50 protein-coding genes and 1 pseudogene (1 of these 51 running past the window's edge) are annotated in these 57,671 nt (G+C 32.6%); 32 read left to right on the top strand and 19 right to left on the bottom strand.

Going from position 1 to position 57,671, the window contains the following annotated elements:
* From Q4Q47_RS06415 to Q4Q47_RS06390, 6 genes are all read right to left on the bottom strand, one after another.
* Window positions 1–6, bottom strand: the beginning of a protein-coding gene (locus Q4Q47_RS06415) for a HesB/IscA family protein (RefSeq protein WP_303305822.1). The gene continues 324 nt to the left of window position 1, outside the view; only the first 6 of its 330 coding nucleotides appear in the window; its start codon is at window positions 4–6; its stop codon lies beyond the left edge, outside the window.
* 845 nt (window positions 7–851) lie between these two features.
* A complete protein-coding gene (locus Q4Q47_RS06410) occupies window positions 852–1,085 on the bottom strand; it encodes a hypothetical protein (RefSeq protein ID WP_303305821.1) in 234 nt (77 codons plus the stop codon).
* A gap of 181 nt (window positions 1,086–1,266) precedes the next feature.
* Entirely contained in the window at window positions 1,267–2,307 is a 1,041-nt protein-coding gene (locus tag Q4Q47_RS06405; RefSeq protein ID WP_303305820.1) for a cytochrome-c peroxidase, read from the bottom strand.
* A gap of 25 nt (window positions 2,308–2,332) precedes the next feature.
* Entirely contained in the window at window positions 2,333–3,103 is a 771-nt protein-coding gene (locus Q4Q47_RS06400) for an MbnP family protein (protein WP_303305819.1), read from the bottom strand.
* A gap of 4 nt (window positions 3,104–3,107) precedes the next feature.
* The gene (locus tag Q4Q47_RS06395; protein WP_303305818.1) at window positions 3,108–4,493 is read right to left on the bottom strand and encodes a hypothetical protein; all 1,386 of its coding nucleotides are present in this window, start codon (window positions 4,491–4,493) and stop codon (window positions 3,108–3,110) included.
* Complete coding sequence (locus tag Q4Q47_RS06390) at window positions 4,468–5,721, bottom strand: choice-of-anchor B family protein (RefSeq protein WP_303305817.1); 1,254 nt, start codon at window positions 5,719–5,721, stop codon at window positions 4,468–4,470. The genes Q4Q47_RS06395 and Q4Q47_RS06390 overlap by 26 nt, the downstream gene beginning before the upstream one ends.
* A gap of 250 nt (window positions 5,722–5,971) precedes the next feature.
* Here Q4Q47_RS06390 and thiL point away from each other — a divergent pair, with 250 nt between their 5' ends.
* A complete protein-coding gene (gene thiL / locus Q4Q47_RS06385; RefSeq protein WP_303305816.1) occupies window positions 5,972–7,018 on the top strand; it encodes a thiamine-phosphate kinase in 1,047 nt (348 codons plus the stop codon).
* Here the strand turns inward: thiL and Q4Q47_RS23695 are convergent.
* The 4 genes from Q4Q47_RS23695 to Q4Q47_RS06365 form a co-directional block, all read right to left on the bottom strand.
* Entirely contained in the window at window positions 7,008–7,343 is a 336-nt protein-coding gene (locus Q4Q47_RS23695) for a hypothetical protein (protein WP_331497688.1), read from the bottom strand. The genes thiL and Q4Q47_RS23695 overlap by 11 nt on opposite strands.
* A gap of 72 nt (window positions 7,344–7,415) precedes the next feature.
* Window positions 7,416–7,682, bottom strand: a complete 267-nt coding sequence (locus Q4Q47_RS06375; RefSeq protein ID WP_303305815.1) for a hypothetical protein — start codon at window positions 7,680–7,682, stop codon at window positions 7,416–7,418.
* A gap of 58 nt (window positions 7,683–7,740) precedes the next feature.
* A complete protein-coding gene (locus Q4Q47_RS06370; RefSeq protein WP_303305814.1) occupies window positions 7,741–8,520 on the bottom strand; it encodes an alpha/beta fold hydrolase in 780 nt (259 codons plus the stop codon).
* Between the two features lie 48 nt (window positions 8,521–8,568).
* On the bottom strand, window positions 8,569–9,225 hold the full coding sequence (locus tag Q4Q47_RS06365; RefSeq protein WP_303305813.1) for a hypothetical protein: 657 nt from the start codon (window positions 9,223–9,225) through the stop codon (window positions 8,569–8,571).
* A 97-nt stretch (window positions 9,226–9,322) separates the two neighbouring features.
* Here Q4Q47_RS06365 and Q4Q47_RS06360 point away from each other — a divergent pair, with 97 nt between their 5' ends.
* Window positions 9,323–10,645 carry an aspartate kinase gene (locus tag Q4Q47_RS06360; RefSeq protein ID WP_303305812.1) on the top strand — a complete coding sequence of 441 codons (1,323 nt, stop codon included), beginning with the start codon at window positions 9,323–9,325 and terminating at the stop codon, window positions 10,643–10,645.
* 62 nt (window positions 10,646–10,707) lie between these two features.
* On the opposite strand, the gene Q4Q47_RS06355 is transcribed toward Q4Q47_RS06360, so the two are convergent.
* Window positions 10,708–12,000 (bottom strand): aminopeptidase P family protein, encoded by a 1,293-nt coding sequence (locus tag Q4Q47_RS06355; RefSeq protein WP_303305811.1) that lies wholly within the window; start codon window positions 11,998–12,000, stop codon window positions 10,708–10,710.
* A gap of 196 nt (window positions 12,001–12,196) precedes the next feature.
* Here Q4Q47_RS06355 and Q4Q47_RS06350 point away from each other — a divergent pair, with 196 nt between their 5' ends.
* The 6 genes from Q4Q47_RS06350 to Q4Q47_RS06325 all read left to right on the top strand — a co-directional run bounded on the left by Q4Q47_RS06350 (window position 12,197) and on the right by Q4Q47_RS06325 (window position 21,607).
* Window positions 12,197–14,059, top strand: a complete 1,863-nt coding sequence (locus Q4Q47_RS06350; RefSeq protein ID WP_303305810.1) for a T9SS type A sorting domain-containing protein — start codon at window positions 12,197–12,199, stop codon at window positions 14,057–14,059.
* A 78-nt stretch (window positions 14,060–14,137) separates the two neighbouring features.
* Window positions 14,138–16,978, top strand: a complete 2,841-nt coding sequence (locus Q4Q47_RS06345; RefSeq protein WP_303305809.1) for a beta propeller repeat protein — start codon at window positions 14,138–14,140, stop codon at window positions 16,976–16,978.
* A gap of 111 nt (window positions 16,979–17,089) precedes the next feature.
* On the top strand, window positions 17,090–17,761 hold the full coding sequence (locus Q4Q47_RS06340; RefSeq protein WP_303305808.1) for a succinate dehydrogenase cytochrome b subunit: 672 nt from the start codon (window positions 17,090–17,092) through the stop codon (window positions 17,759–17,761).
* Window positions 17,762–17,776: 15 nt separating this feature from the next.
* Entirely contained in the window at window positions 17,777–19,789 is a 2,013-nt protein-coding gene (locus Q4Q47_RS06335; protein ID WP_303305807.1) for a fumarate reductase/succinate dehydrogenase flavoprotein subunit, read from the top strand.
* A gap of 70 nt (window positions 19,790–19,859) precedes the next feature.
* A complete protein-coding gene (locus tag Q4Q47_RS06330) occupies window positions 19,860–20,603 on the top strand; it encodes a succinate dehydrogenase/fumarate reductase iron-sulfur subunit (RefSeq protein WP_303305806.1) in 744 nt (247 codons plus the stop codon).
* 86 nt (window positions 20,604–20,689) lie between these two features.
* The gene (locus tag Q4Q47_RS06325) at window positions 20,690–21,607 is read left to right on the top strand and encodes a M28 family peptidase (RefSeq protein WP_303305805.1); all 918 of its coding nucleotides are present in this window, start codon (window positions 20,690–20,692) and stop codon (window positions 21,605–21,607) included.
* 187 nt (window positions 21,608–21,794) lie between these two features.
* On the opposite strand, the gene Q4Q47_RS06320 is transcribed toward Q4Q47_RS06325, so the two are convergent.
* A complete protein-coding gene (locus Q4Q47_RS06320; RefSeq protein WP_303305804.1) occupies window positions 21,795–25,217 on the bottom strand; it encodes a hypothetical protein in 3,423 nt (1,140 codons plus the stop codon).
* A gap of 309 nt (window positions 25,218–25,526) precedes the next feature.
* Here Q4Q47_RS06320 and Q4Q47_RS06315 point away from each other — a divergent pair, with 309 nt between their 5' ends.
* From Q4Q47_RS06315 to Q4Q47_RS06300, 4 genes are all read left to right on the top strand, one after another.
* Entirely contained in the window at window positions 25,527–26,288 is a 762-nt protein-coding gene (locus tag Q4Q47_RS06315; protein ID WP_303305803.1) for an exodeoxyribonuclease III, read from the top strand.
* A 44-nt stretch (window positions 26,289–26,332) separates the two neighbouring features.
* Complete coding sequence (locus Q4Q47_RS06310; protein WP_303305802.1) at window positions 26,333–27,292, top strand: OmpA/MotB family protein; 960 nt, start codon at window positions 26,333–26,335, stop codon at window positions 27,290–27,292.
* 201 nt (window positions 27,293–27,493) lie between these two features.
* Entirely contained in the window at window positions 27,494–28,525 is a 1,032-nt protein-coding gene (locus tag Q4Q47_RS06305; protein ID WP_303305801.1) for an NADP(H)-dependent aldo-keto reductase, read from the top strand.
* Between the two features lie 257 nt (window positions 28,526–28,782).
* Window positions 28,783–30,222: a M57 family metalloprotease gene (locus Q4Q47_RS06300; RefSeq protein WP_303305800.1), complete on the top strand. Its 1,440-nt coding sequence runs from the start codon at window positions 28,783–28,785 to the stop codon at window positions 30,220–30,222.
* Window positions 30,223–30,290: 68 nt separating this feature from the next.
* Here Q4Q47_RS06300 and Q4Q47_RS06295 read toward each other — a convergent pair whose 3' ends face one another.
* The gene (locus tag Q4Q47_RS06295) at window positions 30,291–31,835 is read right to left on the bottom strand and encodes a ribonuclease E/G (protein ID WP_303305799.1); all 1,545 of its coding nucleotides are present in this window, start codon (window positions 31,833–31,835) and stop codon (window positions 30,291–30,293) included.
* A gap of 473 nt (window positions 31,836–32,308) precedes the next feature.
* On the bottom strand, window positions 32,309–32,599 hold the full coding sequence (locus Q4Q47_RS06290) for an HU family DNA-binding protein (RefSeq protein WP_019386001.1): 291 nt from the start codon (window positions 32,597–32,599) through the stop codon (window positions 32,309–32,311).
* Between the two features lie 138 nt (window positions 32,600–32,737).
* Between Q4Q47_RS06290 and mutY the strand changes: the two genes are divergently transcribed.
* The 4 genes from mutY to gldD all read left to right on the top strand — a co-directional run bounded on the left by mutY (window position 32,738) and on the right by gldD (window position 36,414).
* Window positions 32,738–33,778, top strand: a complete 1,041-nt coding sequence (gene mutY / locus Q4Q47_RS06285; RefSeq protein ID WP_303305798.1) for an A/G-specific adenine glycosylase — start codon at window positions 32,738–32,740, stop codon at window positions 33,776–33,778.
* 179 nt (window positions 33,779–33,957) lie between these two features.
* Window positions 33,958–34,407 (top strand): single-stranded DNA-binding protein, encoded by a 450-nt coding sequence (locus Q4Q47_RS06280; RefSeq protein ID WP_303305797.1) that lies wholly within the window; start codon window positions 33,958–33,960, stop codon window positions 34,405–34,407.
* Window positions 34,408–34,433: 26 nt separating this feature from the next.
* Window positions 34,434–35,762 (top strand): gliding motility-associated protein GldE, encoded by a 1,329-nt coding sequence (locus Q4Q47_RS06275; protein WP_303305796.1) that lies wholly within the window; start codon window positions 34,434–34,436, stop codon window positions 35,760–35,762.
* Between the two features lie 46 nt (window positions 35,763–35,808).
* A complete protein-coding gene (gene gldD / locus Q4Q47_RS06270) occupies window positions 35,809–36,414 on the top strand; it encodes a gliding motility lipoprotein GldD (RefSeq protein WP_303305795.1) in 606 nt (201 codons plus the stop codon).
* A 62-nt stretch (window positions 36,415–36,476) separates the two neighbouring features.
* Here gldD and Q4Q47_RS06265 read toward each other — a convergent pair whose 3' ends face one another.
* Entirely contained in the window at window positions 36,477–36,875 is a 399-nt protein-coding gene (locus Q4Q47_RS06265) for a heavy-metal-associated domain-containing protein (protein WP_303305794.1), read from the bottom strand.
* Window positions 36,876–36,968: 93 nt separating this feature from the next.
* Between Q4Q47_RS06265 and Q4Q47_RS06260 the strand changes: the two genes are divergently transcribed.
* The 6 genes from Q4Q47_RS06260 to Q4Q47_RS06235 all read left to right on the top strand — a co-directional run bounded on the left by Q4Q47_RS06260 (window position 36,969) and on the right by Q4Q47_RS06235 (window position 43,864).
* Complete coding sequence (locus Q4Q47_RS06260) at window positions 36,969–37,892, top strand: DMT family transporter (RefSeq protein ID WP_303305793.1); 924 nt, start codon at window positions 36,969–36,971, stop codon at window positions 37,890–37,892.
* Between the two features lie 63 nt (window positions 37,893–37,955).
* Complete coding sequence (locus Q4Q47_RS06255; protein WP_303305792.1) at window positions 37,956–38,411, top strand: DUF4199 family protein; 456 nt, start codon at window positions 37,956–37,958, stop codon at window positions 38,409–38,411.
* A 327-nt stretch (window positions 38,412–38,738) separates the two neighbouring features.
* Window positions 38,739–39,320, top strand: coding sequence for a 50S ribosomal protein L21 (gene rplU, locus Q4Q47_RS06250; RefSeq protein ID WP_303305791.1), 582 nt, complete (start codon window positions 38,739–38,741; stop codon window positions 39,318–39,320).
* A 26-nt stretch (window positions 39,321–39,346) separates the two neighbouring features.
* Window positions 39,347–39,607, top strand: coding sequence for a 50S ribosomal protein L27 (rpmA, locus tag Q4Q47_RS06245; protein WP_166960674.1), 261 nt, complete (start codon window positions 39,347–39,349; stop codon window positions 39,605–39,607).
* 415 nt (window positions 39,608–40,022) lie between these two features.
* A complete protein-coding gene (locus tag Q4Q47_RS06240) occupies window positions 40,023–42,848 on the top strand; it encodes a TonB-dependent receptor (RefSeq protein ID WP_303305790.1) in 2,826 nt (941 codons plus the stop codon).
* A complete protein-coding gene (locus tag Q4Q47_RS06235) occupies window positions 42,848–43,864 on the top strand; it encodes a phytase (RefSeq protein ID WP_303305789.1) in 1,017 nt (338 codons plus the stop codon). Before Q4Q47_RS06240 ends, Q4Q47_RS06235 begins: the two co-directional genes overlap by 1 nt.
* Window positions 43,865–44,036: 172 nt before the next feature.
* Here the strand turns inward: Q4Q47_RS06235 and Q4Q47_RS06230 are convergent, their stop codons facing one another.
* Window positions 44,037–46,415 (bottom strand): TonB-dependent receptor, encoded by a 2,379-nt coding sequence (locus tag Q4Q47_RS06230; protein WP_303305788.1) that lies wholly within the window; start codon window positions 46,413–46,415, stop codon window positions 44,037–44,039.
* Between the two features lie 258 nt (window positions 46,416–46,673).
* Here Q4Q47_RS06230 and Q4Q47_RS06225 point away from each other — a divergent pair, with 258 nt between their 5' ends.
* Complete coding sequence (locus tag Q4Q47_RS06225) at window positions 46,674–47,756, top strand: sensor histidine kinase (protein WP_303305787.1); 1,083 nt, start codon at window positions 46,674–46,676, stop codon at window positions 47,754–47,756.
* A gap of 1 nt (window position 47,757) precedes the next feature.
* Window positions 47,758–48,513 carry a LytR/AlgR family response regulator transcription factor gene (locus Q4Q47_RS06220; protein ID WP_303305786.1) on the top strand — a complete coding sequence of 252 codons (756 nt, stop codon included), beginning with the start codon at window positions 47,758–47,760 and terminating at the stop codon, window positions 48,511–48,513.
* Between the two features lie 180 nt (window positions 48,514–48,693).
* Here the strand turns inward: Q4Q47_RS06220 and Q4Q47_RS06215 are convergent, their stop codons facing one another.
* Both Q4Q47_RS06215 and Q4Q47_RS06210 read right to left on the bottom strand, forming a co-directional pair.
* Window positions 48,694–49,170, bottom strand: a complete 477-nt coding sequence (locus tag Q4Q47_RS06215) for a very short patch repair endonuclease (protein WP_303305785.1) — start codon at window positions 49,168–49,170, stop codon at window positions 48,694–48,696.
* Window positions 49,171–49,470: 300 nt separating this feature from the next.
* The gene (locus Q4Q47_RS06210; RefSeq protein ID WP_303305784.1) at window positions 49,471–50,262 is read right to left on the bottom strand and encodes a hypothetical protein; all 792 of its coding nucleotides are present in this window, start codon (window positions 50,260–50,262) and stop codon (window positions 49,471–49,473) included.
* Window positions 50,263–50,644: 382 nt separating this feature from the next.
* Between Q4Q47_RS06210 and Q4Q47_RS06205 the strand changes: the two are divergent.
* A pseudogene (locus tag Q4Q47_RS06205) lies at window positions 50,645–51,181 on the top strand (IS1595 family transposase); the annotation flags it as partial.
* A gap of 89 nt (window positions 51,182–51,270) precedes the next feature.
* Here the strand turns inward: Q4Q47_RS06205 and ahcY are convergent.
* Complete coding sequence (gene ahcY / locus Q4Q47_RS06200) at window positions 51,271–52,587, bottom strand: adenosylhomocysteinase (RefSeq protein WP_303305783.1); 1,317 nt, start codon at window positions 52,585–52,587, stop codon at window positions 51,271–51,273.
* A 131-nt stretch (window positions 52,588–52,718) separates the two neighbouring features.
* Between ahcY and Q4Q47_RS06195 the strand changes: the two genes are divergently transcribed.
* The 7 genes from Q4Q47_RS06195 to arfB all read left to right on the top strand — a co-directional run bounded on the left by Q4Q47_RS06195 (window position 52,719) and on the right by arfB (window position 57,583).
* A complete protein-coding gene (locus tag Q4Q47_RS06195; protein ID WP_303305782.1) occupies window positions 52,719–53,345 on the top strand; it encodes a 4'-phosphopantetheinyl transferase family protein in 627 nt (208 codons plus the stop codon).
* Window positions 53,346–54,107, top strand: coding sequence for a geranylgeranylglyceryl/heptaprenylglyceryl phosphate synthase (locus Q4Q47_RS06190; RefSeq protein ID WP_303305781.1), 762 nt, complete (start codon window positions 53,346–53,348; stop codon window positions 54,105–54,107). It begins immediately after the preceding gene.
* Window positions 54,108–54,221: 114 nt separating this feature from the next.
* Window positions 54,222–54,482, top strand: coding sequence for a thiamine-binding protein (locus Q4Q47_RS06185; protein WP_303305780.1), 261 nt, complete (start codon window positions 54,222–54,224; stop codon window positions 54,480–54,482).
* On the top strand, window positions 54,466–55,098 hold the full coding sequence (gene pnuC, locus Q4Q47_RS06180) for a nicotinamide riboside transporter PnuC (protein ID WP_303305779.1): 633 nt from the start codon (window positions 54,466–54,468) through the stop codon (window positions 55,096–55,098). The genes Q4Q47_RS06185 and pnuC overlap by 17 nt, the downstream gene beginning before the upstream one ends.
* The gene (locus tag Q4Q47_RS06175) at window positions 55,059–55,622 is read left to right on the top strand and encodes an ATP-binding protein (RefSeq protein WP_303305778.1); all 564 of its coding nucleotides are present in this window, start codon (window positions 55,059–55,061) and stop codon (window positions 55,620–55,622) included. Before pnuC ends, Q4Q47_RS06175 begins: the two co-directional genes overlap by 40 nt.
* A 3-nt stretch (window positions 55,623–55,625) precedes the next feature.
* Window positions 55,626–57,173, top strand: coding sequence for a DUF4301 family protein (locus tag Q4Q47_RS06170; RefSeq protein WP_303305777.1), 1,548 nt, complete (start codon window positions 55,626–55,628; stop codon window positions 57,171–57,173).
* Window positions 57,174–57,175: 2 nt separating this feature from the next.
* Window positions 57,176–57,583: an alternative ribosome rescue aminoacyl-tRNA hydrolase ArfB gene (arfB, locus tag Q4Q47_RS06165; protein ID WP_303305776.1), complete on the top strand. Its 408-nt coding sequence runs from the start codon at window positions 57,176–57,178 to the stop codon at window positions 57,581–57,583.
* Window positions 57,584–57,671 lie beyond the last annotated feature (88 nt).

The following is a 57,671-nucleotide window of genomic DNA, read 5'->3' as shown; positions in this document are numbered from 1 at the left end:
TATCATATCATTCTTTGGTTAAATTTAGAAATGTATTAACAGTAATTTTATTAAGACAGCTTCTAAATAGGGTACAAATATACAATATAAGTCATGGATTACCATATAACCTAACATTATATTAGTATATAGTTTTATAGGTTTTTCTTATTAAAAAATAAAGAGCTTAATTGAAAGCTCTTTATTGTGTAACTAGGGATTCTATGGGTTAATAATTTAAACCATTCTTTTTGTTTTTGTGATAGAGAAAATGTTTTGTTTTTGTTTCACCTTTACAATATTCCCTTTTTTGCTAAATCTAAAATAGTTTTTACAGGATTTACAAATCAATTCTGGAGTATTCAAAGTTGCTTTGTTTAGGCGAAAATAATTGTGTCCGAAAGTAGTGCAAAAAAGAGATGTAGTTACATTAGTTTTCATAAGTCTAATTGATTTTCAAAACATTAAGTTAAGTAAAATCATACAAAAATGAAAGAAAAATTCTATTTTTTTGACGGAAAAACCTTCAATTTTGTGGTATTGTTCCTCTTAAAGTTAATTTTTATCGATAAATGACAGTTTGAAAACGCGAATAGAAAGATTTCTAAATTTGCTTTATCTTGAGTAGAAAGACGCTACTAATACTGTTACTTGCTAGTGGGGGGTTATAATCTGTGACCTAACTCACTTGAATGTAATTTTATCCTTTGTAGAAAAAAATAAAACATGCCTATAAGATATAAAGGAGCAAGGGCCAACACAGGCTATTTTTTTATAATAAATCTATTTGTTTTCAATGCATCAATCATAGATTTGACACTAAAACAATTACAATGCCTTGTCCATTATTCACGTTAAAATATAAATTTATCTTATGATATGGGTTTAAAAAATTCAGAGACTTTTCTCTTTTTTAGATAACTGTGGAAATCATCCATTTCTTTATATACCGATAGATTGATGATATGACCATTATTGGTTGAAATAAAACGGTTTTGACATGATTTACAGATTAATTCTGAAGTCTCATTATTTATTTTTGCTACATGTAAATAGTTATGTCCAAATATGGAGCAAAATCTATTTATAGGTTTTTCATGTGTCATGATTGTAGGAAATTTGGGTACTCAAAGATCGTAAAAAATCACACAAAATAGAGTAAACGATTTTTTTTTCGATGAAATACATGGTGTTGTGGAATCTTAAAATAGAACTCTTTAATTTTTAGCTAGTTGAAAACTGAGGAGCAGTGTTGTTTGTATTTGAGCAACATGTTTATTGAATTCTTTACTGATTTGAAAAAGCAGAATTATTTATAAATTCATAATCAGATAATGATAGTAAGAAAGCTTTCAAATCTGCTTTATCCTGAGCTGAAAGGTGCACCCCGCCTTGCGCTACTTTTTTCATTAAAGGATCAATGGTTGGAGAGTTTTGTAAACCTTCACTGTAATGATTAATAACCTCTTCGAGTGTTGTAAATCTACCATCATGCATATAAGGCGCGGTGAATGCCAGATTTCTTAAAGAAGGCGATTTAAATTTTCCATTATCAGCCGGGTCTCCGGTTACTTTGCCCAATCCTAAGTCTGTAAAAGTAACATCTAAACCATTGTTGTGAAAAATATTATCTGTCCATAATGGGTTTTTGTCACTGCCATGACAATGAAAACAGTCACCCCTTGTTTCATCCATAAAAACATTAAAACCGTTAAGTTCTTGAGGTGTTAACGTTGCCTTGTTTAAAAGGTGTTTGTCAAATTTTGAATTAGAAGAAATTAAAATGCGTTCAAATTGTGCAATGGCTTTGGTAACTAAAGTAGAATCTATGGTTGAAGTTCCAAATGCCTGCTCGAATAAATTGGGATACTCAGAATGCTGTTGTAATTTTTGTTCTACTTGTTTCCAGGTATTATGCATTTCTAAAGGATCTGTTACAGGTAGAAAAGCTTGATGCTCTAAACTAAATACCCGACCATCCCAAAAGAATTTCTCATCGTAATTCCAAGCTAAGTTAAAGAGAGGCATGGCATTGCGGTTGCCAAAAAAACCATCGATCCCATCGCTAAATCGATCTGCATCAGAAAACGCCTTTTCCGGGGCATGACAGTCTGCGCAGGCCTGTGTATTATCTGCTGATAATATAGGATCGAAGAATAATTTTTTACCTAATGCAATACCTTCAACAGTTTGTGGATTGTTTATAGGAACAACAGGGGCAAGTATATTGTCTTGAAAAAGTTGAGGAATTTGCAATGGACTTGGTGTAGGGACATATTTATTGACGCTTTCATTTGAACATGATATGCAAATGAAAAAAAGTAGCATATAATATGAAATCCATTTAAGCATTCTATTGATTAACTGTGTTTAAACTAAATACATTTTGTCCGTTTTCAAACATCATTACCTGAGCATTAAAGTTTGGCATGAGCATATTGTTTAATACCTTTAAGTCCCAGGTATTTGGATTTTTAAACCATTCGGCAATGTTCATATTGACTTCAAAAGTTGCATTATTAGTGATTGTAACTTCGCCTAAATCAACTTCAAAAAAAGTATTTTCAAACACTTGTGTTGCACCGGAATTATCTACTGCTCTTATGGCATGATAAGCGTAACCTGTTTCGGTAGTCGTATTGTCTATAAATTTGCCTTCTAATTGCATGAAATGATAGCCACCTCCTAACATAGCCGGAACACTCCAAGAAGTAGCATTTAAATCAGGGTAATTACTATTGTAATTAGCATCGTTATTAAAACCAAAAGTAAAGAGCACTTTACTGAAAGAACCTGTTGGAATCGTTGTTGTTGGCGTAAAAGATAGGTTGGTATTATTAGTAACATCAACTAAATTATAGCCATCAAGGACGAATGTTTCTCCGTCTGATTTTTGAAATGTTATGTTTGAAATGAGGTATCTTAGTTTTGTAATGCTTAATTGCTCACCATTAGCATTGGTATATTGAATGGTATTAAAATTGGTATTTGTAACTACAGATGTGTCCCAATTATGATTAAAATTAAATGTAACATTTGCTTGAGAAACATTATCATCATTATCTGAGCCGCAGGATAATAATGTGATGACACTAAAAACGAGTATGGAGAATATTTTTCGCATCTTCTTATTTTATTTTAAAAATTAATAAATCTGTAAACCCTTTATTGTCTGGAATATCGATGTTTGCGCTATTGGATTCTCCAACAACGATAATGCTTTTGTCATCAAGTTCAACAGCATCATAAGCAAAATCGATATTGGAACCACCAATGGTTTTTTGCCATTCTAGGTTTGCTTGATCATCAATTTTTACAACCCAAGCATCATTTTGCCCATTGTTATTTGAAATATCTCCATCCGAACTTCTAGAACTTCCGGAAATAATGAATCCATTATCTAGAGTTTTAGAAATAGAGCGGCCCACATCAAAGCTATTACCTCCAAACGTTTTTTCCCAGATTAAATTTCCTGTTGGAGTCATTTTGATAATCCATAAATCGGCAGCACCATGATTACTTGAAACGTCTAAGTCATTACTTCTGGTATCTCCAACAATAATATAATTGCCATCAGATGATTTTGTTATGGCTCTAGCTTCTTCAGTTTCAGAGCCTCCAAAAGATTTTTCCCAAACCAGATTGCCTGTATCAGATATTTTAATAACCCAAAAATCGTAAGATCCTTTATTCCCTTTTATGTCAACATCGTCACTGTCTGAAGATCCTACAACAATATAACCATGATCTTCTGTTTGAATAACATCGTAAGGTGTGTCTGTGAACGTACCACCAAAAAATTTGCTCCATTGTTTTTCGCCAGAAGCATTTAGTTTAATAGCCCAATAATCGCCGCCAGCATGTCTTTTTGATGAAAGAGATTTGCTGTTTCCCTCGCCATTTGAAGCAGAAACATCTAAAACGCCAGTTAAAAGATAGCCGTTGTCATTGGTTTGAATCATTGAAATACCATGGTCTGCTCCAGAAAAGCCAAAAGATTTTTCCCAAGAAATAGTTCCGGAAACATCTAATTTAGAAACCCAAAAGTCATTAAACCCATTATTTTCGTTGACATCTCCATCATTGCTTTTGCTGTAACCTAAGACAGCAAATCCGCCATCTGATGTTTGAATGATATCACTGCCTCGGTCATCATCACTGCCTCCATACGTTTTTTGCCATTGCAGCGTGTTATTTTGATCGTATTTTATTAACCAATAATCAAAAGATTCATTTTGTTTATTTTCAACATCACCGTCTGTACTTTGCACATACCCTAAGATAACGTAACCACCATCTGAAGTTTTGGTAACAGATTGGGCACTTTCATTTTTTGTGCCTCCAATAGTTTTTACAAAATCTATTTCTTTCTTAAGACCTTGAGAGGTGTTATTTGATGCGTCATCATTATTAGAACAACTAAAAAAGAAAGCAATGCCAATTGCTAAAAAAAAATTTGTTTTTACGATTTGCATAGCGATCTTTCTATTAAGAGCCACTTTTTTTAATGACAAACAAACCTCTTTCAATATCACTCACTATAATATTGCCACTTGGTAAGTATGGATAGACATTCCATGCACCATTAAAGCCGGTGTCATCATTTTCTGGATGCGTATCAAAGTACCCTATTTCAGTCATAGTACTACTTGCAATTTGTGAAATATCGATCATTCGTATCCCAGCCCTATAGCTAGCTTGATAGAATGTATCACCCTTTACGTATCCGTTATGATCAATGGCAGTAGAGGCTCCTAGGTAGTCCATGTGGTAAGCTGGGTTGTCTAGATCGGAGAAATCAAAAACGATTGTACGTGTATTGGTGCCAATATCTCTTTCATCTAATTCATCACCTAAGATAAAATAATTTAAATCTTCTGTAAACCAGCCTTGGTGTGTGTACCCAACGTTGGAGTAACTTATATCTGAAATCTTTATTGGATTGGATTTATCGGTTACATCGGCAATAACAACTTCATTTTCATTACTTCCAATTAATATTTCACGACCTGTATAATCTGTGTCTGGACCATTATAAGTTATAACTTGAGCATCATGAGAATAACCTCCTGCTCCAAAACCACCTTCAGAAATTGGCGATGTTGGATTTTGAATATTTATAAATAATGGGCCTCCAGCAAATGTTCCACTTCTGTTAGTGCCAACTATGTATGCATACCCACTAACGTCATTTATTACCACATTATGTGCACTTCCAAACCCAGTAAAATGAGCGTCGGGAGTAAATGTTTCAGGTGGATTAGCGACATTTCTCAAACGTGTCAAATCGAATACTTGCATACCATGATTTCCGGCATTATCTGCCACAATAAAGGCGTGATTTTTATAAACTTTCACATCTCTCCAGGGGCTACTAATTGTTGCGGTGGGAATATTTCCCAAATATATGGGGTTATTCGTATCGGTAATATCAACGAAAGACACATTAGCATCTGTTGCCATTAATGCATATTCCTTATCAGTAGTAAAGTCTGTCCATCCCCAGGAATCATTTCCTTCAGTAGCTCCAAAAATACTCAGTGGTATTTGTGCCATTAAGTCATAATCATTACAGGGATAAATATCTGCAAAACCATTTTCACAAGGAATTCCAGATGTATCTGTGTCATTTCTAAGAATGGGTTCATTGTTATTTCTATCACAAGATTGTGTAGATAAAAATAATAGAGAACCAAAAACAAATAACTGAATAGAACAAATACTCTTTTTTAAGTAGTTCATGTTTGCATTTTTTTTAATTAATCTTTTTCAAAGCATTTAATTTGTTAGAATCTCATAGTCTTTGAATAAAAAACGAATTCTATGATAAACATATTGTTTGCAGTATTAGTATGCACTACGACATGTTTAGTAGTGTAAAGTAATAAAATTAGTTTAATAAACGATCAAAAAGTGTTCCACCTTATTGGTTTTTGCTATTTAATATTCAAAGTTTATTCGTTTATATATTTAAGCTTCTTATTTTTGCACCATGATAGAAGACAAAAATCAACAGAGAACTCAATTAAGTGATTTAGGGGAGTTTGGACTTATAGATCACCTAACCAAGAATTTTAAAATAAGCCATAAATCGACAGTAAAAAGTATTGGAGATGATGCTGCTGTTTTAGATTTTAAAAATAAAAAAATTGTTGTTACAACCGATTTGCTTGTAGAAGGTGTTCATTTCGATTTAAGTTATATGCCTTTAAAGCACTTAGGCTATAAGGCGGCTATTGTTAATTTATCTGATGTGTATGCTATGAATGCTAAGGCCACACAAATTACGGTTTCTATAGCTGTGTCTAATAGATTTCCATTAGAGGCTCTTGAAGATTTATATGCAGGAATAGAAACTGCTGCAAAGATTTATAATATTGATGTTGTTGGAGGAGATACAACGTCTTCTACAACAGGGTTGTTAATTTCTGTAACGGCCATTGGGGAAATAGAAAGTAACAATGAAGTGTATAGGGATGGTGCTAAGTCTAATGATTTATTGGTGGTTACTGGAGATTTGGGTGCTGCTTATATGGGGTTGCAAGTGCTTGAACGTGAAAAAGAAGTGTACAAAGTGAATCCTAATAGTCAGCCAGATTTAGAAGGCTATTCTTATATTATAGAACGTCAATTAAAACCTGAAGCACGAAAAGATATTATTAAATTATTGAAAGATTTAGAGGTGAAACCATCTTCAATGATTGATATAAGTGATGGCCTATCTTCAGAAATCATGCATTTATGTAAGCAGAGTAAGGTGGGATGTGATCTATATGAGGAAAAAATTCCGTTAGATCCTCAGGTGATTTCTACATGTGAGGAGTTTAATATTGATAGCACAACAGTTGCCTTAAATGGGGGAGAAGATTACGAACTATTATTTACAATTTCTCAGGATGATTATTCTAAAATAAAAGCGAATCCAAATTTTACCGTAATTGGTTATATGAAAGAAGAGCAAGCAGGTATACATCTAGTAACTAGGGCAGATACTAAAATACCTATTAAAGCACAAGGCTGGAAAAATTTTAATGCTTAAATACTAATAGATTGGCAGGATTTATAGTTGAAGGTTGTTTGCTGCTTGATTTTACTTCGTGTGTGATGAGGATAGGCTCCAATTCATCATGATCTGTATTTGTGTATTGACTATCAATTGAGGGTCTCATATGTCGCTTCATATGAATACGCTCTAATACATCATTTATTTCTTTAAATTTAGGAGTAAGTTCGGTCAAGTTACCGCTTCCATTGGTAGTGAGTTCTTTTTTGCAGTTTTTGCAAGTATACTCTTTTACATGGTATGTAACATTTCTTGATACTCGGAAATCATGTCCGAATACCTTACAATGAATGTTTTTCATTTATGGCTATTAGATTAATTAGTTAGAGCTCATTAAAATATATAAAAACAATCAGATGTGATTAACAGTTTGTTAATAAATCGATGAAGTGAGCGTTTTCTTCTTTAAACGTTCCATTCTCGAAACGTGTATCCGTTCTAAGATGTCGTTTATCTCTTTAAACTTAGGTGTGAGTTCAATTAATTGACCATTGCTATTCGTTGTTAATTGTTTTTTACAGTGAGAGCATGTGTATTCCTTAACATGGTATGTCACTTTTTTAGTTACCTGATAATCATGGCCAAAAAGATTGCAATACATTTTAGGAATAAAAGTAGGTTTGTTAGAGGTTTTGTTCATGGGATAAAATTTATGAGCAATAAATCTAAAATAAAAATTCCAATAAAACGATAAAATGCTATATATTTTCGATGAAATGCACAATGGTGCGCAAAAATTCCCTTTCATTTTCAATATGACTCATATGCCCATCAGGAAATTCCACCACTTCTACATCGGTATTTTTTGTTTGAGAAATTAATGTATTATAATCTAGTACGGGGTCTTTTCTGCTAATCATCAACATTTTTTTAAAAGGTGTAAAATGGAGAAGTGCTTCTCTATCTTTTCTAATTTTCATACCCTCGAGTGATGCTACTATACCTTGCAAAGGTGTTTTTAAAGCTTCTTTTTTTAGTTGCTTTATTTTTTCTGAAAAAATAATTCTATTTTTTGGTCTAAATAAATTAGAGATAGCCATTCTAATAAACCTTTTATGGTTTTGTTTAACTGCTATTATTGCTCGATCTCTATTTTTTTTCTTTTCAAGGGTATCTGCACTAGCGGTAGAATTCATAAGACATAGCCCTTTCAATGCATCTGGGTTTTTTTCCGCGTAAGCGAGTGCCACATATCCTCCCATGGAGTGTCCGATAAAAGTGGAGCGGCGAATTTTTAAATGCTTTAAAATTGCCTGAACAATTTCAGCCATAAGTTCCATAGTGTGTATATAACCTAGGCATTCGGTTTTTCCATGACCCAATAAATCGATACAAATGACTCTATTTTTTTTTGACAGTGTCGGAATAAAAGTATCCCACATGGAGACGTTTTCTAAAAACCCGTGGAGTAAAACTATAGCATTACCTTTTCCCTTATCGGTATAGAAAACATTAATACCTTTGTATAGTAAATTCATTTTTAAGTAATCTTATGCAAAGGTAAAATCATTCAAATAAGAAAAAGGCTAAGATTTTACTTTTTTAATGGCAGCAAAGGCTTTGTCTACATATTCATCTTCTACTAAAATTGTAAATTCGTTCGTGGTTGAAATGACTTCGTAAAGTACAATGCCTTCCCAAGCTAAACGTTTAAAAAAATGATAATATAGACCGGCAATTTTAGAGTTGTCTTGAGGGAGGTTTACGCTAATTGCTGATAATCCATCCTGTATTGCTAAAAAGGTTTCATTTTTTAATTGATCAATAATAAAACCTTTTAAGCTGCTGGAAATTATAATATTGCTTTCGTGAATACCTCTTGTAAACGTGTAAAATAGTTTTGACTCTTGATTTATTCTATCTAGAATTTTGGCATGATTGTCAATAATAGTATCAGAATTTTTAACGGTAAAATCTGTTAAGTTAGAACGTACAGTTATGTCTCCTAAATTCTGAATAACCCGTTTCATCTTTATTGAATTGGTTAGTGTTGTAGGCGGATTGTATCGCCTTAAGGCCATCATAATAGCTCCGGGTTTAACATCCTTTTTAAGCATTTTGCTAATAGGCTCTGTTAATTCAATAGCTAAAGCACTAAAGTTTATGATATTTCTAGACAACGCCTCTTCCAGATAAGGTTGTGTTATCAAAATGTCTTCAACACAGTTAGATACGGTTTTCATGTTAATTATTTAACAATTTGTGCAAAAATAATCTTTTTTTTAAATAAATATAGTATTTGGACCAAGGAGTTTTAGATTTACATTCAAATTAATGTAAATGAAAATCTTAAAATTTGGAGGTACATCTGTAGGTTCCATTGAAAATATAAATAACGTTAAAGATATTATTAACGATGGAGACAAGAAGATTGTTGTGCTTTCGGCTATGTCTGGCACTACAAATCAGTTAGTTGCTATTGCAAATAATATTGCTAACAAAGAACCAAATGAGGCTGTTGATAAAATTAATAAGTTACATGAAACGTACGCTATTACAATAGATAAACTTTTAACTAATAAAGAATTAAATAAAGAAGTTAAAGATTATGTTTCTAGTATTTTCAATTTTTTAGCTACATGTACTGATAAAACCTTTTCTATAAATTTAGAAAATAATATTGTGGCTCAAGGTGAGCTGCTTTCTACATATATGTTTAACTGTTATTTACAACAAGAAGGCATAAGCTCTGCTTTATTACCAGCTTTAAGTTTTATGCGTATCGATGTAGATAAGGAACCGAATATAAGTTATATAAAAGAACACTTTGAGATTGCAATAAATGCTGTAGAAAATTCAGAAATATATATCACCCAAGGATTTATTTGCTTAGATGATAATAATGAAGTTTCAAATTTACAACGTGGCGGAAGCGATTATACTGCAACTATAATTGGAGCTGCTATTAAAGCAGATGAAGTGCAAATATGGACAGACATAGACGGGATGCATAACAATGACCCCAGATATGTTGAAAATACCAAGCCAATTTCGAATTTATCATTTGATGAGGCTGCTGAATTGGCTTATTTTGGAGCTAAGATATTACATCCACAAACGGTTACACCTGTTAGGGCAGATAACATTCCTGTGCGTTTAAAAAACACAATGAACCCTAATGCTCATGGGACGTTAATTTCTAATATCACTTCAGAAAATGGTATTAAAGCTATAGCTGCCAAGGATAATATTATAGCCATAAAGATTAAATCTGCGAGAATGTTGCAGGCACATGGTTTCTTAAAAAAAGTATTTGAAATTTTCGAAACTTATAAAACGTCTATCGATATGATTACAACATCTGAGGTGGCCGTTTCTTTAACGATTGATGATGATAAAAACTTAGACCAAATTATTGAAGAATTAGAAAAAATAGCTACAATAGAAGTTGATGAAAATCAAAGTATTATTTGTTTGGTAGGACACTCTGTGGTTAACCACGATGACACATATAAGTTATTCCAAATATTACAAGATGTAAAAATTAGAATGATTTCTTATGGAGGAAGCAAAAATAATATTTCTCTATTAGTTGATACAAAAGACAAAATTAATTCGCTGCAAAAACTAAACGATTATTTATTTGAATTAGTCACTCTTTAAATTACAAAATTTTAGTGTTGTTAGCAAAAGGGTCGTTTAAAAACGACCCTTTCTTCTTTATCTTATGAGTTCATAATGTCTTCTATTTCATCTGCTTCAATAGGAATATTTCTCATTAAATTGAATGGTTCACCGTTTTCCTGAATAACCACGTCATCTTCTAATCGTATGCCAAAACCTTCATCTGGGATATAAATTCCAGGTTCTACAGTAAATACCATATTAGTTTGTATGGGCTCTGTTAATATACCATAATCATGTGTATCTAGCCCCATATGGTGGCTCGTGCCATGCATAAAATATTTTTTATATGCAGGCCATTCCGGATTTTCGTTTTGCACATCGTTTTTATCTAGTAGCCCTAAGCCAAGTAATTCACTAGTCATTACTTTGCCAACTTCAATATGGTAGTCTTCCCAAAGAGCTCCGGAAATCAGCATTTTTGTGGCTTCTTTTTTTACTCTGTTCACTGCATTATAAACGTCTTTTTGTCTCGGAGTGAATTTTCCGGAAACAGGAACACTACGTGTCATATCACTAGAATAATTAGCATATTCAGCACCAATATCCATTAATATTAAATCACCTGTTTTACACGGTTGATTGTTTTCTATATAATGCAATACATTAGCATTATTTCCAGAAGCAACAATGGGCGTATAAGCGAATTTTTTAGAACGATTTCGCAAAAATTCATGCATAAACTCTGCTTCAATTTCGTATTCCCAAACACCAGGCTTCACAAAATTTAAAATACGTCTAAATCCTTTTTCGGTGATATCACAGGCTTGCTGAATTAAATCTATTTCAATGACATCTTTTACAGAGCGAAGCCTTTGTAAAATTGGGTTACTTTTAGCAACGGCATGTGCGGGATATTTTTCTTTTAACCATTTTGTAAAACGATCTTCCCGGGTTTCAGTTTCTACATTGGCTCTGTAGTGCTCATTGGTATTAATATAAACAGTATCACATTGGGTCATAATCTCAAACATGATTTTCTCCATGTCTTGCAACCAATAAACAGTTTTAATACCACTGGTTTCAAAAGCTTTTTCTTTGGTTAATTTTTCACCTTCCCAAATAGCAATATGTTCATTCGTTTCTTTTAAAAACAAGATCTCGCGATGTTTCTCTTTTGGGCAATCTGGAAATAGTACAAGAATACTTTCTTCTTGATCTACACCACTTAGATAAAAGATGTCTCGATGCTGCTCAAAAGGCATGGTGCTATCCGCACTTATAGGATAAATATCATTTGAGTTAAAAACAGCCAAACTTTTAGGGGTCATTTTTGAAGTAAAGTTTTTGCGGTTTTTTATAAATAGCTCATTATTAATTAGGTGGTATTTCATATTAAGTGTACGTTAAGTTTATTATATGTAGCAAAACTAAAGAAATCTTATGTAATAATTTATTATATTTGGTAATCCCCTCATATTTTTAATATTAAGGTAAGCAGCTGGAGTTGAGTTTGTTTTGTCCAGAATCTTTTATATTAAGCTTTCGATCTCCAAATCAATTTTTAATAAACATTAAAAATCTAATCAGATGAAAAAAATGACTCTAACAATCGCATTAATATTTTGTTTTATTGGCATAGGAACTTTATCGGCTCAGGTATTGATGAGAGAAGCATCTTTAAAAAAACAAATAGATAACTCAAGTCTAGTTATTGAAGGTAAAGTTGTTGATAAAAAATCCTTTTGGGATGATAATCATCGTATAATCTATACAGCTAATACTGTTGAAGTTTATAAAGTTTTTAAAGGAGAACCATTAACTACTGTTGAGGTTATAACCTTAGGAGGCACAGTTGGTTTACATGCTTTAATAGCAAATCCAAGCTTAAAATTACGACTAGGTGATGCCGGCATTTTTACATTACAAAACAACAATGTTGCTATAAATACTAAAAGTAAATCTACTAAGAAAGCATTTAGACCTTATGGTTCATCACAAGGGTTTTATAAGTATAACTTATATGACGATTTGGCCGTGAACCCTTTTAATAAAAAGAAAGGTATTAAATCGTCTTTTTATAACGAAATTATGAGCCATACTAAAAATGATTATAGGGTTATATCTAATTTCGATACCCAATCTAAAAGCTTGCAATCAAAACAATCGAAAAATCTTTTAGTTCCTACTTCAATTGCATTTACTCCTACGACAGCAACAGCAGGAACTAAAGAGGTGCTTACTATTACAGGTTCTGATTTTGGAGCAGTAAAAGGAAAAGTTGGTTTTAGTAATGCTGATGATGGCGGTGCCACTTTTGTAGATGCATTAGATAGTCAAGTATTAACATGGAGTGATACTCAAATCACTGTCGAAATTCCCTCCGTTGCCGGAACCGGAAAAGTTCGTGTAACTGATGGAGCTGTAACCCCAACTAGTGATGTTTCTGCTAGTGACTTAACTATTTCATATGCCGAATTAAATGTTGAAGGTGATTTTGGTGATGGCGAACTAGCTTATCAAGTGCAGCATATTGGTCAAAGTGGAGGAGGATACACATGGGAAATGTTTACCGATTTTTTTGACGATTCAGAGCACCCGGGAGCTAAAGCAGCATTTGAAAGAGCTTTTAATAATTGGGTTTGCGAAACCGGAGTCAATTGGACTATAAGCAGCTCTGCTACAACAGTGGATGAGGCAATTTATGAAAGTGAAACAGATCCAGAACCTCCTGTTAATGTCATTAGGTTTGATAATGGAGATGAGTTAGAAACAATAACGAGTAATGATGATATTCTTGGTGTTTGTTTTTCCTGGTATGCTGGTTGTGGTCCTTCACCGCTTAAATGGCGAGTAGAAGAATTGGATATTGTATTTGACAGTGATATCAATGACTCAGGCACTCCTGAAACAGAATCCTGGTATTTTGGGAGCGATACTGGTGGCATTACTTCTGATCAATGGGATTTTGAAAGCGTTGCATTACATGAATTAGGTCATGGGCATCAATTAGGTCATGTTATAAATACTAATAATGATGTTATGCACTATACACTTTTAAATGATACAACTCAAAGAGTGTTAAGTGCTGATAATTCGACTGCTGCTAATAACGTGCAAACAAGAAGCACAACTTCTATGGTTTGTGTCCGTCCGTTAATGACTAGTATTTCATGTCCATTAAGTGTAGAAAATAAAGAGTTAGATAAGGCTATTAGCTTATATCCTAATCCTGCCAAAAGTATATTCTATATAAAAAATGATTCCTTTATCAATTTAGAAAAAGTGAATATGTATGATATAAGTGGAAGATTAATTTCTAAGGTTGATATATCTAATAACGATAGCTCAAAAACTAAAACTATTAATGTAACAGGTCTCTCTAAAGGCATTTATTTTGTAAATATTCACTCAGATAGCGCTATGATAACCAGAAAGATGGTTCTAGATTAATTTAACAAAACTATAGCATATTGAAATAGTGTAAATTTGATCAGTTTTAATAATTTTCAAAAATTAAAACTGATCAACATGAAATTTAAAATTCTCCTCTTACTTTTTGTTTTTTCTTTTTTTAAAATATCTGCACAGCAACCCGCAACATCTTCAAAAATAATAGAAGATGCCCTAATCAAAAAAGAGAAACTTACTCAAACATCATTAGTAAAAAATGTTGCTTTTAACAATATTGGACCAACGATTATGAGTGGTCGTGTTACAGATGTGGCTGTTAATCCGGATGACCCAACCGAATTCTATGTTGGATACGCATCAGGAGGTGTTTGGTACACTAAAAATAACGGAATTACTTTTAATCCAATACTAGACACATCAAATACTCAAAACGTAGGAGATATTGCTGTCGATTGGAAAAACAAAACTATTTGGGTAGGAACCGGAGAAAATAATTCGTCTCGATCTAGTTATGCAGGTATTGGAATTTTAAAATCTACAGACCATGGAAAGACCTGGCAAAATATGGGACTTAAAGATTCACATCACATAGGCCGAATTTTAATTAATCCAAACAATCCCGATGAAGTTATTGTTGGCGTCACAGGGCATTTATATTCTCCAAACCAAGAACGTGGGATTTACAAAACAATGGATGGTGGGAAAACATGGATGCAAAAATTATTTGTAGATGATATGAGTGGTATCATTGATGTGCAATGTAGTCCAGGTAACTTTAATCTCATGTTTGCAACATCATGGACTAAAGATCGTAAAGCTTGGAATTTTGATGGCAGTGGGAATAATTCCGGAATATACAAAAGTACAGATGCAGGAAGTACATGGGCTAAAGTTTCTACAGAAAAAAGTGGGTTTCCAACTGGTCAAGGGGTTGGTAGAATTGGCTTAGCTGTTTTTAACGACAACATTATTTATGCCTTACATGATAGTCAATTTCGGAGAGCTCCTGAAGCAAAAAAAGAAGAAAAAGATGGTTTAACTAAAGCCGATTTTAAGACAATGACGGTAGAAACCTTTCTTGAACTTGATAATAAAAAACTTAACGGATTTTTAAAAACGAATGGGTTTCAAGAAAAATATAGAGCAGAAAATATAAAGCAAATGGTAAGAGGTGGCAATGTAAAACCAATTGATCTCGCAAAATATCTTGAAAATGCTAATACTATGCTATTTGATACACCTGTTATTGGCGCTGAAGTTTACAAAAGTGAAGATGGTGGGGTAAGTTGGAAAAAAACACATAATGATTATATTGATGGTCTATATTATAGTTATGGATATTATTTTGGAGAAATTAGAGTTGACCCTCAAGATAAAAAAGGAATCTATGTTTTGGGAGTTCCTATTTTGAAATCTAAAGATGGTGGACAAACCTTTGCCTCTATAAGCAGAGAAAATGTTCATTCAGATCATCAAGCATTGTGGGTAAATCCTAAAAAACCAGGACATTTAATAAATGGGAATGATGGTGGATTAAACATGAGTTACGATGATGGTGAAACATGGGAAAAACTCAATGCTAATTCTGTTGGTCAGTTTTATTCTATAAATGTAGACAACGCGAAACCATATAACATCTATGGAGGCTTACAAGATAATGGGGTTTGGGTTGGTGCAAATAATGCTCGTGAGGATAAAAGCTGGCATCAAAGAGGACAATACCCCTGGAAAAGTATTATGGGTGGAGACGGTATGCAGGTTCAAATTGATAATAGAGATAACAATGTTGTATATACAGGGTATCAATTCGGAAATTATCATAGACTCAATTTAAAAACCAAAGAACAAACTTACATCCAACCAAAACATGAGTTGGGAGAGAAACCGTATCGTTTTAATTGGCAAACTCCCATTTTATTGTCGCAGCACAATCAAGATATTTTGTATTTAGGCGGTAATAAATTAATGCGTTCAATGAATCAAGGAACCGATTGGGTGGCCATTAGTGATGATCTCACCAATGGAGGGAAAAAAGGGAATGTTGCCTATGGAACATTAACAACTATTAGCGAATCTCCTTTTCAATTCGGATTGATTTATACAGGTAGCGACGACGGATTAGTTCAGGTCACTAAAGATGGTGGTGGAAGTTGGGAGATTATTTCAAACGCATTACCAAAAGACCTTTGGATAAGTCGAATTGTGGCATCACAGCATAAAAAAGAGCGCGTTTATGTCACCTTAAATGGCTATCGTTGGGATGATTTTACAGTATATGTTTATATGAGCAATGACTATGGGGAAACATGGAAAGATATTGGTTCCAACATTCCTGCATCTCCAGTTAACGTGATTAAGGAAGATCCTGTAAACGAGAATATTTTATACTTAGGAACAGACAATGGTGCTTATGTTTCGTTTAACCGAGGTCAAAGTTGGGAGGCATTTAGTAAGGGGCTACCAAATGTTGCTATTCACGATATAGTTGTGCAGCCCGATGCTAAACATTTATTACTCGGAACACACGGAAGAAGTATTTACAAAACAGATATAGCAATGCTTCAGCAGATGAATGACAACATGCAATCAAAAGCTATAACGTTTTTTAAAGTTAAAGATATAAGATATTCATCTCGTTGGGGCAATACTTCAAATCAATGGAGTAAAGCCTTTGAACCTAAAGTAGATGTTGCGTTCTATTCAAATACTTCCAAAGAAAAAACCATAAAAATATTTTCTGGAAAAAACGCTTTACTTAACCAAATTAAAGTGAATGCAGATAAAGGGTATAACGATACAAGTTATGATTTAACTCTAACCGAAAAAGGTAGAAAAGCACTCCTTAAAGAAAACTCTGATATAGATATTAATAAGGCTAAAAATGGTAAGTATTATATGCCAAAAGGAACATACTACATTCAAATTGGTTCTGAGAAACAAGCTTTAATAATAAAATAGACTATTTTTGTAACTTAAAATCATTATAAATAGCAAAAACATGACATATGTTAGTTGTCTAAAACTGCTACCTCATGTACCTTTGTCAAAACACAAAATAACTTCAAAATAATGGGTGGATTTTTTAAATCTTCGATTGGAAGAAAGATTGCTATGGCACTTTCTGCTTTCTTCCTCATGTTTTTTTTAATAATACATTTAGCAGTAAATATAACATCTCTATTCAGTGAAGATGTTTTTAACGAGCTATCTCATTTTATGGGAACAAATCCTTTAGTTCAATTTGCATTACAGCCGGTTTTAATTTTCGGTGTTGTATTTCATTTTTTAATGGGTTTTGTATTAGAACTTAAAAACAAAAAAGCGAAAGGCGTTGCATATGCCAAAAATAATGGTGCTGCAAACTCTACTTGGATGAGTAGAAATATGATTTATAGCGGGCTTGCAATATTAGCTTTTATTGTACTTCATTTTATAGATTTCTGGTTTCCAGAGATAAATACTAAATACATTCAGGGGGATATGACTGGAATGCATGATGGAAGTTTTAGATATTTCCACGAATTGCAACACAAGTTTTTAAATCCAGCCAGAGTAGGTGCCTATGTGGTTGCATTTATACTTTTAGCATTACACTTATTGCACGGATTCACATCGGCATTCCAATCGGTAGGAGTTACAGCTGGACGTAAAAAAGCATTACAAACATTTGGAAAAGTATATTCAATTGTTATTCCTCTAGGCTTTATAATAATTGCTCTTTTTCATCACTTTAACCATTAATCTTAAATAGTAAGTATGGCTTTAGATTCAAAAGTACCAAAAGGTCCAATTAAAGATAAATGGACAGATTATAAAAATCATATAGACTTAGTAAACCCTGCTAATAAGCGTCATATAGATGTTATTGTAGTAGGAACAGGTTTAGCAGGTGGTTCAGCTGCCGCGACCTTAGCAGAGTTAGGATATAATGTAAAAGCATTTGCTTATCAAGATTCTCCAAGACGGGCGCACTCTATTGCTGCACAAGGAGGTATTAATGCTGCTAAGAATTATCAGGGTGATGGAGATTCAACATATAGATTATTTTACGATACTGTAAAAGGCGGTGATTATCGTTCTCGTGAAGCAAACGTGCATCGTTTAGCAGAAGTATCAGGAAATATTATTGATCAATGTGTCGCACAAGGAGTTCCCTTTGCACGCGATTATGGTGGGTTATTAGATAACCGTTCATTTGGTGGTGTTTTAGTTTCCAGAACATTCTACGCTAAAGGACAAACTGGTCAGCAATTATTACTAGGTGCTTATTCTGCAATGAATAGACAAATTGCACGTGGTAAAATTGAAATGTTTAACCGTCACGAAATGCTTGATGTTGTGAAGGTTGACGGAAAAGCAAGAGGTATTATAACTCGTAATTTAATTACGGGTGACATAGAAAGACATTCGGCACATGCTGTTGTTATAGCTACTGGTGGTTACGGAAATGTATATTTCTTATCAACAAATGCTATGGGAAGTAATGCTACTGCTGCTTGGAAAATTCATAAAAAGGGAGCGTATTTCGCAAATCCGTGTTATACACAAATTCACCCAACATGTATTCCACGTTCGGGAGATTATCAGTCTAAATTAACATTGATGTCTGAATCTTTACGTAACGATGGACGTATTTGGGTTCCAGCAAAAATAGAAGATGCTCAAGCCATTCAGCAAGGTAAATTAAAACCGACTGATTTAGCTGAAGAAGATAGAGATTATTACTTAGAAAGACGTTATCCGGCATTTGGTAACCTGGTTCCTCGTGATGTGGCTTCAAGAGCTGCAAAAGAACGTTGTGATGCTGGTTATGGAGTAAATGCCACAGGTGAAGCTGTTTATTTAGATTTTGCTGCTGCGATTGATCGTTATGGAAAAGAGCAAGCTAAAATTCAAAATATAGCAAATGCCTCTGAAGAAAAAATATACGAATTAGGACAAGCAATTGTTGAAGCGAAATACGGAAACTTATTTCAAATGTATGAGAAAATCGTTGACGAGAATCCATACAAAACACCTATGATGATTTATCCAGCTACCCACTATACAATGGGAGGTGTTTGGGTTGATTATAACTTAATGACTACTGTTGATGGATTGTATTGTATTGGTGAAGCGAACTTCTCAGATCATGGAGCAAACAGACTTGGAGCTTCGGCTTTAATGCAAGGTTTGGCTGATGGCTATTTTGTACTGCCTTATACTATTGGTGATTATTTATCTGATGATATTAGAACAGGAAAAATACCAACTGACACTAAGGAATTTGATGAAGCTGAAAAAGAAGTGAAAGATAGGATAGATTTCTTTATCAATAACAAAGGAACAAAATCTGTAGATCACTTCCACAAACGTCTTGGAAAAGTCATGTGGGATAAAGTAGGAATGGCGCGTAATGAAAAAGGTTTAACAGAAGCTATGGCCGAAATTAAAGCCATTCGTGAAGAGTTCTGGAAGGAAGTTAAAGTACCGGGAAGCGCAGATGAAATGAATCCAGAATTAGAAAAAGCTGGTCGTGTTGCCGATTTCTTAGAGTTAGGTGAATTATTTGCTAAAGATGCTTTGATAAGAGAAGAATCTTGTGGAGGTCACTTTAGAGAAGAATCCGTTGAATTAGACGGAGAGCAAAAAGGAGAAGCGAAACGTAATGATAAAGATTTTGCATTTGTTTCTGCATGGGAGTATAAAGGCGAACCTGCTGATGCGGTTTTACATAAAGAAGAATTAGAATTTAAAGATATTGAACTAAAACAACGTTCGTACAAATAGTTGATGGTTGTCAGTTATTAGTTTATAGAAAGAACTAACAACGAGCAACTAACAACCAAAAGCTAAAAAAATGAATTTAACACTTAAAATTTGGAGACAAAAAGACTCAAATGCAAAGGGTCAAATGGTCGATTATAAAGTTACTGATATTTCAGAACATATGTCTTTTTTAGAAATGATGGATGTTTTGAACGAACAATTAGTTAATGCCGGGGAAGAACCTGTAGCATTTGATCACGATTGCCGTGAAGGTATTTGTGGGATGTGCTCTTTATATATTAATGGGGAAGCTCATGGTCCGGATAGAGGCATAACAACCTGTCAATTACATATGCGTATGTTTAAAGATGGCGATACCATTACGATTGAGCCATTTAGAGCAGCAGCATTTCCTGTAATAAAAGATTTAGTAGTAGACAGAATGGCTTTTGAGCGTATTCAACAAGCAGGAGGTTATATTTCTGTAAATACTTCTGGAAATACTCAAGATGCAAATTCACTTCCTATTTCAAAGCATGCAGCAGACGAAGCTATGGATGCTGCTACTTGTATTGGTTGTGGCGCATGCGTAGCTACTTGTAAAAATTCATCTGCAATGTTGTTTGTAGGAGCTAAAGTGTCCCAATACGCATTATTACCTCAAGGACAGGTAGAAGCAGCAGATCGTGTTCAAAATATGGTTGCTCAAATGGATCTGGAAGGTTTTGGTAATTGTACAAATACAGGTGCTTGCGAAATTGAGTGCCCCAAAGGAATTTCTTTAGATAATATTGCTCGAATGAATAGAGAATTAATGAAAGCTAATATGTCATAATGTTTTGATAATTATATCTTAAAATTTAAGAACCCAAGCTGATGCTTGGGTTTTTTTTTTTAGATTTAAGAAAATAAATCTTACAGATGAAAGTAAAATTCATAGTCCTATTTTTTCTTTTTCACTTTATATATATAAATGTTAATTCGCAAACATGTAAAAAAGAAGTTAGTTTGTTTTGTGAAGAGACTGTATTAAGACACCTAAGATCATTGTCTTCGGATGCCTTTGAAGGAAGAAGAACTGGAACTAGAGGCGCCTTAAAAACTAAAAAATATATAATTAACCAGTTTCATTCATTAAATATTCGACCATTAGAAAAAAGCTATGAACAACGTTTTTTGTTTGAAAAGAAAAAAAGAGAATATAAAGCGACAAATGTTTTTGGATTAATAAAGGGCACCAAAAACCCACGTAAGTATATAATTATTAGTGCGCATTATGATCATGAAGGCATTAAAAATGGAGCCATTTATAATGGTGCTGATGATAATGCCTCTGGGTTAAGTGCACTATTTAGCTTTGGTGAGTATTTTAAAAATAATCCACCAAAATATTCCGTTATTTTAGCTGCATTTGACGGGGAAGAATTAGGATTTCAAGGTTCTAAATACTTTATAAAGAATCCAATTGTTCCATTGAAAAACATAAAAGTGAATATCAATATGGATATGATTAGTAGGAGCGAAAAAAACGAATTATATGTAGTTGGAACAGAACGCAACAAAAAATTGAAACATGCGGTTGGCTATTATAAACATTCCAAAAAAATTAAACTCATAGCAGGGCATAATAGCTGTGATGACTTAGAGAATTGGACCTATTCGTCAGATCATGTAAACTTTTATAAGAAAGGAATTCCGTTTTTATACTTTGGAGTAGAAGATCACAAAGATTATCATGAACCAACAGATGATTATGAAAACATACACACAGAATTTTATGTAGAAGCCGTAAAGGTTATTATTTCGGTTTTTGAAAAAATAGATGATTTACGATTCTAAAAGTGTGTGTACACAAATATAGACATACTTAATAAGTAATAAAGGTTGGACACGAATATCACAAATTTTCACTAATTAGCCTGAGTTCGATTTATAACAAATTGAAATAGAATTATAAGCATAGAGGGTAGATTCGTGCAAATTAGTGTAATTAGTGTCTTTTTGAAGAAGTATTCAAACAGTAATTCTAAAAGTAAGCTTTGAGTTGAATAGAACCCGTATGTATGGTTTTACTGGTTTCTGTTTTTCTCCCAAAATAACTCAGATTAAGATCAAGAAAAGTGGTTAGTTTTTTTTGAGCTAATAAAGTCCACGTAAAGTTTTTTCCAGGTTGTAATCCTTCTAACATCTGATAAGCAACAGGTGTGTTTGGGTTGCCATTATAAACATTTGAGAAATAATTAAACTCCCCATTTATAGCACTTTTTTGACTGTTGGCCAAAGTAAATGAAACACCATACTTTTGTTGTTTTAAAGACTCTAAACCGCCTATGGTGTTATCTTTGCTTGCATGTTGGTAAAATACATCAAAACTAGAATTATCATTAAATAAGTACGATAGTTTTGGATTTAGTCGAGTCTCTTCAAAATTGTAATTTTTACTTACAAAATTCTCACTAATACTTTCATTTATACTAAAAGAGGAAAGCATATTTATTAACCAGCTTTCAGCAATTTTATGATTAAAATTAAACTGATGACTTTTTAAACCGTTTTCAATAAATCCAATTGAAAGTATGTTCCGAGTTGTATTGTCAAGATATGTATATGAGGTTGTATAACGTTGTTTCCCTCTATTAAAAAACAATACATTTCTGAAGTTTAATTGTAGACCTAGTTGATTGTCTTCACTATTTTTAAAAGGATTAAGGTCAAAACTATTTCCATCTCTTTTTATTTTTCTATCAATTAAATAGCTGGTTTGATTATAAAAATGTGACCAGAATTTTTTCGATTTATGTTCACTAACAGCCCATTGAGAAGGGTTAATTGTGAGTGTTTGACTCAACCTGTTTTGATGCGTTTTTATAAAAACCCGGTTAGGTAAAAGGACTCTTATGTATTTCCCCTGATCTTGAAATTGAGCAATTTCAAATTCTTCAAGCTCCTGTATACCATTTTCATTATAATCAATCCAGGTATAGGTACCTTGTCCTGCTTCAACTTCAACATAGGTAAAATCCTGTTGTGGCAATGTTCCTGAATTGGTTTCAAAAATAGTATTCCACTGTACAATTTGTTTAAAAAGTTTTTGGTTAAATTGTAGTCTGGAATTTATAGAACGTTCATTTTCAATAGCACTATCTTCGCTTTTTAAAGTTCTATAATTGGCATATAAAGATAGGTTGGTGTTTTTGTTTTGAACCAATCGCGAATCTAAATAGAATGTGTTGGAAGTATTCACTTTTTGTAATTCGTTATTCCTGATACTATCATTCACTCGGTTTTTATAACCTATTTCTGCAAAAACCTTAGTGCTGTCACCTACTCCAACAAATATTTCGTAGGATTTAAACTTTTGACTTAAAGGGGTTAATGTTTGAGTTGAAACATCTTTTTGTTCATTATCCTCAATAGCTAATTTGACTCCTAACCAACTTTTTTGCATGCTATAGGTAACACGGTTATAAGACCTTAAAAAGGTTGAGGTATTTATGTTAGAATTGGCATTTAGGAAACTAGAATAAGATGAAATGTTAAACTTATTTAGAAGTAAATTAACATGGGTAACATGTCTGTTGCCGTTAAAATTTTCAGAGTAACCTAAATGCTCAAATTGATAGTCAATAGTGCCTTTTTTAGGATGGAAAATTCGAAAACCTGAGTTTAACAAAATTTGATTTCCTAAGTTTGTTACGGTTTGATTTCCTAATGGAGGGGCTAAATTCCAGTCGCGATTAAACTCTGCATTATATAGACGCTCTATAGTTTTAAAATCCTGTTGAATATAATCTGTGTTGACAAAAGCACTTAAACTCCAAAGGCTATCATTTTTGATGAGTTTTTGCTCCATATTTAATTTTCCAGCAAAACCGTCGTTATCATTATCATTTAAATTCGAAAATAAGTTTAAATCATTTTTACTACCAGAAGCTTCAAAATTAATACTCGTTTTTTCTGAAGGTTTATAGTTTCCATTTATTACAGCTATCTGAAGTTTGGTAGGCGCTACTAATTGAACTATGGGTGCATAATTTCCTTGAGAAACACCAGCAAATTCGTAAATATTATTAATAGCTGTTGTGTTGCTTAAAATGTAATCCCCTTGGTTGGTTCCAACTTGTGTAAAGGTGACACGGTATAATGTGTCGTCAGGATTATTAGAAAACACAAAAGCTTCAACACCACCAATAAGTTCTTTTTTGTATAAAATTCTATTCTCATTTAAAGCTTCTTGAATTTCAGAAGGAGCTACCATTAAGCTTCTATCATCACCGGCATTAGATAATATTTGAATCTGTTCTTCGGATAAGTTTTGTTGAAGAGGTTGGCTTTTCGCATCATTTTCAGAATATACAGAAACACCTATATTTAGCTTGTCGCTTTCAAATCGTCCACCGCCATAAGCCACAAAACGTGAATAATTACGTTCGCTAAATTGATAATCGACAGTAATCCTCATTTCGGAAGTTATAGGGTATGTAGCATTAAATATAATTTCACCCGCATTATAATCTATAATATAATCTTGATCTTCGCCACGTTTTACGGCGACACCATTTACATAAACCGTTTCGCTACCACTAACAACAAGTACAAATAATTCGCCATTTTGCCCCTGTAATTTATAAGGTCCTTGATTCCCTTCCTGGGCTGTGAACTGGCTTCTTGTAAACTGTCCGCGTACAATAGCCCCAGAAGCAAATAAATTAGTTTGAGATACTTCATCTCCTAATTTGGCGTTAACGGACAACCCTTGTACACGCTTAGAAAAACTCGCGAAATAAGAATCGGTATTTTGTAAATCAATATCACCTGCTCTAATATTCCAACGGTCACTAAACAGCTCAATAAAAACCTGATCAAATTCATCTAAACGTTGCGAATAGCCACTTTCTTGTAATGGAATATTGGCATCCTGTATGGATGCCCTAAGAGAAACCTTATCATTAAGCTTTCCGGTTATTTGAAGATCTAGTTCACTATTTAAAACCGAATTTTGGTTATTTCCGATAGTGACGCCTCTTGAGATGCTTCCCGAGGTTGTTAAACCATCGAAAGGGACGAAGTTTTTAGAATCGTTTGGTTCCGATAGTTTGTATAGCTTTTCAAGGTTATCACTGTTTTCAACAATAATAGCTTCATCCAATTGCTGATAGGTTTTGGTTAAAAAATCGGGGAATCTTAAATAGTTGATGATGATTGAATCTGTTTCAATAAGCTTTTTAAAAGTAAGAATTGCTTTGGCAAAATCAACTGAATAGAATGTAGAATCAATAATCGTATGGTCTTTTCGTTTAATTGAAAACGAACTGGAATTTATACTTACACTGTCTATACGAATAGTATTTTTTACAGCAACCCTTATAGTTTTATAGTTTGAAGTTGGCTCTTGAGTAAATCCACAAAAACCAATTAAAAATATAAGAATTGATATAATAAACTTCATTAGATACTTAAACTACAAATAGTTTAAAATATTTTGTTAGTATGATTCGCTAAATCTGCCGTAATAACGAATATAATACCTTTAAGGCGATTTAAAGGCGTCTTATAAATTTGTCTTTCCTGAGATTAATGCTGAGCTTGTTTCAGTAAATAGGAAATCTAAATAAAAATAAATTTTTATTTGATGGTGTAAAAGTAACGTATTATTTATTTTAGCTAGATGAAATAAACATAATTAAAGATTTTGATACTTGCCAGGATCTTTACTATGGGAATGACGTCTAATAATAAAAACAATAACCATATACAGATGAAAATTATATCATATAACGTAAACGGCATTCGAGCGGCGATCAATAAAGGTTTTGTAGATTGGTTAAAAAGTGCAAATCCAGATGTTATTTGTTTACAAGAAATAAAGGCTATGAAAGAGCAGTTAGATTTGGATGTTTTTGTTGAAGCTGGATACAAATATAATTATTGGTTTAGTGCTCAAAAAAAAGGATATAGCGGTGTGGCCATTTTAAGTAAAATAGAACCAAAGCATATAGAATATGGCACAAATATTGAGTCAATGGATTTTGAAGGACGAAATATACGTGCTGATTTTGATGGGGTATCCGTTATGAGTTTGTATTTACCGTCTGGAACGAACGATGCTCGTTTAAATCATAAGTTAGAGTATATGGACTTATTTCAAGATTATATAAATAATCTCAAGAAAGAGTTTCCCAATCTTGTTATCTGTGGTGATTATAATATCTGTCATGAAGAAATAGACATTCATAACCCTAAAATGAAAGGTGTATCTGGGTTTTTACCTGACGAACGTGCATGGATTGGAAGTTTTATTGATAGTGGGTTTATAGATTCGTTCAGATATTTAAATACAGAAACTCAGCAATATAGTTGGTGGAGTTATCGTGCTAATGCCCGCGCGAATAACAAAGGTTGGCGATTAGATTATGCTATGGTTGCAGAACCATTACAAGAAAAAATAAAAAGAGCCGTTATACTCTCTGAAGCTGTACATAGCGATCATTGTCCAATTTTAGTAGAAATAGATAATTAAAACACATTTTATAAATAAGTAAATAACAAATGAACCCAAGCAGAATGATAAAAAAAATCTTATTCACAGTACTGACCTTAACATTTTTAGTGTCTTGTGTGTCACCAAAAATATATAAAGAATTAGAAGACAAATATGGTGCTTTAAAGGAGGAAAATAGGAAACTTTCTAGTGAAAATGATGCACTTTTAAGTGCTAAAAATGCCGCAGAAAATGAGTTGAAACAAATTCAGAAAGCCTTTGATGAAGCTATTCAAGAACGTGATAAACTACAAGCAGATTATAACGCAGCAAAATCTAATTACGATAATCTGAAAAATTCCTATGATGCTTTAGAAAAAAACAGCTCTAGTGCCATAGCAAGAAACTCTAAAAAGAATAGAGAATTATTAGCGCAACTAGAAGCAAAAGAACAGGCTTTAGCTGCTGAAAATGCGCGTTTAGCAAAACTTAAAAAAGAATTAGAAGACAGATCAAACCGAGTAGCGGAATTAGAGAATGTTATTGCTTCAAAAGATGCGGCGATGACACAACTAAAGAATGCCATTTCTAGAGCTTTAACAGATTTTGAAGGGAAAGGTCTAACGGTAGAACAACGCGATGGAAAAGTATATGTGTCTATGGAAAACAAACTATTATTTAGTTCTGGTAGTTGGGCAGTTGGTAATGAAGGGCGAAGAGCCGTACAACAATTAGGAAGTGTACTTGGTGATAATCCAGATATTGCGGTCCTAATCGAAGGGCATACAGATAATGTACCCTATAAAGGCAACGCACAATTAAGTGGTAACTGGGATTTATCAACCAAGCGAGCGACAGCTATTGTAAATATTTTAAGAGAAAATGTGGCTATAAATCCTGAAAATTTAACAGCAGCGGGTCGCGGTGAATTTGCTCCTATTGCTTCAAATGATACAGCAGTAGGCAAAGCAAAAAACAGACGTATTGAGGTCATTTTAACACCAAAATTAGATGAGCTGTCTAAATTGCTAAACGAGAATTAATCATATTGTTATTCCTGCTTTGGTAGGAATTCATTAAAAAACCTTTCAGAATAATAAGATTCTGAAAGGTTTTTTATCTTTGTGCTTCGTCTGAAAAACTCAAAAGACTTGTCATTCCTGCGAAGGCAGGAATCCACTAGAAAATTAGAAGTTTCAATTAAAAAGATTCCCGCCTTCGCGGGAATGATAAAAATATAATCTATGAAATACACAACACTTCCAAATACCAATATAAAAGTTAGTAAAATATGTTTGGGCTCCATGACATGGGGAAACCAAAATACAGAAGCAGAGGGGCATGCACAATTGGATTATGCTTTAGACCAAGGTGTTAATTTCATAGATACGGCAGAGTTGTATCCAGTACCTGCTACAGCAGAAATGAGTGGACGTACCAGTAAAATTATTGGAGCCTGGTTACAAAAAACGAGTCATAGAGATAAGGTTGTTTTAGCTTCTAAAATTGCAGGACCTGGCGATTATACAGCACATATTCGGAAAACAGGATTCAGTCCAAATGCGATAAAAGAGGCTATAGATTTAGAGCTAAAAAGATTGCAAACAGATTATATAGATTTATACCAATTACATTGGCCGGAACGAGACACCAATAGGTTTGGGGTAAGAGACTATAAGTATGACGATAATTGGAAAGATAATTTTAATGAAATTCTTCATAGTTTAGATAACGCTATAAAAGAAGGGAAAATAAGAAATATTGGTGTTTCTAATGAGAATTCATGGGGAACCATGCGTTATTTAGAAGAATCTAAAAAGCATGATTTACCTAAAGTGATAACGATTCAAAATGCCTACTCTATGCTGACCAGAACATTTGAAACTGATCTGGCAGAAGTAGCTTTGAGAGAAAATGTAGGTTTGCTAGCATATTCACCAATGGCATTTGGCGTACTTTCTGGTAAATACATTAAAGGCAATGCGGCTGATAATGCAAGACTTAAATTATTTCCAAGGTTTGCTAGATATAGTGGAGAACAAGCAGCCGATGCGACAAGACGTTACTTGGAAATAGCTGAAAACCATGGTTTGACTTTGGCGCAAATGTCACTAGCATTTGTAAATCAGCAGCCCTTCATTACTAGTACTATAATTGGAGCTACCAATTTAGAGCAGCTTAAAGAAAATATTGATAGTATTCATGTTGAATTAAGTTATGAAGTATTAGAGCAGGTTGATAAAGTGCATCAGGAAATACCTAATCCAGCATCATAAACACTTGTTACTCCAAACAAAGTAAAAAATTTCATTAATTAAACATCGAATTTTCTAAGTATTATATTCATTGTTTTTCAAATTTCAAATTTTACGGTTTTTCCATAACAACAATTTTAGTTTTTCGACAAAACAGAAGATTTTTAATAATTACTAAGTAAGAAATTAAAACATAAAAATTAAATTTAGTTAATAAAAAAACTTTCTCTCATTTTTTATAATAAATAAAATTTTATTAATCTATAAATTATTAAAAAATGAAAAATTATTTAAAATTTGCGATTCTACTTTTTGGAATTTCATTAATTCTCACTAGTTGTGAGAAAGACACCCCATTTACTAATGAGAAACTTACTAACGATTTTGTAGAGTACGAGATTACCGAAGAGGATATTCTTAAAATCAGAGAACTCGAGTTTAACCCTTTTGCACTTAGGTTAATAAGTCAAAAAAATAGATATGGTATAAACGAAAAATATTATATAATTGAAGAAGATATAATGATTAGTTATAATCAAGTTGATGAAATGATATCTTCAAAGAAAACGAACAAACAACAGAATTCTAAATCAAAACATTATCATTCAAACAATATTGTTAATAATATTCAGACTTTAACAGTGAGAGGTGTCAATCAAGGGAATGGAGCTCTTACTAATGCTCAGCAAACAGCTCTTAGTGGTGCTATACAAAAATATAATGAATTAAATATAGGGCTAGACTTTGTATTAACTTTTGGAGCAGAAGATAATTCTCTAGATATAAATGCAATCCAAGTTGTTGGACCAGCAGGTGGAAGAGCAGATTTTCCATTTAATGGTAACCCTGGACCAATAGCAAGAATATTTACAGGAACAAATGGTTCAAATGCAAATGTTTTAAGACATATTTGGATTCATGAATTAGGACATACTTTAGGTTTAAGACATACAGATTGGTTTAGTTTACAAAGTTGTGGTTTAAATCAATCAGAGGGTATAAATTCTACGCAAGAACCAAATGCTAACGGAGCTAACCATATACCAGGAACTCCAACTGGTTATGACGTTACTTCTGTCATGTTAGCTTGTTTCAATAATTCGGTACTAGGAAAATTTAATAGTAGGGATATTATTGCGTTGGAGTATTTATACTCTTTACCACAAGGAGCGTCTTTAATTTGCGGTACTACATCTGAAACTTATACTTTAGATAATGACGGTAGTTCAGTTACATGGCAAACACCTAGTTATCTTAATATTTTATCATCAAATAATACAAGTATTACTGTACAACCAAATAGTAGTAATATAAACGGACCTGGCTATGTTAGGGCTATTACTTCTAGCGGGACAGTACAAAAAGAATTTTGGATAGGTAAACGTTATGTAGATTGGGTTAACTTTAGTAACGGTATAGGTGAAGACGGCTATTTTTGTTCCAGTAATAATGGAAATGAATATGTTATATCTCCTAAAATAAAGGGAAATACTTATCAATATAGGTTATTAAGTTTTCCTAGTTTAAGCGTTTTATATACATCAACTACTACTAGTAGTAATTCAGGAACAATTAATTATACACCATCTCCAGGGTGGTATGTTTTTGAAGCTAGAATAACTAATGCATGCGGTACTTCTGATTGGATTGGTTGGGAAGTTGAATACGTTGATTGCACAAATGGAGGAGGAGGTCATGGAGACCAGGGAGAAGGCTAATATAAAAAGGTTTGATTTAGATTTAAATCAAAAAAACCCGCTACTTTTAAAGTAAGCGGGTTTTTTAATTATTTAATTTGATTACCATCTTTATCAAAAAAATGATATTCTAGATATGTGTAAGCATCTCTTGGTAAAACTTTAACCCATTTTTTGTGTTCAAAAAACCATTTTGAACGTATCGATGGAAAACCTTTTGTTAAAAAGGCTGCTATAAAAGGATGTGTGTTTAAAGTCAACTTTTTATAGTCTTTTTTTAATAGTTGTTCAAGATCGTGTGTTACTTTTTGCACCAATCCTATGGGTGCTTCAACCTCAGAACCATTTAATCCGTTAGGGTTTTCCTCTCGGGTTTTAATATTCATTTCCGGGCGAACACGTTGTCTTGTTATTTGTATCAATCCAAATTTACTAGGAGGCAATATTTTGTGTTTTGCTCTGTCATCTTTCATTTCGTCACGAAGATGGTTAAATAATTTTTGCCTGTTTTCAGCATTTGTCATATCAATAAAATCTACTACTATAATCCCGCCCATATCACGTAAACGTAATTGACGAGCCATTTCGGTAGCAGCTATTAGATTAACTTCTAATGCCGTATCCTCTTGGTTATTGGCTTTATTAGATCTATTACCGCTGTTTACATCTATAACGTGCAGTGCCTCAGTGTGTTCAACAACGAGATATGCCCCTTTTGCCATAGAAACGGTTTTGCCAAAGGAAGTTTTTATTTGTCTTTCAATTCCAAATTTTTCAAAAATTGGGACTTTAGACTGATACAATTTAACTATTGATTCTTTTTTTGGTGCAATTTCTTGCACATAATCTTTAATTTGAATGTAAAGCTCTTCATCATCAACATGAATACTTGTAAAGGTGTCATTAAATATGTCTCGTAAAATAGACGAGGCCTTATTCATTTCTCCTAATACTTTACTTGGATGATGTGCTTTGTGTAGCTTTTTACACATTGCCGTCCAACGACTAAGCAAATTTTGTAAATCTTTATCTAGTTCAGCTACTTTTCTGCCTTGTGCTACGGTGCGTACAATAATACCAAAACCTGGTGGAGTTATACTCTTTACCAATCGTTTTAATCGGTCTTTCTCTTCTCTGTCTTCTATTTTTTGAGAAATAGAAATACGACTAGAAAAAGGAACTAAAACAATATATCTACCAGCAATAGAAAGCTCAGAGCTTATTCTAGGACCTTTTGTAGATATGGGTTCTTTAACTATTTGTACTAATAGCGATTGATTAGATTTTAAGGCGTCGACAATTTTGCCGTCTTTCTCAATATCTTTTTCAAATGGAAAGTTTTTTAAAGAAAAATCTTTTAATTTACCTGTGCTTACACGTTTTGTGAATTTTAAAAGTGAAGGTAGTTTTGGTCCTAAATCGTGATAATGCAAAAATGCATCTTTCTCGTAACCTACATTAACAAATGCAGCATTCAGGCCAGGAACGGCTTTTCTTATTTTGGCTATAAACACATCACCAACAGAAAAGTCATTACTATCTTCATCCTTTTGTAATTCAATAAGTTTTCCATCTTTTAATAAGGCAAAATCAACATTGTCGGAACTAGATCGAATAATCAATTCTTTATCCATTTAGTTAATTTTTATCCATACTTTCTAGTTTACAGTGACAGTTAACAGTTTATAGTATTAATACTATAAACTAAAAACCAACAACTAAAAACTGAATTGTACAGATGGATTATACATTATTTTTTATCTGATAATAAAATTGTTTTTCTATTACCAGATAGAATGCCTTAATTAATCTTAGTAATTCAAGACTAACTTTTTGCTAAGGCATTTCACAGGATTTTTAAATCCGTGGAGTTCATAAAACGCTAAAAAATGCTTAATATTTTAATGAACTCATTTCAAAGAACTTGTTATTTTTTAAACCAAAAGAAGTAGCTAATCTAACTACTTCTTTGATTTATTTTTTCTTTTTATGACGGTTAGCGCGTCTACGTTTTTTACGCTTATGCGTTGCAACCTTATGTCTTTTACGTTTTTTACCACTTGGCATAAATACTGTCGTTTTAAATTAATAATTTATTTTTAATACTTTATTTAACGTCTACATTTGTTTTAACGCCTTCAACAAAAACTTTTGCAGGCTTAAATGCAGGAATATTATGAGCAGGTATTTTTATGGTTGTGTTTTTAGAAATATTTCTACCAGTTTTTTCGGCTCTTGTTTTTATAATGAAGCTTCCAAAACCTCTTAAGTAAACATTATCACCACTTTCTAAAGAAGTTTTTACTTCTTCCATAAATGTTTCAACAGTTGCTTGAACATCTCCTTTTTCAATTCCTAATTTTTCAGAAATTTTTGCTACTAAATCAGCCTTCGTCATTTTAATATTTTATTTTTTAGGTTACTATCAATTTCGAGGGATGCAAATATAGGAATTTAATATTCAATATTTCAAACCTAATTCATTAAAATTTAAGATTATAAACGTTTATTTTTGTGAGCTATATATATTCAATAAATGATATTTTCAAAAATTTTAATTCGCTGGTACTCAAATAATAAGCGAGAACTTCCTTGGAGACTAACAAAAGCTCCTTACTATATATGGTTGTCAGAAATTATTTTACAACAAACACAAGTTAATCAGGGGCTTCCATATTATATATCATTTACAGAAAAGTTTCCTTCAGTTTTTGATCTTGCTAAAGCAGATGAAAGTGATGTGCTTAAATTATGGCAAGGATTAGGATATTATTCGCGAGCCAGGAATTTACATGCTGCGGCTAAATATATTGTAAAAGAACTAAGAGGAGAGTTTCCTAATAGTTATAAAGACTTATTAAAACTAAAAGGGGTGGGCGATTATACAGCAAGTGCCATAGCGTCTATTTGTTTTAATGAGGTTACTGCAGTTGTTGATGGGAATGTTTATAGAGTGTTGTCGAGATATTTTGGAGTTGACACACCCATAAATTCTTCAAAAGGGGTAAAAGAATTTAAAGCACTAGCTCAAGAATTAATCGATAAAAAAAAACCAGCAGATTTTAACCAAGCTATTATGGAGTTTGGAGCAACACAATGTAAGCCTAAAAACCCAGATTGCAATGTATGCCCGTTTAATAAAGGATGCATTGCTTTCAATAAAAATATAATAAACAAATTACCAGTTAAAATTAAATCAGCAAAAGCGAAAAATAAGTATTTTAATTTTTTGGTATTTATTTCTGAAGATGGTAAGACTGTTTTAGAAAAAAGAGAAAATAAAGGTATTTGGCAAAACTTATATCAATTTCCTCTAATTGAAACCAATGCAAATGTAGATATAAATACGTTGAAACCCCTTATTAAAGAACACGATTTAATAAAAGGGATGCCGTTTGAGTTATCACTATATAATAAAGATATTATTGTACATAAATTATCTCATCAACACCTACATACCAGGTTTTGGGTTGTAAACGTAAATAGACTTAAAGACAAAAGTATTTCAACAAATGATATACATAATTATGCCGTACCAATTCTAATAGGAAATTTTATTGAAGCTTTTAATTTTTAAAAACGCCCCTCAAACACTTGGTATTTGAGGGTCCATCAAAAATTATCACACTGGGATACGGCAAGATTCATGAATTCTTTATTTTTGACTAGTTTAGATTGAACACTCATATTTTTTTATTAATTTTAAAGAAATGAAACACAATATTGTAATTTTGCGTTCATAAATAAACAATAATTATGTCTGGAACATTAAATAAAGTAATGCTGATTGGGCATTTGGGAGATGAAGTGAAAATGCATTACTTTGAAGGTGGAGGGTGTATTGGTAGGTTTCCTTTAGCTACAAATGAAACTTATACAAATAAGCAAACAAACGAACGTGTTTCTAATACTGAATGGCATAATATTGTTGTTAGAAATAAAGGAGCTGAAATATGCGAAAAGTATTTAAGTAAAGGCGATAAGGTTTATATTGAAGGTAGGTTGAAAACCAGAAAATGGCAAGACGATAATGGTAACGAAAGATATTCTACAGAGATACAGTGTAACGATTTTACATTTCTTTCAACCAAAAAGGAGAGTGAGAATAATGCAGCTGCTAACAAACCCTCAACTCAACCCCCTGTTGCTAATAAGCCATCAAATAGCGAGCCTATTGGGGAAGAAAACGATGACCTTCCATTTTAATTTAAGTTAAACTAAAAAGAGCGTATTTGGATCCTGATCCCTCGAGTTTTAAATCTTTATTCATGGCAATTGATTTTTCAGTTGTTACTGGTTTTGTCTTATTGTTTTTGCTTTTAGTTTGTTCCGCCCTTATTTCTGGAGCAGAAGTAGCTCTATTTTCTCTTAATAGAAAAGATATTGATGAACGTTTAGAAGCGAAATCTAAACGCATTGAAATTATATCGAAATTATTAGAACGCCCAAAAAAAATATTAGCGACTATATTAGTTGCTAATAATTTTATAAATATAGCTATCGTTATTTTGTTTGCCTTTTTAGGTGAGATTATTTTTGATAATATAGATGTGGTTTTTGATTTATATTTTTTTAAAATAAGCCTTAAATTCCTTTTAGAAGTTATTCTTGTTACATTTCTAATCCTACTTTTCGGTGAAATTTTACCTAAAATTTATGCTAGCAGAAACAACTTGAAGTTTGCTTCTTTTATGGCATACCCTCTTAAAGCTCTTGATGTGCTATTGTCCCCGGTAAGTTTGCCAATGCGAGGCGCTACGTTAGCGATCCATAATAGGTTAGGAAAGCAAAAATCTAATTTAAGTGTCGATCAGCTTTCTCAAGCTTTAGAGTTAACAAGTGAAGAAGACACTACCAAAGAAGAACATAAAATATTGCAAGGTATCGTATCTTTTGGGAATACAGATACGAAACAGGTTATGCGTCCTCGAATAGATATTTTTGCGCTAAATATAGAGCAAAAGTATACTGAAATAATGTCTGAAATAGTTTCTAATGGTTATTCCAGAATTCCTGTTTATAAAGATAATATAGATACTATTAAAGGGGTTCTTTATGTAAAGGATTTATTGCCTTATATTGATAGAAAACAGTTTGATTGGGCAAGTTTAATAAGGGAGCCTTTCTTTGTGCCCGAAAACAAGAAACTAGATGATTTAATGGTTGAATTTCAAGAGAAAAAAGTGCATTTAGCTGTTGTAGTTGATGAATATGGAGGTACCTCTGGTTTGATTTCTTTAGAAGATATAATTGAAGAAATTGTGGGAGATATAAGCGATGAATTTGATGATGAGGACTTAATGTATTCTAAACTAGATGATAATAATTTTGTTTTTGAAGGAAAAACGGCTTTAAAAGACTTTTATAAAGTTATCAGGGTTGAAGATGAGACTATTTTTGAAGATAACAAAGGAGAAGCAGAAACCATTGCAGGTTTTGTATTAGAAATATCTGGAAGTTTTCCGAAATTAAATAGTAAAATAAATTTTAGAAATTACGTTTTCACAATAGAAGCTATGAATAAGAAGAGAATTAAACTTGTGAAATTTACAATTACTTAAACTTTTTATCAAAGACCGAATATTGTCACTGCAAACTAAACATTATATGATTTTAAAGCGAACTTTCAATTTTTTATTAAAAAGCTCCTTAATAATTGGGGTATTAATGTTAGTGTCTTGTGGGGAAAATTATGTGCCAAAGCCAAAGGCTTATTTAAGATTAGACTATCCTAGAGCGAAATATATAGAAGCCAAGATAGATGTGCCTTTTACTTTTGAGACAAATATGTTAGCAACCAAGATTAACTCAAAAAATGTTGGTGCTACAACTAAAAGCTATGGCTTAAATTTAGAATATCCAACCTTGAAAGGAACGATTTTTTTAACATACAAGGCCATTGAAAACGATAAAAAAAACTTAGCGAGTTTTTTACGGGATGCAAGAAAGTTTACAGAAAAACATATGGCCAAAGCCGATGAAATTCCCGAGTATCCATATGTTAATAAAGAAAAGAAGGTGTATGGTAGTTTTGTTGAGGTTAAAGGAAATGTAGCATCACCAGCGCAGTTTTACGTAACAGATAGTGTAAACCACTTTTTAACAGGCTCCTTATATTTTTATGCAAAACCTAATTACGATTCTATTTTGCCCGCGGCCGATTATTTGCAAAAAGACATCAAGCATATTATGGAAACCATTAAATGGAAATAAAAAAGCTTCCAGATTTATAAAACCTAGAAGCTTAGTGTGAATATTTTTATAAGAAGTCTATATTATTGTACAGCATCTTTTTCTGAAAACACATCAACAGTTTTCATGTCGCTAACTTTGTAAATATCAGCAACTTTTGTAACCGTTTCTTCAAGAGAAGTAGGTGTTACTTTTACCTCGTTATATTCAACCATTGCAAGTTTTCTATCAAAATCTACGGTAGCAGATTTTACACCTTCCATTTTTGCAATTTTTTTCTCTATGGTTTTTGCACATCCAATAGCACATGTCATACCATCAATGGTAAATTCTGCTTTAGCGTAAGTGGCATTCGGATCTAATTTTTTAGGAGCCTCAGTAGCAACCTCTATAGTTTTAACTTCTGGCTTCGTTTCATTTTTGCAACTAATAGTGATTAATGCTATCATTGCTATGGCTATAATATTTTTTAATGCATTCATTATTTATAAGTATTAATTTGTTTACAAAACTACTAAATAAAGCTGTTTATTGTATTAAAAAGTAAAATTTTGTGATTTCTAAAATCGATTTGAATGAATAGCATTAGATCAAAATGGATGTATCTTTTTGTGCTCTCTATAATTTGGGGGAGCTCATTTATTTTAATTAAAAAATCATTGTTAGGATTAACGCCCTATCAATTGGGTGCATTAAGAATAATTATTACAGGGCTTTTTCTTTTTGCAATGGGTTATAAAACCATTAAAACCATTAAAAAATCTGATTGGAAATGGATTGTTATCTCTGGTCTTTTTGGATCTTTTATACCCGCTTTTTTCTTTGCTATTGCAGAAACTGAAATTGATAGCGCTGTTGTTTCTATTCTAAATTCATTAGTCCCTTTAAATACTATTTTGCTAGGTTTTGCTGTTTTTAGAATGGCGTCAACAAAACGTCAGATATTGGGAGTCATTATTGGTTTTATAGGAACCACTGTATTAATATTGAAAGGAGCCCACTTAAACCCTAATCAAAATTATCTCTATGCTATTTTTGTGATTTTATCGACCCTTATGTATGCGATGAATGTTAACATTATTAAGAAATATTTACAGCATTTAAAACCATTAACAATTGCTACTGGTAATTTTGTAACCATTATTATTCCAGCCATAATTATTTTATTATTTACAGATTTCTTTTCGGTAAAAACATTTGAAAATCCAGAGTTTAAAATGGCTATGGTTTATATTATGATCCTGTCATTTTTTGGTACTGCTATGGCAAAAATATTATTTAATAAATTGGTTCAGGTGTCAACACCTGTATTTGCTTCTTCTGTAGCTTTTGTTATGCCAATTGTAGCTTTAATGTGGGGTTTTTTAGATGGTGAAGCATTTAGTCTTCTTCAAGGAGTTGCCAGTATTATTATCTTGTTGGGCGTGTATTTATCGCACAAAAAGCAACCAAATCGCAGTCAGTTATCTTTAAAACAGCTGGTTAAGTTAAAAAAATAGCTTTAAAATTATTTTAATACATAAATTTTCACGAAATTTAAGTACATGTAAATCTGTAAAAAGATGAAAAAGATACCACTCTCTGTTCGATTTGGACTCATTACAAGTTCGATGTTAATTGCTTATTTTTTGATTCTGGCATTATTCCATAAACACGTTAATCCAGCTTTTAGTTTTTTTAATGCTGTAATTACTGCCTTCGGAATATGTGAAGCTGTACGTTTGAAAAAAATTGAGAACCCGAAAATCTTTACTTATGGCGAAGGATTTAAAACAGGGATTATTACAGGTTTTACTGCTACATTTGTGTTTACTGTTTTTTTCTTGTTTTATACTACAGAAATTTACCCTGCTTTTTTACCAGAATTACTTCAAACCATAAAAGGCGGTTTTAATATTGGTATTGGTATGGTGACTTTTATAGTTGCCGTTATGGGGTTTGCAACAACTGTAGTCGTTGTGCTTGCCGTTATGCAGCTTTTTAAAAAGACCAGAAACATCCCTCAAAACCACCTATAATGGTTTGCGATTTAATGTCTTAAGACGTAAGAAGCTGCCGCTGGTAACTCTTTAATAAATTCACTAATTGTTCTTGTTTTTGTTTTGAGTTGTTCTTTTAATTTTTTCATAATAATAGCATTTTTTATTTATGAAACGACTGACTATAAAAAATCCCTCCCCATTTTTAAGAAATTTTATTTTTTATGATGCTATGAATTATTGCTCAGAGTTAAAAAACCAAGAATAAATAATCGTTCAAAATCAATAAAACGTTTGCAGTTTAATTAATTAGCAGTATATTTGCACTCATTTTTTGAACAAAATAATTAATAAAAACGTTACGCTATGTACGCAATTGTAGAGATAGCAGGGCATCAATTTAAAGTTGAAAAAGACCAAAAAGTTTTTGTTAACCGTTTACAAACAGAAGAAGGTAAGAAAGTTTCTTTCGATAATGTACTTCTAGTAGCAGATGGTGACAAAGTAACTGTAGGCGCCCCCGCTATAGACGGAGCTCAAGTAGGAGCAAAAGTCTTAAAGCACCTTAAAGGTGATAAAGTTATAGTTTTTAAGAAGAAAAGACGTAAAGGATACCGTGTTAAAAATGGTCATCGTCAATCTTTAACAGAAATTGTAATAGAAAGCATTGCTGCTTCGGGAGCTAAAAAAGCTACCAAAGCTGAAAGTGAGGGAGCTAAAAAAGCTGCTCCGGCAAAAGCAACTAAAAAGGCCGAACCAAAAGCAAAACCAACTGCGAAAAAAGCTGAGGCTGCTGCACCAAAAGCAAAGCCAGCTGCAAAAAAGGCCGAAGCTACTCAAGATTTAAGTAAGCTTACTGTGGCTGAATTAAAAGAGATGGCAAAAGCTAAAGGAGTTGAAGGAATTTCTTCTATGAAGAAAGCCGATTTAATTGCTGCTTTAAGTTAATTTTAAAAAACTAAAATCGAAATAAAATGGCACATAAAAAAGGAGTCGGAAGTTCGAAAAACGGTAGAGAATCAGAATCGAAACGCTTAGGTGTAAAGATATTTGGTGGTCAAGCTGCAATAGCTGGAAACATTATCGTTAGACAAAGAGGTAACACGCATCACCCAGGTGAGAATGTTTACTCTTCAAAAGATCATACATTACACGCTCAAGTTGATGGTGTTGTAAAGTTTACAAAGAAAAAAGATAATAAATCTTATGTTTCTATTGAGCCTTTTGAGGCTTAAGAAATAATTTTCTTTTAAAACATTAAACTAAACCCTTTCTGGAAACAGGAAGGGTTTTTTTATTGCTTTTTAATCGAAAAGAATTCTCCGAGGCTTGCCTTGGGGTTTCCGTTGAAATTGTCATTCTCGCGAAAGCGGGAATCTAAATAAAGAATTTTGGTTTTTGATCCAAAAGTTCAAAGTTTGTGCTCAACTTGATTGGGTATGAAACCAGCTAAATACCTCGTATGCTTGCGTTGAGGATTGTTGGTTTTAAGAATTTTTTTATTTACACATTTCTAAAAGTTAATTTTAATGTTAGATAATCGTAAAATAGGATTCTTTTCTATGTATAGATAACAATTATATAAAAAACACTTAAAATTCTTTGCTCATCATTTTTGTTATTTCGCCTTGTATTCAACTAACAAAAATCATGAGAAAAAATTACGTATTACTATTTATTACATTATCACTATCCTTTCTTGGATTCACTCAAAGTGGAAATATTCATGGGAAAATTATTGACGAAAATGGCTTATCGATTCCTTTTGGAAATGTATTAATCGAATCATTAAATAAGGGAACTATATCAGATTTTGATGGTAGTTTTTTAATGGTTGATATTCCTTCTGGATCCCAAACAATAAAAATCACTTATTTAGGGTATGCAGATACAGAAAAAGAAGTTACTGTTAAAGCAGGAACAACAGCTGAAGTTGTCATAGTAATATCCCCTGAAAATTTAGAGCTAGACGGCATTCTAATAACAGGATATAATAGTGGTCAGGCAAAAGCTCTTAATGCTCAAAAGAACAAACAGAATATTACAAATGTTGTTTCAACGGACCAGATAGGAAAGTTTCCTAATGCAAATATCGGAGATGCAATAAAACGTATCCAGGGAATCACAATGCAAGTAGATCAAGGTGAAGCACGTAATATTATTGTTAGAGGTTTAGCACCTCAATTAAATTCGGTGACGTTAAACGGGAGTAGAATTCCTTCCGCCGAAGGTGATAATAGAAACGTGCAAATGGATTTAATTCCATCAGACATGATTCAGCTTATAGAAGTTAATAAAGCAGTGACACCAGATATGGATGCTGATGCACTAGGTGGTTCTGTAAATTTGGTAACAAGAACATCTCCAAACGGATTTAGAGTTGCTGCGACTGTAGGGTCTGGAGTTAATTTTATTACTAACAAAAGAATCGTAAATGGATCATTTCTAGTAGGAGATAGATCAAAAGATAATAAATTTGGATGGATGCTTTCTACATCTATTAATGATAGTGATTTTGGTTCAGACAATGTAGAGGCAGAATGGGTAAATGAAGCGGAAAGCCCAGTTTCTGGTGATGATATTCAGGTAGATCCATTTGTAGAAGAATCAGATATTAGAACTTATTTGGTACAACGTATTAGAAGAAGTTTTTCAGCAAATTTAGATTATGCTTTTGATGCTAATAATACTATTCATTTAAAATCAATGTATAATTGGAGAGATGATAGAGAAAATCGTTTCAGACTTCGGTATAGAAGTATTGAACCAATATTTACCAATGGCACAGAAACCATTACTGGATATCAAGGTGAAATAAGAAGACAAACAAAAGGAGGTGTCGATAATAATAGAAATAAAAATACGCGTCTGGAAGATCAGCGTATGCAAAACTATAGCTTGGGAGGCGAACATTTATTTGGAAAAATAGAATTTGATTGGTTAGCATCTTATGCAAGTGCCTCAGAAGAGCGACTAAATGAACGTTATGTTGAGTATGAATTAGAGGAAACCAGCGGAGGCGACCCTATTCCTTTTGATACAGATTTTGCTAATGAAAAATTTCCATTAATTACACCATTGAATAGTAGTGATGCTGCTTTAAGCAATTTTAGTTTAAAAGAAATTACTGAAGAAAATAAATTCACAGAAGAAAAAGATTTTAACTTTTTTACAAATTTTAAATTACCAGCAGATTTTTTTAATAAAGGAAATGGTTTCGTGAAATTTGGAGGCCGTTTAAAAATAAAGAATAAGGAAAGAACTAATAATTTTTTCGAATTTGAACCTACAAATGCAGCATTTGATGACTTAAGTGCTTTGCCATTAATAAATCAAACAGATGCCGATTTTTTAGCTGGAAGTAAATATGCGGCAGGCATGTTTGTAGATCCTGCATTTTTAGGAAAATTAGATTTAAACAATACGTCGTTATTTGATGTTTCAGATGTACCAAGCGAATATGTCAGGGCTAATTATGATGTAAAAGAGCATGTTTACGCTGGTTATGTCATGACAAACCAAAAATTATCGGATAAATTGGATGTATTGGTTGGTGTAAGAGTAGAAAGTACCAAAACTGAAGCTACGGGAAATCAAATCGAAGATGAGGAGAATATTTTAGGGATTATAACAGCCGATAAGAATTATATAAATGTATTACCGGGTGTTCATTTTAAATACAATGTAAATGATAATACGGTTTTACGATTTGCGTGGACTAACACATTAGCAAGACCAAATTATGCAGATGTTGTGCCTAGTATAGATATTGTTGCAGATGATGAAGAAATTTTCTTAGGAAATCCGGAATTAAGTGCTACTACATCTATGAACTTTGATTTAATGATGGAACATTATTTTAGTAGTGTTGGCATTATTTCTGGGGGCGTATTTCAAAAAAGCATTAAAGATTTTATTTATACATTTCAGTTTGAGGATTCAGGGACAGGGTTTGATAGTTTTCAACCACAAAATGGTGACAATGCTAATATATTTGGAGCAGAAATCGGTTTTCAGCGTCAGTTAGATTTTTTACCAGGGTTTGCTAGAAACTTCAGTTTGATGTTGAATTATACTTATTTAACATCAAATGCGGATGGCATCAGGAATTCGAATGGAGAAGAAAGAACAGATTTGGATTTACCAGGTACGGCTCCCAATATGTTTAATGGTTCTTTAGGCTATTCTGGTAAAAAATTAAATCTACGTTTATCAGCTAACTATTCCGATGCCTATATAGACGAAATTGGAGGAAGTACTTTCGAAGATAGGTATTACGATGAACAATTTTTACTAGATTTTAATGCTTCATATGCATTTAACAAAGGATTTAGTATCTACTTCGATTTAAATAATATCACCGATCAACCGTTGCGTTATTTCCAAGGTGTTAAAAATAGAACCATGCAAGTAGAGTATTATGGAAGACGTATCACATTTGGTTTAAAATATGATTTATTCAATAAAAAACAATAATGGAAAAGCTTAAAGTAAACATCATTTTTATTTGTTTCGTTGCACTAATGGCATGTGCTAAAAAATTACCTGAAATTGTAGCCAATGTCATTACCGAAACGACGTTATATGACACAGACGATCCTGCTATATGGATTAACCCAAAAGACGCTTCGAAGAGCATTGTTTTTGGTACGGACAAAAATACAGAAGGTGCTATTTATGCCTTTGATTTAGATGGTAAAATTATTGAAGATAAAACAATAAGGAATTTAAAACGACCAAATAATGTCGATTTGGAATACGGTTTTCAATTGAATGATTCAACAAAAGTCGATGTTATTTCTTTTACAGAAAGAGAACGTCAGCAAATACGTTTATTTTCTGTTCCAGATATGAAACCACTGGATCATGGCGGTTTTCCAGTTTTTACAGACGCAAAAGAACCTGAAACAAATTTACCAATGGGTATAGCACTTTACAAATCACCAGAAACACATAAACTATATGCTATTGTAGGCAGAAAAACGGGACCTAAAAAGGAGTATTTATACCAATATCACTTGACTTCAGATAGTTTGGGTGTACATTCTAAATTAGTTAGAAAGTTTGGTGAATTTAGTGGTAAAAAAGAAATAGAAGCTATAGCGGTAGATAACGAGGCAGGTATTGTATATTATTCAGATGAGATGCATTGTATTCGTAAATACTATGCAGAACCTTCGAAAGGAGATGAAGAAATTTACTGTTTTGGAAGCGAATATTTTAAAGAAGATATCGAAGGCATTGCCATTGCGAAGTATCAGGAGAAAGGATTTTTAATCGTGTCAAATCAACAAGCGCATACGTTTAATATTTTCGATTTAAAGACGAACGCATTTATTAAAGAAATTAATTTAGGAACTATCGAAACAGATGGTTGTGATGTTACAACAACAGCATTGGGTGATAAGTTTCCTAATGGATTATTTGTTTCTATGAATGATGAAAAGAATTTCTTTTTTCATGATTTAGAAAAGCTTAAATTATTAGAATAAAAGGCTCCGTTTATAGAGTATGAGAACCCTTTCTGGAAACAGGAAGGGTTTTTATTGTTTAAGAGACCTAACAGGTTTTTAAAACCTGTCAGGTCTGATCATAAAAATCAGGTAAGAAACTAGTTCTTACCTGGAATCAAAAATCAAGTCAACAAAAGTAGTTACACTCAAATTAAAATTGGAAACGATAACCTACATCCGGGAAGAACCCTATTTGGTCTACCTGATCCACATTATTTGTTAAACGGTTATAACGACGTTCAAAAACATTTTTCCTATTGGATAGGTTTTGCATATCTACAAAGAATTGATGCGATTGTTTTTTTCTTTTGCTATTCATTTTAAAACCAATTTTTAAATCCCAACGCATATAATCATCATATTGTTTGGAGAATGCTTGGTCTTCTAAAAGAATTTCGAAATTTGCTTGTCGCGAAGCTTCTAAATCTACTGGTGTGTAATAACGCCCACCAGAAATTGTAAATCGCGTATCGAAAAACAAAACATTTTTTTTGGCTTTACCAACGGTAATCTCTTTACCTGCCAGTAGATTTGTAACATAACCATTGTTAAATGGCGAGTTTCTTTCTATACCATCACTACCTTTGTATTTACTTTCAAAAAAAGAAGCCGTTAATAATCCATAAAACCCCTTGCTGAAAAATTTCTCTACCGTTAACTCTACGCCTTGATTATAGCCTTTACCTTCATTTTTAAGAGAAAAGACGTTACTGTTAAAATCAAAATCAGCTCCCTCAGTCAATGAGGAATAGCTTGATGGAAAAGGTTCTACGGCTGCTTTAGTGATATTTTGGTAATAAACCTCTGCTTTGGCTCTCCAGCTTTTTGCTAGTTTTACATCATAGCCAAATACATAATGTTCACTTCTTGTAAAGTCTAAATTTTTATTAGTTTGTACGGGTTCTCCATTAACATCTTCATTTAGAAATAGAATTGGTAATGGTATATTTTGATGATGTATGCCATAGCCTAAACTTAAATTATGTTTAGGTGCTATTTTATAGTTTAATGCCCCTCTGGGTTCTATTATAAATTGACTGTTTAAAGAACTATACTGAGCATGCAGTCCTGCATTTAAAGTAAGTTTTTTAGAGAGTCTAAAACGACCTTGAATATAAGGTTGAAATAAATTTAAACTTTCGTCTGTATCTCTAAATGTATATAAGTCTGGATCGCCGTCGTTGTTTAAATCTGGTTGTTCATCCCTGTCTTGCAGATAAGATTTTAATTTAAGATTTTCGAATAGCACCCCTGTTCTTAATGTTATCTTGTTATTTAATTTAGAATTGAATAAAGAAGACATCGTAATACGGGTTTCTTTATTATCTGCTTCTGTATACTTAATAATACGTTCATCAGGTGTGTTTTTATCTATAAACCGATCTTCTGTATAATTATTACCAGAGCCAGACACAGATACTACTGTTTTTAAATAACTTTTTTTACCAATAGTAATGCGATGATTAAGACCAAAAACATGAAAATTAGATTTAACAAATGAGTTTTCATCTTCTGCAGAAAATAGATCGTCTTTTTCAACATCATCGCCATAAAATTCAATGTCTGAGTTTCCAATAATTCCAAATAGTGACAAATTACCATAAGTTCCGGTTCCTAAATCAATATTATAAGAGATGTCATTATAGTTAGGGGTTGCAGATGTGCCACCACCACCTATTAGACCAATTAAAGAGTATCTGCCAGCAACTAAAAAGGAACCTTGTTTATTACCTAAAGGGCCCTCTGCCATGGCTTCTAACCCTGTGAAAACACCAAGCTGAGTTGTAAATTCATAATCGTCAGCATTTCCTTTTCTAAACCCCAAATCGAAAACGCCTCCTAGGGCGTTACCATATTCTGCAGGGAAGGCAGAGGTTATAAAATCGGAATTTTTAAGCATGTTAGGGTTTAATGCAGAAACTGGGCTACCCGTTGTACCTAATGAGGAAAAATGATTGGGACTAGGTATAGGAACACCTTCTAAACGCCATAATAATCCTGATGGAGAATTACCACGTACTACAATGTCGTTTCTACTATCATCAGGAGCAGAAACGCCTGCAAAGTTTGCTGCTAATCTACCAACATCACTTCTTCCTCCGGAAAAACGATTCACTTCTTCCATACTAAACTGACGAGCAGAAATTGATGCGAGTTTATTTACAGCCCTGTCTTTATTGGTTTCGCTGGTTAGAATGACCGTATCTAATTCTCCAAAGGCTTCCGTTAAGCTTACGTTTACAGTGACATCTTTACCCGATGTTACATCCAAGTTAGGTAATGTTATGGGCTCGTAACCTACATAGCTAATACGAATGGTTTGTCTGCCTAAGGGTACATTGGTTATCGTGAAATATCCATTTTCGTCTGTGATTGCTCCAATGGCTTTATCTTGATTTAATAGCTCTATCGTAGCTCCAGGAAGTGGGACCTCAGACTGTTTGTCTATTGCTAAACCTTTAATGATTCCTGTCTGCGCCTGTATTGAAGATGCCAAGCACAAAATGAACAATTTTAATATAGTTTTCATTCGTTTTTTATTTGTTTTCACCAAATTTGAAGGTTAAAACATAAAAAATGAAGGTGTTTTTTTTGAATTGTCTAATTATAGTTTGAACTGTTTAAATAGTTCTTTGAATGACCATATAACCTATATTTAGATTATTTTTCAGTTTAAATAAAAATGATAACAGTTTAAGCCCTTATTTGACAATTGGAATAAGGAAGTCGTTTTTTTTACTAGGGACTCAGTATATTTGAACATGATGTTTGTTAGAATAAAGTTTGGATGATTAAAACGGCTCAGATAAAAAAGCTAGGTTATAGAGTTCTAGTTATCAATATTGTTTTTTTATTGATAAAGCTGACTGTTAACAGTGAAGAGAATAGGTTTAATGGAGAAGACCCCATTAACGAGCCTATTTTTTATTATGTATCGGCTATTATATTCTTTCTACTCACTTGGGAAGTCAATGATAAATTAATTAAAAATAATAGCCAGAATACCTTAAAATCTAATATGGGGTTTTCTAGTAGTTTAGAGATTTTAGTTAAAACATTAGTGATCGTATTACCTATTATTGCGCTAACATATTATTTAGCCATTTTTGAATTTAACTATATATGTAAAATAGATGCAGAAAATCCTTGGTTACAATTTCGTATAGATTTTTTAAGAGCTGCATTGTTACTTTTTTCTCTTACTATATTTAATCTATTTTATTACGCAACAACGAGAACCAAGGAGATTGAAAATTCAATGCATCAGCTAAAACAAGAAGTGATGACGTCGAAATATAACTCGTTAAAAAACCAAATAAGTCCACATTTTTTATTTAACAGTTTAAATACTTTAACCTCACTGATGTATGAAGATCGTGATTTGGCATCAGATTTTGTGACGCGATTGGCATCGTGTTACCGATATATTTTAGACAATAAAGAGAAAGATCTGGTGACATTGGAAAAGGAATTGAATTTTTTAGATTCGTTTATTTTTATGATGAATGTGAGGCACAAAGAATCATTATCTATAACAACCAATATTTCTGTTAATTCAAAAGGCTTTTTAATACCAACATTATCTCTACAAATGTTAGTAGAGAATGCTCTAAAGCATAACTATTTTTCCAAGGAAAGGCCATTAGAGGTTAGTATATTTTCTGGTAACAAAAAGCTTGTTGTACAAAATACATTGCGTAAAAGAAAAGAAGAGCCATCTACTAAATTAGGTATTAGTAATATTAAAAAACGCTATGCTTTTTATACAAACGAACCAGTAACTATTGAAGAAGAAAATGATCTTTATAAGATCGAAATTCCTTTATTACAAAAAACGGTAAAACAATTTAACACATCTCTAGATTCTTAATATGAAGGCTTTAATTATAGAAGATGAAAATATAGCATCAAAACGATTAGCTAATCTTGTGAAAGAATTGGCCCCGGATATCGAGATTCTAGAGCGTATAAGCTCTGTTGAAGAAGGTATTGCTTGGTTTAAAAATAATACGTTACCAGATTTAATATTTTTAGATATACAACTAAATGATGGCTATGGTTTCGATATCATTGATGCACTAAAAGAGCATCCTCCTATAATTTTTACCACAGCTTATAATGAATATGCTATAAGAGGCTTTAAGTATAATGGATTAGATTATTTACTGAAACCCATTGACAAAAGGGATTTAGAAAATGCCTTAAATAAGTTTAGAAAAACAAAGTTGGTACCGGAAAAAGAGAACGAGCAGAAATATGAACAGTTAAAAAATCTTTTTTCTAAAGCGTATAAACGACGTTTTATGGTGAAAATAGGAAACCAGTTTAATAGCTTTAATATAGAAGATATTGCTTATTTTAAATCTCACGAAGGATTGATATACTTACGAAATATTAATGGGAAGAAGTACCCTATTGAATATTCTTTAGACCAATTAGAAGATATTTTAGACCCTATTCAGTTTTTTAGAATAAACCGAAAATATATGGTGTCAGTTAACGCAGTAAGTGAAATTCATAGCTATTTTAATAGCAGACTGCTGTTGAAATTAGAACCTAACGAAGAAGAACAAATCATAGTATCTAGAGAACGAACTACTAATTTTAAAAAATGGTTGGACTGTTAATTTTGAGTCGTCTTAAAAAGGGTTAACCAATTATTTACTACAAAAACTATTCAAACAAAATCATTAAATAAATAGGTTGCGCTTTGGCAGGTTTATTGGGAGAGTATAACTTCTATATTCTTGATTTTTATTAATGTGATTTAAAAAGTTTATTTATAAGTAAATAAAAATGTTGTTTTTTTAATGAATTTTGAATCTTTCAATATCTAAATATACCATTACATCGTTGATACAGGTTTTTAGATTGGTTTTTATTTCCTGAGCCCAAAATCGGAAAATAGTATAACCCAAATCTTCTAATTGGAGGTTGACTTCTCTGTCTCGTTGCATATTCCTTTCAATCTTTGGGACCCAAAAATCACGATTCGTTTTTAGTTTGTCCTTCCGTTCTTGCCAATTATAGCCATGCCAATATTCGCCATCGATAAAAATAGCAAGTTTGTATTTTTTTATGCTTACATCAGGTCGCCCGGGAAGTTGTTTGCTATCCACCCTATATCGTACACCGTTTTTCCAAAGTGCTTTGCGAAAGATCATTTCTGGTTTGGTGTTTTTACCACGAATTTTGCCCATCATTTTGGAACGTTTTTTCGTGGTATAAAAACCAGACTCTTCATTGAACCTAGGGACTTTTATTTTTTTGTATTCGTAGGACATAATTACTTCTAAAATATAAATAATTATGAATCAATCAAAAACAAACCTTAGGTTGAGTTGTACATAACAGAAAAATCCCAAGCATCTGTGCTTGGGATTTAGAATTTTTATTTTTCGGAATTTGAGATTTCTGTTTTACAGGAATTCTTAATATCTGTAAAGCTTTAACTTGTAAGACCCTTTAGCCTTTATGCCAATATGGTTTACTTGTTTTATGCAAAGTTTTGTAAGTTCTACTTATTTTAACTTTTAATAAAACGATAAAAGCAATATCGTGTTTAAATGGACAGCAGAAAATTATTAATCATCACTCAATCTTAAAATTGATAATTGAGTACTTACTCCCCTTATAAAATTTCCTGTACCATAGCAATTTCCTGATTGACCTCTTCCTAAAGCAATTGTCCAAACACGTGTACTAGTTATTTTTGTAACATATTGAATAATTCCTCCATAATTGCTTGTTCCTCCTGAATTATGAGTAGCTGTTGAATGTATTCTAGTTGATGATCCAGATCCAACAGGGAAATCTACAAAATGCGATGATACAGTGCACCCAGCTCTATTATGAGTTCCTTCATAGGCAAAAGATATTTGATATACCCCAGGGTTAAAAGTAATTTGATTTGTTGCTGAGTTAAATGTGAGACCATTAGACCCGGTATGATTTGTTATTTCTGTCATAGGTATATTTTGCTTACCGCCAGCCCCTATACCATTTAAAAAGTTTGAGATATTCGAACTTGATTCAAATACGGCAGTTCTTGGTATACCTAAATAATCTAAGTTTGTATCAGTAGCAAAAGATACCCAATCTGTCCCTGACCAATAATAGTAACCAGGTTTTACTACATTGGGAGAAACTCCAGCAGTTGCTGTATTGTATACAACAGTGCTTACAGCCAGTAATCCTCCATCAGGGTTTAATACTGGTGCTGCAACATTTTTTGCAGTTAGTGCAACCCTAGGAAATAAAACACCAGAATTTGATGCAAATATATCTAAGGCCCCTTCAGGACTGGTTGTGCCTATTCCTACTTGAGCTGTAGTTGCGCTGGTAAAAACTAAAAGAATGAATATTAATCTAAACATTTTCATAAAGTTATTATATGTATAGCAATTGAAATTATATGTGTTTTGTCGTGAAAAAATGTTACTTAACGGTAAGATAATGTGTTGATCGAGGGTAATTCCTACATAATCAATGTATTATAGTAACAAATTTCGAATTGCCAAAAATAAAAAAATACCCAAGACGCACACATAAATTTGTAATAATTTTTGATTATTTATAAGAATAAAACACAAGCTAAAGATTTTTCTTATAACTCTTCATTTTTTGTTATTTTTTCCATCAATTATAGTAAAATTTTTCTCTAATATTTTGTCTGTGTCTATTTCTATAGGATTTAAATCTGGACTATAGGGAGTAATTCCACAGTATACCTTTTTTGCTCTATAGTATCATTTGAGGAATATTTGTAGAAATATTGAATTTGCTACAGAAAACACGATCTTCCATAAGGTCAAATTTGGTATTCACAAGGTGTTTTTTATTTGTTTTAAAGGCAACAAGCACTAAAAACCTTCAATAAGTTATATGGAATTCGCTACGATGTTACCGGAAAAATGGCTCGTCTTTTTATGCTTAAAATAGGAGAAGCCATATCCTCTAGTAACAAAAGTCCAATGGATGGAAATGTTCATGTTGATGAATTTGTATCAAGAGGGCTGGGAACAAGACAAAGTGGGAGGGAGCACTTGCCAAAGTGATAAAAAGAAAGCAGTCACAGTTGCATAACTTACCGATGATGGAAAAATAAAACGTATGTATACCATTCGTGACAAAGGTTTTTCGACAAGGTCGCTTCAATATATTTTGTAAATAAATCATATCCAGTGGGGATACAACTACCACAACAGATAAATGGAGAGGCTACAGACCTGTTTAAAGCCTATAATATTAGACAGATAGAAAGTAATAAGGAGTTTAAACTTTATAGCACTTCATAAAATTAAGTTTCTTACAATAGAAAAAACCCTCACATTTCTGCAAGGGTCTTAATTTCTATGAGCGTAGCCGCTCTAATTGTCTAAAATCTAGTATCTGTAATGTTCAGGCTTGTAAGGACCATCAACAGTCACGCCAATGTAACTTGCTTGTTCTTCGCGAAGCTCAGTTAGCTCAACACCAATTTTTGCTAAGTGTAATTTAGCCACTTTTTCATCTAATGCTTTTGGAAGCATATAAACGTCGTTTTTATAAGCATCAGCATTATTCCAAAGTTCAATCTGTGCTAAAGTTTGGTTGGTAAAGGAGTTACTCATTACAAAACTTGGGTGACCTGTAGCACAACCTAAGTTAACTAAACGACCTTCGGCAAGAATAATGACATCATTACCGTTTACCGTATATTTATCAACTTGAGGTTTGATGGTGTTTTTTGTATGCCCGTGATTTTCGTTTAACCAAGCCATATCAATTTCATTATCAAAATGCCCAATATTACAAACAATAGCTTTGTCTTTTAAAGCTTCAAAGTGACGTGCTTGAACGATGTCTTTATTTCCTGTGGTAGTAATTACAATATCCGTATTACCAATAACAGTTTCTAGTTTTTTAACTTCAAAACCATCCATAGCAGCTTGTAATGCGCAAATAGGATCTATTTCTGTAACCGTTACAATACTACCTGCACCTTTAAAAGAAGCAGCAGTACCTTTACCAACATCACCATAACCACAAACAGTTACTCGTTTTCCAGCAAGCATGATATCTGTGGCACGACGAATAGCATCTACGGCACTTTCTTTACAACCGTATTTGTTATCGAATTTTGATTTTGTAACCGAATCGTTAACATTAATGGCAGGCATTGGTAATGTACCATTTTTCACGCGCTCGTAAAGCCTGTGAACACCAGTTGTAGTCTCTTCAGATAAACCATTAATTCCAGAAGCTAATTCCGGGTATTTATCTAAAACCATATTAGTTAAATCGCCACCATCATCAAGTATCATGTTAAGCGGTTGTCTGTCTTCACCAAAGAAAAGTGTTTGCTCTATACACCAGTCAAATTCTTCTTCTGTCATATCTTTCCATGCGTAGACAGCAGTTCCAGCAGCAGCAATCGCAGCAGCAGCTTGGTCTTGTGTAGAGAATATGTTACAAGAACTCCAAGTAACTTCAGCCCCTAAAGCTTGTAAAGTTTCAATTAAAACAGCCGTTTGAATAGTCATGTGTAAACATCCGGCGATTCTTGCTCCTTTAAGAGGTTGTGAGTTTTTGTATTCTTCACGTAAACTCATAAGCCCTGGCATTTCTGCTTCGGCTAATTCTATTTCTTTTCGCCCCCAATCAGCAAGAGAAATGTCTTTTACTTTGTTGGCTACATAAGGAATCGTTTTTGTACTCATATCAATATTTTCTTTTTGTTTTTAAACCCAAACAAGATTGTGATTAGCACTTAAATAGTTAAATTCGCTTATCAAAAATTACAACCCTGATTAGGAGGTGCAAAGATAACTAATAACTTTTAGAAAAGTAAATGCCACTTTATAAAACCATAAACCCAAATTCAAAAACTACTGTTAAAATCTGGAAGATTGATGAGTCTTATGATGATTTAATGCAATCTGTGTACTTAAAGCCTAAAAGTTTAGAGCGTGTTTTAGGAATGAAAAGTGAATTGCATCAAAGAGGTTTTCTAAGCGTTCGTTGTTTATTAGCAGAATTTGGGTATCAAGATTCAGATTTGTCTTATGACGAAAATGGGAAGCCTCACTTAAAAGACGGAAAGCAAATTTCTATTACGCATTCGTTTCATTTTTCAGCAATTATTATTAGTGATTTAATAGTTGGAATAGATGTTGAAAAACAGCGAGATAAAATCACCATAATAGCTCATAAATTTATTGGTTATGAGAATGACTATTTAGGTGAGAATGATGAAAACTATATAGAGAAGTTGACTGCTATCTGGTGTATAAAAGAATCACTTTATAAACTATTTGCGACCCCTGGGTTGAGCTTTCAAAAACACTGTTTGGTGATTCCGTTTTCTGATAATGATGATAAAACGATTGCTTGGATTGATTATAAAACAGAAAAGCATCGTTATAATATTCAATTTTTAGAGTTTGAAGGGTTTACCTGTGCATACGCAATTGCTTAAATGAAACATATTTATAATGACATATTAACATCGGTTTCCGGTGAAGAGAAACAACTTGCTGTTTTAATAGATCCCGATAAAATAAAATTTGATAAGGTATCAAGTTTTATTAATAAGGTGAATATATCTATAGCTACGCATGTATTTGTTGGAGGAAGCTCTGTTGATGAAAATGCTACTGGTATTTTAGTTGAAGAAATAAAGAAACATACGCAACTTCCTGTTGTCCTATTTCCGGGAGATGTCACCCAAATTACAGGTAAAGCAGATGCTATTTTATTCCTTTCTTTGATTTCAGGGAGAAACTCTGAGTATCTAATTGGGAAACATATAAGGTCTATTTCGAAATTAAAAGAAACAAATCTTGAGATCATTTCAACAGGTTATATTTTAATTGAAAATGGAAAAGAAACAGCAGTTGAAAGAGTAACAGGAACAGAACCACTGTCAAGAACTAATATTCAATATATTGTGGATACAGCAAAAGCAGGTGAATTACTTGGAATGAAATTGATTTATCTTGAAGCGGGAAGTGGCGCAAAGCTTTCGGTTTCAAAAGAAATTATATCAAATGTAAATAGAGCATTAAATATTCCATTAATAGTTGGTGGAGGTATTAGAAGTAAAAAACAATTAGAAAATGCATACAATGCCGGAGCTGATTTAGTAGTTATTGGTACGGTTTTTGAAGAAGATGAATCTTTTTTTGATGAATTAAAATCCCCATTGTCCGGTAGACATTTCCCCAAAGGGGAAAAATAAAATGAGGAATATAGAGAACAAGAAGAAAAGATAAGTTTAGCATAATAATTTCTCACAAGACAAATAAATAATATGAGATTTCCACCTTCGTGGAAATGAAAATAAAAATTTTCGATGAAAATATCAGTAGAATTAACGATAACACCTTTGCAGAACGATTTTGAACCTGCCATTATTCACTTTATAAAAAAATTAAGAGCTTCAAATCTTAAGGTTATGGAAAACCCATTAAGCACACAAGTTTATGGTGATTATGACGAGATAATGAAACTTCTTACTACAGAAATTAAAGAAGCTTTCGAACTTATGGAAAGTGGTTTATTATATATGAAGATTGTAAAATCGGATAGACACGATTATGAGCCCCATTTTTGATTTTTTCTTCGGACAGTACTCCGGCTATGAAACAATTGATATACTATTAGAAATAATAGCAATTATTTTCGGGTTTCTTTCTGTTTGGTATTCAAAACAAAATAAGGTTTTGGTTTTTCCAACGGGTATGATAAGCACCATAATATTTGTGTATTTATTATTCAAGTGGGAACTCTTGGGGGATATGATGATAAACGCATATTATTTTATAATGAGTGTTTATGGTTGGTATATTTGGACAAGAAAAATAGATGAAACACATGTAACACCAATTTCAACAACAACAATCAAAGAGAAAAAGATTAGTGTGTTTATATTTTTAGCAACCTTATTATTTGTGTTTTTGGTTTACAAAGCTTTTGATAAATGGACAAGTTGGGTTGCTTATATTGACACGCTCACAACAGCCATATTTTTTGTTGGCATGTGGTTAATGGCAAGAAGAAAATTAGAAAATTGGGTTTTTTGGATTATTGGGGATCTCATATCAGTACCATTATATTTTTATAAGGGGTTCACATTTACTAGTTTTCAATATTTAGGATTTACATTTATAGCAATATTTGGTTATTTATCATGGAAGAAAAGTATAAACAAGAATTTGCAAACTGTGTAAAAGTAGTTTTATTTGGTCCGGAATCTACAGGTAAAACAACCTTGTCAAAACAGTTGGCTAGATATTATGATTCCGTTTGGGTGCCAGAATATGCAAGAGAATATCTTCAAAACAAATGGAATAATGAACGTAAAACTTGTGAGCCAGATGATTTATTACCGATTGCAGAAGGGCAGATGAAACTAGAAAACGAATTGGCAAAAAAAACAGATTCGGTTTTAATTTGTGACACCGATTTACTAGAAACCAAGGTGTATTCTGAAGCTTATTATTTAGGAAGTTGTGACCCAATACTTGAAAAATACGCGTTAGAGAATACTTACAATTTATATTTTTTAACTTATATTGACACGCCTTGGGAAGCTGATGATTTGCGTGATAAACCTGAGCATAGAGAAAAGATGTTTGAAGCTTTTCAAAATGAATTAATAAAAAGTAAAAAACCTTATGTATTGCTTAAAGGTGATAAAAAACAACGCCTGAAAACAGCAATTAAACATATTAACAAGCTATTAAAAAAATAATTGATGTTTAGAGAAAAAGACATTGAACAAATACAAAAAAAAGGGATTACCATAGAACAGGTTAATGCCCAAGTAGTACGTATAAAAAATGGGATGTCCTATTCTAATTTAGTAGCAGCTGCAACTATTGGAGAAGGTATTGAGAGTTATAGTGAGGGTGAAAAGAAAGATTTTATTGAGTTGTATGAATCAAAGCTAAATTCTTTATCCTTATTAAAGTTTGTGCCAGCATCTGGAGCGGCTACCAGAATGTTTAAATTTTTATTTCAGTTTTTAAATAATTTCAATCCTTCAAATGAAAGTATTGAAGACTACGCTGAAAAATATAACGATACATTGATTAAAACTTTTGTTTCTAATTTGGAAAAATTTCCGTTTTATAATCAGGTAGTATCAAAAGCTAAAGAAGAAAACTCAGATTTTGATAACTTATCGCCAGGTGAAAAACAGCTGCAATTTGTTAAAACTATGTTGGATGAAAATAGCCTTAACTATAGTTTTTTTCCTAAGGGATTACTTCCTTTTCATAAATATGAAAATGAAACCATAACAGCTTTTCAAGAACATTTGCTTGAGTCAACATTGTACGCATCGTCAAACAATAAGGCAAACCTTCATTTTACAGTATCAGAAAAGCATCATTCTTATTTTATCGATGAGTTAAATCGTTTAAAACAGGATCTGGAGCAAAAAACGAATACGACATTTAATGTATCGTTTTCATATCAAAAAGAAGCAACAGAAACGGTTGCATTAACCAAGGAAGGTGTCGTTTTTAGAAATGAAGATGACTCTGTTTTATTCAGACCAGCTGGACATGGTGCATTGTTAGAAAATTTAAACGACTTAAATAACGATCTTATTTTTATTAAAAATGTTGATAATATAGTCGTTTCTGAAAAAAATATTGAGGTTTCAGAATATAAAAAATTGCTTGTAGGTATTCTTGTAAAAGTTCAAGAACAGGTTTTTGCGTTTATGGATAAACTTGATGAAACGGTTGTTTTAGAAGAGAAACTTTTAGAAATGGCATTATTTTTATCTAATAAGATGAATGTCGTTATTAATGCAGACTTTGAAGATTTTACTTTAGAAGAAAAAAGGGCATATCTAAAAGAAAAACTAAATCGCCCAATTCGTGTATGTGGCATGGTTAAGAATGAAGGAGAGCCAGGAGGAGGACCATTTTGGGTGAAAGATGAAAGTGGAGATATATCATTACAAGTGGTAGAGTTTGCTCAAATCAATATTCAAGATGAAACACAGCAAGAAATTGTGAAAAATGCGACTCATTTTAATCCAACAGATTTGGTTTGTGGTGTTAAAAACTATAAAGGAGAAAAGTTCAATCTTAAAGAGTTTGTAGATCCTGAAGCAGCTTTTATAACCCTAAAAACTCAAAATGGTATAGACATAAAAGCATTAGAACTTCCTGGATTATGGAATGGCAGTATGGCATTTTGGAATTCTATTTTTGTTGAGGTTCCTTTAAGTACTTTCAATCCTGTAAAAACGGTTAACGATTTACTTAAACCAGCACACCAGATATAGTCATGTTTAATGAAGATGCCTTATTACAAGAGATAAACTTTAAAGCCATTAGAAGCTCTGGAAGTGGTGGGCAACATGTAAATAAAGTGTCCTCAAAAGTTGAGTTAACTTTTAACTTAATGGAATCATTTGTATTTAGTGAAGAACAAAAAGAACGTCTTCAAAAAAAGCTTCAGCATAGGTTAACTAAAGAGCACATTTTAATTTTACAATGCGATGAAAGCCGAAGCCAGCATAAAAACAAAGAGCTCGTCATAAAACGCTTTCTGGAATTAATCCGAGTAGGGTTAATTATTCCAAAAAAGCGCATTCCTACTAAAATTCCTAAAGCAGTTATTAGAAAGCGATTAAAAAATAAGCGTAATCTTTCTGATAAAAAAGCAAATAGAAAGAAGCCAGATATTGATTAAAATAATTATCAATTAGCACATTGGCAATTATTAATTGTTATTATCTTTGCGGCGTTCTCAAAAAGGGGTGCTTGTTCAGTTAACAGTC

The organism is Flavivirga spongiicola (assembly GCF_030540825.1).
Taxonomy (GTDB): domain Bacteria; phylum Bacteroidota; class Bacteroidia; order Flavobacteriales; family Flavobacteriaceae; genus Flavivirga; species Flavivirga spongiicola.
Note: the sequence above shows the minus strand (reverse complement) of the source record. Positions and strands in the feature narration are given on the sequence as shown.

Bases quoted from the DNA above. Each gene is read 5' to 3' on its own strand.
- Q4Q47_RS06410 (WP_303305821.1), bottom strand. From the start codon at position 1,085: ATGACACATGAAAAACCTATAAATAGATTTTGCTCCATATTTGGACAT.
- Q4Q47_RS06405 (WP_303305820.1), bottom strand. From the start codon at position 2,307: ATGCTACTTTTTTTCATTTGCATATCATGTTCAAATGAAAGCGTCAAT.
- Q4Q47_RS06400 (WP_303305819.1), bottom strand. From the start codon at position 3,103: ATGCGAAAAATATTCTCCATACTCGTTTTTAGTGTCATCACATTATTA.
- Q4Q47_RS06390 (WP_303305817.1), bottom strand. From the start codon at position 5,721: ATGAACTACTTAAAAAAGAGTATTTGTTCTATTCAGTTATTTGTTTTT.
- thiL (WP_303305816.1), top strand. From the start codon at position 5,972: ATGATAGAAGACAAAAATCAACAGAGAACTCAATTAAGTGATTTAGGG.
- Q4Q47_RS23695 (WP_331497688.1), bottom strand. From the start codon at position 7,343: ATGAAAAACATTCATTGTAAGGTATTCGGACATGATTTCCGAGTATCA.
- Q4Q47_RS06375 (WP_303305815.1), bottom strand. From the start codon at position 7,682: ATGAACAAAACCTCTAACAAACCTACTTTTATTCCTAAAATGTATTGC.
- Q4Q47_RS06370 (WP_303305814.1), bottom strand. From the start codon at position 8,520: ATGAATTTACTATACAAAGGTATTAATGTTTTCTATACCGATAAGGGA.
- Q4Q47_RS06365 (WP_303305813.1), bottom strand. From the start codon at position 9,225: ATGAAAACCGTATCTAACTGTGTTGAAGACATTTTGATAACACAACCT.
- Q4Q47_RS06360 (WP_303305812.1), top strand. From the start codon at position 9,323: ATGAAAATCTTAAAATTTGGAGGTACATCTGTAGGTTCCATTGAAAAT.
- Q4Q47_RS06355 (WP_303305811.1), bottom strand. From the start codon at position 12,000: ATGAAATACCACCTAATTAATAATGAGCTATTTATAAAAAACCGCAAA.
- Q4Q47_RS06350 (WP_303305810.1), top strand. From the start codon at position 12,197: ATGAAAAAAATGACTCTAACAATCGCATTAATATTTTGTTTTATTGGC.
- Q4Q47_RS06345 (WP_303305809.1), top strand. From the start codon at position 14,138: ATGAAATTTAAAATTCTCCTCTTACTTTTTGTTTTTTCTTTTTTTAAA.
- Q4Q47_RS06340 (WP_303305808.1), top strand. From the start codon at position 17,090: ATGGGTGGATTTTTTAAATCTTCGATTGGAAGAAAGATTGCTATGGCA.
- Q4Q47_RS06335 (WP_303305807.1), top strand. From the start codon at position 17,777: ATGGCTTTAGATTCAAAAGTACCAAAAGGTCCAATTAAAGATAAATGG.
- Q4Q47_RS06330 (WP_303305806.1), top strand. From the start codon at position 19,860: ATGAATTTAACACTTAAAATTTGGAGACAAAAAGACTCAAATGCAAAG.
- Q4Q47_RS06325 (WP_303305805.1), top strand. From the start codon at position 20,690: ATGAAAGTAAAATTCATAGTCCTATTTTTTCTTTTTCACTTTATATAT.
- Q4Q47_RS06320 (WP_303305804.1), bottom strand. From the start codon at position 25,217: ATGAAGTTTATTATATCAATTCTTATATTTTTAATTGGTTTTTGTGGA.
- Q4Q47_RS06315 (WP_303305803.1), top strand. From the start codon at position 25,527: ATGAAAATTATATCATATAACGTAAACGGCATTCGAGCGGCGATCAAT.
- Q4Q47_RS06310 (WP_303305802.1), top strand. From the start codon at position 26,333: ATGATAAAAAAAATCTTATTCACAGTACTGACCTTAACATTTTTAGTG.
- Q4Q47_RS06305 (WP_303305801.1), top strand. From the start codon at position 27,494: ATGAAATACACAACACTTCCAAATACCAATATAAAAGTTAGTAAAATA.
- Q4Q47_RS06300 (WP_303305800.1), top strand. From the start codon at position 28,783: ATGAAAAATTATTTAAAATTTGCGATTCTACTTTTTGGAATTTCATTA.
- Q4Q47_RS06295 (WP_303305799.1), bottom strand. From the start codon at position 31,835: ATGGATAAAGAATTGATTATTCGATCTAGTTCCGACAATGTTGATTTT.
- Q4Q47_RS06290 (WP_019386001.1), bottom strand. From the start codon at position 32,599: ATGACGAAGGCTGATTTAGTAGCAAAAATTTCTGAAAAATTAGGAATT.
- mutY (WP_303305798.1), top strand. From the start codon at position 32,738: ATGATATTTTCAAAAATTTTAATTCGCTGGTACTCAAATAATAAGCGA.
- Q4Q47_RS06280 (WP_303305797.1), top strand. From the start codon at position 33,958: ATGTCTGGAACATTAAATAAAGTAATGCTGATTGGGCATTTGGGAGAT.
- gldD (WP_303305795.1), top strand. From the start codon at position 35,809: ATGATTTTAAAGCGAACTTTCAATTTTTTATTAAAAAGCTCCTTAATA.
- Q4Q47_RS06265 (WP_303305794.1), bottom strand. From the start codon at position 36,875: ATGAATGCATTAAAAAATATTATAGCCATAGCAATGATAGCATTAATC.
- Q4Q47_RS06260 (WP_303305793.1), top strand. From the start codon at position 36,969: ATGAATAGCATTAGATCAAAATGGATGTATCTTTTTGTGCTCTCTATA.
- Q4Q47_RS06255 (WP_303305792.1), top strand. From the start codon at position 37,956: ATGAAAAAGATACCACTCTCTGTTCGATTTGGACTCATTACAAGTTCG.
- rplU (WP_303305791.1), top strand. From the start codon at position 38,739: ATGTACGCAATTGTAGAGATAGCAGGGCATCAATTTAAAGTTGAAAAA.
- rpmA (WP_166960674.1), top strand. From the start codon at position 39,347: ATGGCACATAAAAAAGGAGTCGGAAGTTCGAAAAACGGTAGAGAATCA.
- Q4Q47_RS06240 (WP_303305790.1), top strand. From the start codon at position 40,023: ATGAGAAAAAATTACGTATTACTATTTATTACATTATCACTATCCTTT.
- Q4Q47_RS06235 (WP_303305789.1), top strand. From the start codon at position 42,848: ATGGAAAAGCTTAAAGTAAACATCATTTTTATTTGTTTCGTTGCACTA.
- Q4Q47_RS06230 (WP_303305788.1), bottom strand. From the start codon at position 46,415: ATGAAAACTATATTAAAATTGTTCATTTTGTGCTTGGCATCTTCAATA.
- Q4Q47_RS06225 (WP_303305787.1), top strand. From the start codon at position 46,674: ATGATTAAAACGGCTCAGATAAAAAAGCTAGGTTATAGAGTTCTAGTT.
- Q4Q47_RS06220 (WP_303305786.1), top strand. From the start codon at position 47,758: ATGAAGGCTTTAATTATAGAAGATGAAAATATAGCATCAAAACGATTA.
- Q4Q47_RS06215 (WP_303305785.1), bottom strand. From the start codon at position 49,170: ATGTCCTACGAATACAAAAAAATAAAAGTCCCTAGGTTCAATGAAGAG.
- Q4Q47_RS06210 (WP_303305784.1), bottom strand. From the start codon at position 50,262: ATGTTTAGATTAATATTCATTCTTTTAGTTTTTACCAGCGCAACTACA.
- ahcY (WP_303305783.1), bottom strand. From the start codon at position 52,587: ATGAGTACAAAAACGATTCCTTATGTAGCCAACAAAGTAAAAGACATT.
- Q4Q47_RS06195 (WP_303305782.1), top strand. From the start codon at position 52,719: ATGCCACTTTATAAAACCATAAACCCAAATTCAAAAACTACTGTTAAA.
- Q4Q47_RS06190 (WP_303305781.1), top strand. From the start codon at position 53,346: ATGAAACATATTTATAATGACATATTAACATCGGTTTCCGGTGAAGAG.
- Q4Q47_RS06185 (WP_303305780.1), top strand. From the start codon at position 54,222: ATGAAAATATCAGTAGAATTAACGATAACACCTTTGCAGAACGATTTT.
- pnuC (WP_303305779.1), top strand. From the start codon at position 54,466: ATGAGCCCCATTTTTGATTTTTTCTTCGGACAGTACTCCGGCTATGAA.
- Q4Q47_RS06175 (WP_303305778.1), top strand. From the start codon at position 55,059: ATGGAAGAAAAGTATAAACAAGAATTTGCAAACTGTGTAAAAGTAGTT.
- Q4Q47_RS06170 (WP_303305777.1), top strand. From the start codon at position 55,626: ATGTTTAGAGAAAAAGACATTGAACAAATACAAAAAAAAGGGATTACC.
- arfB (WP_303305776.1), top strand. From the start codon at position 57,176: ATGTTTAATGAAGATGCCTTATTACAAGAGATAAACTTTAAAGCCATT.